The sequence below is a fragment of the Nocardia sp. NPDC004278 genome (genome assembly GCF_053602975.1).
Genome location: NZ_JBSGEQ010000008.1, coordinates 236,888 through 294,558, shown reverse-complemented (window position 1 = coordinate 294,558; position 57,671 = coordinate 236,888). Strand labels below are relative to the sequence as shown.

48 protein-coding genes are annotated in these 57,671 nt (G+C 66.5%); 26 read left to right on the top strand and 22 right to left on the bottom strand.

The annotated features are described in order from the left end of the window. Positions 1-19 precede the first annotated feature (19 nt). Positions 20-790, top strand: coding sequence for an RluA family pseudouridine synthase (locus ACWEO2_RS15645; protein ID WP_452405889.1), 771 nt, complete (start codon positions 20-22; stop codon positions 788-790). 584 nt (positions 791-1,374) lie between these two features. Here ACWEO2_RS15645 and ACWEO2_RS15640 read toward each other — a convergent pair. Further along, positions 1,375-1,971 carry a TIGR03086 family metal-binding protein gene (locus ACWEO2_RS15640; protein ID WP_452405935.1) on the bottom strand — a complete coding sequence of 199 codons (597 nt, stop codon included), beginning with the start codon at positions 1,969-1,971 and terminating at the stop codon, positions 1,375-1,377. Between the two features lie 143 nt (positions 1,972-2,114). Here ACWEO2_RS15640 and ACWEO2_RS15635 point away from each other — a divergent pair, with 143 nt between their 5' ends. Both ACWEO2_RS15635 and ACWEO2_RS15630 read left to right on the top strand, forming a co-directional pair. Further along, a complete protein-coding gene (locus ACWEO2_RS15635; protein ID WP_452405888.1) occupies positions 2,115-2,552 on the top strand; it encodes a MarR family winged helix-turn-helix transcriptional regulator in 438 nt (145 codons plus the stop codon). Between the two features lie 180 nt (positions 2,553-2,732). Further along, complete coding sequence (locus ACWEO2_RS15630; RefSeq protein WP_452405887.1) at positions 2,733-3,512, top strand: metallophosphoesterase; 780 nt, start codon at positions 2,733-2,735, stop codon at positions 3,510-3,512. Positions 3,513-3,642: 130 nt separating this feature from the next. Here the strand turns inward: ACWEO2_RS15630 and ACWEO2_RS15625 are convergent, their stop codons facing one another. Continuing rightward, a complete protein-coding gene (locus tag ACWEO2_RS15625; RefSeq protein ID WP_452405886.1) occupies positions 3,643-4,710 on the bottom strand; it encodes an AraC family transcriptional regulator in 1,068 nt (355 codons plus the stop codon). A 132-nt stretch (positions 4,711-4,842) separates the two neighbouring features. Between ACWEO2_RS15625 and ACWEO2_RS15620 the strand changes: the two genes are divergently transcribed. The 5 genes from ACWEO2_RS15620 (at position 4,843) to ACWEO2_RS15600 (ending at position 10,845) form a co-directional block, all read left to right on the top strand. Then, positions 4,843-6,309, top strand: coding sequence for a flavin-containing monooxygenase (locus ACWEO2_RS15620; RefSeq protein WP_452405885.1), 1,467 nt, complete (start codon positions 4,843-4,845; stop codon positions 6,307-6,309). Between the two features lie 67 nt (positions 6,310-6,376). Continuing rightward, on the top strand, positions 6,377-8,518 hold the full coding sequence (locus ACWEO2_RS15615; protein ID WP_452405884.1) for an ABC transporter ATP-binding protein: 2,142 nt from the start codon (positions 6,377-6,379) through the stop codon (positions 8,516-8,518). Beyond that, positions 8,515-9,252, top strand: coding sequence for an energy-coupling factor transporter transmembrane component T family protein (locus ACWEO2_RS15610; RefSeq protein WP_452405883.1), 738 nt, complete (start codon positions 8,515-8,517; stop codon positions 9,250-9,252). Before ACWEO2_RS15615 ends, ACWEO2_RS15610 begins: the two co-directional genes overlap by 4 nt. Positions 9,253-9,269: 17 nt before the next feature. Beyond that, entirely contained in the window at positions 9,270-9,983 is a 714-nt protein-coding gene (locus ACWEO2_RS15605; RefSeq protein WP_452405882.1) for a hypothetical protein, read from the top strand. 217 nt (positions 9,984-10,200) lie between these two features. After that, positions 10,201-10,845, top strand: a complete 645-nt coding sequence (locus ACWEO2_RS15600) for an ammonium transporter (protein ID WP_452405881.1) — start codon at positions 10,201-10,203, stop codon at positions 10,843-10,845. Positions 10,846-10,910: 65 nt separating this feature from the next. Here the strand turns inward: ACWEO2_RS15600 and ACWEO2_RS15595 are convergent, their stop codons facing one another. After that, a complete protein-coding gene (locus ACWEO2_RS15595) occupies positions 10,911-12,077 on the bottom strand; it encodes a lipase family protein (RefSeq protein ID WP_452405880.1) in 1,167 nt (388 codons plus the stop codon). Between the two features lie 358 nt (positions 12,078-12,435). Here ACWEO2_RS15595 and ACWEO2_RS15590 point away from each other — a divergent pair, with 358 nt between their 5' ends. Then, positions 12,436-13,083: a cysteine hydrolase family protein gene (locus tag ACWEO2_RS15590; protein WP_355179923.1), complete on the top strand. Its 648-nt coding sequence runs from the start codon at positions 12,436-12,438 to the stop codon at positions 13,081-13,083. 51 nt (positions 13,084-13,134) lie between these two features. Here ACWEO2_RS15590 and ACWEO2_RS15585 read toward each other — a convergent pair whose 3' ends face one another. The 5 genes from ACWEO2_RS15585 to ACWEO2_RS15565 all read right to left on the bottom strand — a co-directional run bounded on the left by ACWEO2_RS15585 (position 13,135) and on the right by ACWEO2_RS15565 (position 18,003). Then, positions 13,135-13,314: an antitoxin gene (locus ACWEO2_RS15585; RefSeq protein ID WP_354959176.1), complete on the bottom strand. Its 180-nt coding sequence runs from the start codon at positions 13,312-13,314 to the stop codon at positions 13,135-13,137. Between the two features lie 113 nt (positions 13,315-13,427). Then, positions 13,428-15,737 carry an ATP-dependent DNA ligase gene (locus ACWEO2_RS15580; protein WP_452405879.1) on the bottom strand — a complete coding sequence of 770 codons (2,310 nt, stop codon included), beginning with the start codon at positions 15,735-15,737 and terminating at the stop codon, positions 13,428-13,430. 49 nt (positions 15,738-15,786) lie between these two features. Then, positions 15,787-16,098: an antitoxin gene (locus tag ACWEO2_RS15575; protein ID WP_452405878.1), complete on the bottom strand. Its 312-nt coding sequence runs from the start codon at positions 16,096-16,098 to the stop codon at positions 15,787-15,789. Positions 16,099-16,135: 37 nt separating this feature from the next. Continuing rightward, positions 16,136-17,278, bottom strand: a complete 1,143-nt coding sequence (locus ACWEO2_RS15570; RefSeq protein ID WP_452405877.1) for an MBL fold metallo-hydrolase — start codon at positions 17,276-17,278, stop codon at positions 16,136-16,138. Then, the gene (locus tag ACWEO2_RS15565; protein WP_452405876.1) at positions 17,278-18,003 is read right to left on the bottom strand and encodes an enoyl-CoA hydratase; all 726 of its coding nucleotides are present in this window, start codon (positions 18,001-18,003) and stop codon (positions 17,278-17,280) included. The genes ACWEO2_RS15570 and ACWEO2_RS15565 overlap by 1 nt, the downstream gene beginning before the upstream one ends. A gap of 90 nt (positions 18,004-18,093) precedes the next feature. On the opposite strand from ACWEO2_RS15565, the gene ACWEO2_RS15560 reads away from it, so the two are divergent. Then, positions 18,094-19,221, top strand: a complete 1,128-nt coding sequence (locus ACWEO2_RS15560) for an NAD(P)-binding domain-containing protein (protein ID WP_452405875.1) — start codon at positions 18,094-18,096, stop codon at positions 19,219-19,221. A gap of 9 nt (positions 19,222-19,230) precedes the next feature. Here ACWEO2_RS15560 and ACWEO2_RS15555 read toward each other — a convergent pair whose 3' ends face one another. The 6 genes from ACWEO2_RS15555 to ACWEO2_RS15530 form a co-directional block, all read right to left on the bottom strand. Further along, positions 19,231-20,082, bottom strand: coding sequence for an aldo/keto reductase (locus ACWEO2_RS15555; RefSeq protein ID WP_452405874.1), 852 nt, complete (start codon positions 20,080-20,082; stop codon positions 19,231-19,233). Between the two features lie 105 nt (positions 20,083-20,187). Next, positions 20,188-21,729, bottom strand: a complete 1,542-nt coding sequence (locus tag ACWEO2_RS15550) for a carboxyl transferase domain-containing protein (protein ID WP_452405873.1) — start codon at positions 21,727-21,729, stop codon at positions 20,188-20,190. Positions 21,730-21,761: 32 nt separating this feature from the next. Next, the gene (locus ACWEO2_RS15545; RefSeq protein WP_174414979.1) at positions 21,762-22,364 is read right to left on the bottom strand and encodes a GTP-binding protein; all 603 of its coding nucleotides are present in this window, start codon (positions 22,362-22,364) and stop codon (positions 21,762-21,764) included. Continuing rightward, complete coding sequence (locus ACWEO2_RS15540; RefSeq protein WP_040686485.1) at positions 22,345-22,719, bottom strand: DUF742 domain-containing protein; 375 nt, start codon at positions 22,717-22,719, stop codon at positions 22,345-22,347. The genes ACWEO2_RS15545 and ACWEO2_RS15540 overlap by 20 nt, the downstream gene beginning before the upstream one ends. Positions 22,720-22,726: 7 nt before the next feature. Next, a complete protein-coding gene (locus tag ACWEO2_RS15535; RefSeq protein ID WP_011207200.1) occupies positions 22,727-23,140 on the bottom strand; it encodes a roadblock/LC7 domain-containing protein in 414 nt (137 codons plus the stop codon). Further along, the gene (locus ACWEO2_RS15530) at positions 23,137-27,144 is read right to left on the bottom strand and encodes an ATP-binding protein (protein ID WP_452405872.1); all 4,008 of its coding nucleotides are present in this window, start codon (positions 27,142-27,144) and stop codon (positions 23,137-23,139) included. Before ACWEO2_RS15530 ends, ACWEO2_RS15535 begins: the two co-directional genes overlap by 4 nt. A gap of 344 nt (positions 27,145-27,488) precedes the next feature. Between ACWEO2_RS15530 and ACWEO2_RS15525 the strand changes: the two genes are divergently transcribed. From ACWEO2_RS15525 to ACWEO2_RS15510, 4 genes are all read left to right on the top strand, one after another. Beyond that, on the top strand, positions 27,489-29,600 hold the full coding sequence (locus ACWEO2_RS15525; RefSeq protein WP_452405934.1) for an AMP-binding protein: 2,112 nt from the start codon (positions 27,489-27,491) through the stop codon (positions 29,598-29,600). Positions 29,601-29,739: 139 nt separating this feature from the next. After that, positions 29,740-30,126 carry a hemophore-related protein gene (locus ACWEO2_RS15520; RefSeq protein ID WP_452405871.1) on the top strand — a complete coding sequence of 129 codons (387 nt, stop codon included), beginning with the start codon at positions 29,740-29,742 and terminating at the stop codon, positions 30,124-30,126. Between the two features lie 179 nt (positions 30,127-30,305). Beyond that, positions 30,306-31,025, top strand: coding sequence for a response regulator transcription factor (locus tag ACWEO2_RS15515; RefSeq protein WP_354959187.1), 720 nt, complete (start codon positions 30,306-30,308; stop codon positions 31,023-31,025). A gap of 7 nt (positions 31,026-31,032) precedes the next feature. After that, positions 31,033-32,427: a sensor histidine kinase gene (locus tag ACWEO2_RS15510; protein ID WP_452405870.1), complete on the top strand. Its 1,395-nt coding sequence runs from the start codon at positions 31,033-31,035 to the stop codon at positions 32,425-32,427. Between the two features lie 89 nt (positions 32,428-32,516). Here the strand turns inward: ACWEO2_RS15510 and ACWEO2_RS15505 are convergent, their stop codons facing one another. Continuing rightward, positions 32,517-33,350 (bottom strand): LppX_LprAFG lipoprotein, encoded by an 834-nt coding sequence (locus tag ACWEO2_RS15505; protein ID WP_452405869.1) that lies wholly within the window; start codon positions 33,348-33,350, stop codon positions 32,517-32,519. Positions 33,351-33,779: 429 nt separating this feature from the next. On the opposite strand from ACWEO2_RS15505, the gene ACWEO2_RS15500 reads away from it, so the two are divergent. The 4 genes from ACWEO2_RS15500 (at position 33,780) to ACWEO2_RS15485 (ending at position 39,742) form a co-directional block, all read left to right on the top strand. Beyond that, positions 33,780-35,249, top strand: a complete 1,470-nt coding sequence (locus ACWEO2_RS15500) for a cytochrome b5 domain-containing protein (RefSeq protein WP_452405868.1) — start codon at positions 33,780-33,782, stop codon at positions 35,247-35,249. Between the two features lie 86 nt (positions 35,250-35,335). Beyond that, positions 35,336-36,523, top strand: a complete 1,188-nt coding sequence (locus ACWEO2_RS15495) for a type III polyketide synthase (protein WP_452405867.1) — start codon at positions 35,336-35,338, stop codon at positions 36,521-36,523. 27 nt (positions 36,524-36,550) lie between these two features. Beyond that, positions 36,551-38,410: an ATP-binding cassette domain-containing protein gene (locus ACWEO2_RS15490; RefSeq protein ID WP_452405866.1), complete on the top strand. Its 1,860-nt coding sequence runs from the start codon at positions 36,551-36,553 to the stop codon at positions 38,408-38,410. Between the two features lie 159 nt (positions 38,411-38,569). Further along, positions 38,570-39,742 (top strand): hypothetical protein, encoded by a 1,173-nt coding sequence (locus tag ACWEO2_RS15485; protein ID WP_452405865.1) that lies wholly within the window; start codon positions 38,570-38,572, stop codon positions 39,740-39,742. A gap of 273 nt (positions 39,743-40,015) precedes the next feature. Here ACWEO2_RS15485 and ACWEO2_RS15480 read toward each other — a convergent pair whose 3' ends face one another. The 4 genes from ACWEO2_RS15480 to pdxH form a co-directional block, all read right to left on the bottom strand. Continuing rightward, positions 40,016-40,375 carry an FKBP-type peptidyl-prolyl cis-trans isomerase gene (locus tag ACWEO2_RS15480; RefSeq protein WP_354961512.1) on the bottom strand — a complete coding sequence of 120 codons (360 nt, stop codon included), beginning with the start codon at positions 40,373-40,375 and terminating at the stop codon, positions 40,016-40,018. A 45-nt stretch (positions 40,376-40,420) separates the two neighbouring features. After that, positions 40,421-41,725, bottom strand: a complete 1,305-nt coding sequence (locus tag ACWEO2_RS15475) for a citrate synthase (RefSeq protein WP_355179957.1) — start codon at positions 41,723-41,725, stop codon at positions 40,421-40,423. Positions 41,726-41,882: 157 nt separating this feature from the next. Then, positions 41,883-43,166 carry an MFS transporter gene (locus ACWEO2_RS15470; RefSeq protein ID WP_452405864.1) on the bottom strand — a complete coding sequence of 428 codons (1,284 nt, stop codon included), beginning with the start codon at positions 43,164-43,166 and terminating at the stop codon, positions 41,883-41,885. A gap of 258 nt (positions 43,167-43,424) precedes the next feature. After that, complete coding sequence (gene pdxH / locus ACWEO2_RS15465) at positions 43,425-44,165, bottom strand: pyridoxamine 5'-phosphate oxidase (RefSeq protein ID WP_452405863.1); 741 nt, start codon at positions 44,163-44,165, stop codon at positions 43,425-43,427. A 189-nt stretch (positions 44,166-44,354) separates the two neighbouring features. On the opposite strand from pdxH, the gene ACWEO2_RS15460 reads away from it, so the two are divergent. From ACWEO2_RS15460 to ACWEO2_RS15445, 4 genes are all read left to right on the top strand, one after another. Continuing rightward, entirely contained in the window at positions 44,355-45,503 is a 1,149-nt protein-coding gene (locus ACWEO2_RS15460) for a citrate synthase 2 (protein WP_452405862.1), read from the top strand. A 130-nt stretch (positions 45,504-45,633) separates the two neighbouring features. Continuing rightward, positions 45,634-46,491, top strand: a complete 858-nt coding sequence (locus ACWEO2_RS15455; RefSeq protein WP_452405861.1) for a polysaccharide deacetylase family protein — start codon at positions 45,634-45,636, stop codon at positions 46,489-46,491. Positions 46,492-46,749: 258 nt separating this feature from the next. Next, positions 46,750-49,656: a sensor histidine kinase gene (locus ACWEO2_RS15450; protein WP_452405860.1), complete on the top strand. Its 2,907-nt coding sequence runs from the start codon at positions 46,750-46,752 to the stop codon at positions 49,654-49,656. Next, positions 49,653-50,240 (top strand): GTP-binding protein, encoded by a 588-nt coding sequence (locus ACWEO2_RS15445; RefSeq protein WP_354961519.1) that lies wholly within the window; start codon positions 49,653-49,655, stop codon positions 50,238-50,240. Before ACWEO2_RS15450 ends, ACWEO2_RS15445 begins: the two co-directional genes overlap by 4 nt. Before the next feature lie 40 nt (positions 50,241-50,280). Here ACWEO2_RS15445 and ACWEO2_RS15440 read toward each other — a convergent pair whose 3' ends face one another. Continuing rightward, a complete protein-coding gene (locus ACWEO2_RS15440; RefSeq protein ID WP_452405859.1) occupies positions 50,281-50,925 on the bottom strand; it encodes a hypothetical protein in 645 nt (214 codons plus the stop codon). A 64-nt stretch (positions 50,926-50,989) separates the two neighbouring features. On the opposite strand from ACWEO2_RS15440, the gene serC reads away from it, so the two are divergent. The 3 genes from serC (at position 50,990) to ACWEO2_RS15425 (ending at position 54,572) form a co-directional block, all read left to right on the top strand. Then, the gene (gene serC / locus ACWEO2_RS15435; RefSeq protein WP_354960648.1) at positions 50,990-52,114 is read left to right on the top strand and encodes a phosphoserine transaminase; all 1,125 of its coding nucleotides are present in this window, start codon (positions 50,990-50,992) and stop codon (positions 52,112-52,114) included. Positions 52,115-52,314: 200 nt separating this feature from the next. After that, a complete protein-coding gene (sepH, locus tag ACWEO2_RS15430) occupies positions 52,315-53,469 on the top strand; it encodes a septation protein SepH (protein ID WP_452405858.1) in 1,155 nt (384 codons plus the stop codon). Between the two features lie 356 nt (positions 53,470-53,825). Next, on the top strand, positions 53,826-54,572 hold the full coding sequence (locus ACWEO2_RS15425) for a DUF6928 family protein (protein WP_354960650.1): 747 nt from the start codon (positions 53,826-53,828) through the stop codon (positions 54,570-54,572). 3 nt (positions 54,573-54,575) lie between these two features. Here the strand turns inward: ACWEO2_RS15425 and ACWEO2_RS15420 are convergent, their stop codons facing one another. Both ACWEO2_RS15420 and ACWEO2_RS15415 read right to left on the bottom strand, forming a co-directional pair. Continuing rightward, on the bottom strand, positions 54,576-54,887 hold the full coding sequence (locus ACWEO2_RS15420; RefSeq protein ID WP_452405857.1) for a DUF2537 domain-containing protein: 312 nt from the start codon (positions 54,885-54,887) through the stop codon (positions 54,576-54,578). A 170-nt stretch (positions 54,888-55,057) separates the two neighbouring features. Next, positions 55,058-55,861 carry a TrmH family RNA methyltransferase gene (locus ACWEO2_RS15415; RefSeq protein WP_452405933.1) on the bottom strand — a complete coding sequence of 268 codons (804 nt, stop codon included), beginning with the start codon at positions 55,859-55,861 and terminating at the stop codon, positions 55,058-55,060. A 547-nt stretch (positions 55,862-56,408) separates the two neighbouring features. On the opposite strand from ACWEO2_RS15415, the gene ACWEO2_RS15410 reads away from it, so the two are divergent. After that, the gene (locus ACWEO2_RS15410; protein WP_452405856.1) at positions 56,409-57,614 is read left to right on the top strand and encodes a GNAT family N-acetyltransferase; all 1,206 of its coding nucleotides are present in this window, start codon (positions 56,409-56,411) and stop codon (positions 57,612-57,614) included. Positions 57,615-57,671: the final 57 nt, after the last annotated feature.

Genomic DNA, 57,671 nt, shown 5'->3' with positions numbered 1-57,671 from the left:
CACGTCCTAAGCTCGTCCGGTGGATTTCGAGTGGGCCGAACTGCGTGCGAGCTGCGTCATTGCCGAGGATGCCGCGGTGCTGGCATTGAACAAGCCCGCCGGGATTTCGGTGACCGGTGAGCGGCACGACAGCGATATCGTCGAGGCGGCGGCCGCGGCCGGGGAAACGCTGTATCCGGTGCACCGGATCGACAAGGTGACCTCCGGACTTGTGCTGCTGGCCAAGGAGCTGTCCGCGCACGGGCAGCTGACCAGGCAGTTCAACAAGCAGACGGCCGAGAAGGCGTATCTGGCGATCGTCGAGTCGACCGGACTGCCCGATCGTGGCGTCATCGAACTGCCGCTCAGTGTCGGGCGCAAGAACCGGGTGCGCATCGCCGCGCCCCGCGAGCGCATTCGCGAGCAGGCGGGCCGCTGGTTCGTCGATGATGCCGACCTATTGGCCACCAAGAACTATCCATCGGTCACCCGGTTCGCGACGGTCCTGCGCACCGACGAACACACCCTGCTCGCGGTGCGCCCGATCACCGGGCGCCGCCACCAGATCCGCGTGCACCTGGCCTGGATCGGACATCCGATCCTCGGCGACCCACTGTTCGACAAGTCCGGGCGGTACGACCGGACCTACCTGCACTCCTGGCAGCTCGGCCTGGCCGCACCGTGGCGCACGCCCCCGGAACTCACCGTGCGAGCGACGCCGAATCCCGACTTCTGGCAGCCGATCCAGCCCGCTCCTGATACCGAAGCGGTCCTCCAGCACGCCGACGACCTGCTGCACACCATCGAATAGCCAAGCGCTGCAAACCTTTTCGTGCGCCGCACACGAAATCACCGGGCAATGCCGCTGGACCTGCAACCTTCCGCGCGGCGCGACTGGGCGATTCCGGTGTACACACCACGCACCTCCGCACGCCGCGCGAAATGACCGCCCAATTCACCTGTACTACAAACCTCTTCGCCAGTCGCACCCGCAACGACCAGGCAATTCCCATGCGCTGCACACTTTCCCGCGCCGCGCACGGATACCGGGCAATCCCGTGCGCGGCACACTTTCCCGGCGCCGCGCACGGATTACCGGGCGATTTCGACGGGGTCGAGGCGGCCGCGGACGATGGTCAGTCGGCGCTCGGGGCCTACGGGGCGGTTGAGGCTGGTTCGTGAGGCCGGCTATTCGGCGAGCACCTCCCGCCAGGCCGGCAACGCGCGGCGCGCCAGGCGCAGTGTTCTGGTCGGATGGACAAGGCCCGACCACCCGAGCGCTAGTTCCCGTCGGCGGCGGCGCAGGTTGTCGCGGAGCAGTTCACCGGCGGACGGGGCTCCGTGCGCGGCAGGCTGATCGGCGCGGGCGACCGCAGGATCCGCGGGCGCACAGCCCTATGCGGGCCAGTTCGGGGACCGGCCGAGGATGGCGACGATGTCGTCTAGGGTGGAGTCACCGGACCAGGCGATCACCGGGCCGAACGCGGCGCCGGGCGCCAACCGAGCATTGCCGCCTGGGACGACCTCGGCCACCGGTAATGCGGCGGCGAGCAGGTCGTCATCGAAACTCACTGTCCGACCGAGGGTTCGGGCGACATCCCAGGAGTGCACGACGTAGTCGATGAAGTGGAAGCTGACCGCTTCGGCTCCGGAGAATTCGAAGGCCCGGGTGAATTCCGGTAGCGGGAAGGTCCGCTCGAGCACACCGTCCTCGGCGAAGGACGCCAGCACATGTTCGGCGGCGGCACGGTAGTCCGCGACCGGGTCCTCGCTCAGCGGACGCAGCCGCCACAGCGACAGGTCACCTTCGCCGCGTGCGGCGGCCGCGAAACCGTAGTGCTGGGTGATCATGTGCGCCAGCAGCCCGTGCAGCGTCCAGCCCGCGCAGGGCGTCGGCTTGGCCAGATCGGCGGCCGTGACATGGGAAACAACATCGATGCTTGTGCGCACAGCCTGCGCATTGAGTGCGATGAGATCGACCTTCGCCCCCAGCTCATTGAGGGTGCGCAGTTCGGTGGCTACCGCACTGGTTTCGGAATCGGTGGTCATTTCAGTCCTCTCGATATGTCCAAATTAGTAAGCGCGAGCTTATCGTAAGCTCATGCTTATGACTTGCCAAGCAGTATTTTCTACTCATGCCGGAAGTGCAGCGCCCCGATCTCGCCGCGATGCTCGTGCCGCTCGGCCGCGCCCTCGCCGCCGCGGAGCTGCCGGTACTCGAGCGACACGGACTGACTATGTGGGGCTATGTTGTCCTGCTCGGCCTCGGCGACGAGCCCGTCTACACCCAGGCCGCACTGGCCAAGAAGATCCGCGCGGATAAGACCCGCATCATCGGCGTGCTCGACGAACTCCAGCAGCGCGACCTCATCCGACGTGCTCCGGATCCGGCCGATCGGCGCGCGCGGCTGGTATCGCTCACCCCGACCGGCCGAACCACTCGCGATCGTGCGCAGCGCGATATCCAGGAGCAGGAGGACCGGCTACTGTCTCCACTGCCCGCCGCCGAACGCAAGGCCTTCCTGCGGTCGATGCAAACGCTGTGGGCGTCGATCATCGCGCAGCAGGGCTGACATCCGAAACCCACCGGTATCGCTGTGCGGGCCGCCACTACCGACCCTCCGGCTTTCTACCGGTGGTCAGCCTCATGGCGACGCGGAACCCGCAGGTCATCTAGCCTGATGGGGTGCCGCGTACGCGAGGTCGGCACACTCTGACGCAATGGAGCGAAACCCCAGAGAAAGCGAACGCCGATGATCCTGGTGGCCCAGATCAGCGATACCCATTTCGATCTAGGTGCCCGCAACGCCGAACGCGCCGAGCGGGTGATGGCCTTTCTCGCCGATCTGCGCCGCAGGCCCGATGCCATCCTGGTGACCGGTGATATCACCGATTCCGGCAAATCCGACCAGTACGCCGAAGCCCGCATGGCGCTCGATGCCGATATCCCGGTCTACGCGCTGCCGGGCAATCACGACGACCGCTCCGCTTTCCGCGAGACGCTGCTCGGCGAACCCGCCTCGACCGCGCCGATCAACCACGCGCACCGGGTCGGCAATCTGACCGTGGCCCTGCTGGATTCGAGCATTCCCGGCGAATCCGGCGGCCGACTGACCGAGCAGACCTACGACTGGCTGCGCGGCGTACTGGCGGCGGCGCCCGCCGACGCACCCATTCTGCTCGCACTGCACCATCCGCCCGCCCACCTGTTCAGCCCGGTGATCGATACGATCTCGCTGGCCGATCCGGAGAAATTCGCCGAGGTCGTCGCCGCCGACGAACGCATTGTCGGCGTGCTCACCGGACACGCGCATTCCGCGGCCGTCACCACCTTCGCGGGCCGCCCGCTGCTGGTCGCACCGAGCACCGCATCGGTGCTGGGCGGCGAGTGGGAGCTCGAACTGCCCGACCGCGTCATGGACTACGCGCCGGATCCGGCCCTCGCCCTGCACGTGATCGACGAAAACAACCGCATGACAACACATTTCCGCACCGTCGCAATGGGCGGCTGGATCAGCGCGCCACCGACCTAACGCCGCGTCCACATAGCTCCCGCCTATCTGTCCGGGGGCGGTCGAATGGTTGTCGCCCAGGCGTATTCGACCGCCATGTGACTACGCTCGGCGAGCGGTCGAAGGGAGTAGCGCAGCGATTTGGATGGCGCTAGCGCCGCGTGACGCGCTCGCGCCGGTAGACGGCCGGTGTCGCGCCGGTCCAGCGTTTGAAGGCGTAGATGAAGGTGGAGGATTCGGCATAGCCGAGCCGGATGGCCACATCGCTCACCGAAAGCGGTGTGGCGGTGAGCATCTCCTCGGCGAGTGCGCGGCGGACCTCATCCAGCAGCGCGCGATAGCTGGTGCCCGCCGCGTCGAGGTGGCGGCGCAGCGTGCGGGTGCTCATATTGAGATTCCGGGCGACGGCATCGATTCCGGGCGGTGCGGCGATTCCGTCGGCACCGCCGGGCACCAACAGTTCGCGCACCTCGGCCGCGATGCCGGTACGGGCGCGGCGGCGGTCCACCAGATCCCGGCATTGGGCCAGGCACATGGCCCAGGTGTGCTCATTCGCCTGCGGCAATGGCTGTTCCAGCACAGCCGGATCGATGGCGAACAGATTCTGCCGTCGCCCGAACCGCGGTTGCACCTGGGTGAACTCCATGATCCGATCGACGTAGGTCGGCTCGGGAAAGCGGAATTCGGCCCTGGTGAGCGGCAACTGTCTGCCGATCAGGTCGCTCATGACCTGATGCATGGCGGTGACATCGCGTTCGACCAGGAACTGGCGCACGTCGGCCGGAATGGATTCATCGTGCACCCAGGCGACGAATTCGCCATCGCCCCACTCCGCGACCGGCAGGCAGAAGGTGAAGCTCAGCTCCAGATAGCGCAGGGCGAACGAGATCGCCTCACCCAGCGTCGGGCTGCTGACACAGGCGAAGCCGAAGATGCCGAAGGTGGTGATCCGATAGCGGCGGCCGATTTCGACACCGAGTGCGGGCGTATCGGCGAGTTCACGGACGAGATTGCGGATCACCGCCAGTTCGGTCCGCGCATCGATCTGCGCATCCGGATCGCGCAGCAGCGCCTCGGTCAGCCCGGTTCCGGCAAGCATGCGCGCGAGGGGCACGCCGTGCTCACCGGCGTAGCCGATCATCAGTGCCACGCTGGCAATGCCGCGCGGAAAGTTCCAGTCGCGGATGCCCGGATCCTGTACCCGCTCCACAGCCGACATTATGGCCGAAAATCTCGATCGGCTCCGTGGCGACTGCGTGCAGGTCGCTCGAAAGGGCCAGCCCCGATATGCCAGCCATGCTCGGCCGCGCGGTCCTAGAGTGGATTCATACCGCATTGTGAGGAGTGTCACATGACAGCTGACGAGCGGCCGTCGGTCATTGTCATCGGTGCCGGCTTCGGCGGCATCGGAATGGCAATCGAGTTGCGGCGCAATGGTTTCGACAATATCGCCATTCTGGAGCGGAGCACCGATATCGGCGGGGTCTGGCGGGAGAACACCTATCCCGGCGCCGCCTGCGATGTGCCGTCGCCGCTGTACTCGTTCTCCTATGAGCCCAAGCCGGACTGGCCGCAGCGCTACTCGGGACAGGCCGCGATCCACGATTATCTGCGCACTGTCGCCAAGCGCCACCGGCTGCTCACGGACATTCATTTCGGTGCCGAGGTGACCGAGGCCGAATTCGACGACGCCGCCGGCCGCTGGACCGTGCGCACCCGGGACGGCGCCGCCCGCACCGCCGACGTGCTGATCTCCGCGGTCGGCCAGCTGTCCCGGCCCGCCATGCCCAATATTCCCGGCATCGATTCCTTCACCGGCCAGGCCTTCCACTCCGCCGAATGGGATCACGGCGTCGAACTGACCGGCAAACGCGTCGCCTGCATCGGGACCGGCGCCAGCGCCATTCAATACATCCCGGAGATCCAGCCGAAGGTCGAACACCTCACGCTTTTCCAGCGCACACCGGCCTGGGTGTTGCCCAAATTCGATACCGATTACACCCCGATCCAGCACAAACTCTTCGCGCGGCTACCCGGCGCACTGCTCGCCGAACGCTTCGGCTGGTGGGCCATCACCGAATTCGTCGCGCTCGGCCTGGTCGAATATCCCTGGATCGCCCGGATGGTCGGCCGGATCGCGACCAAACATCTGGAAGAGCAAGTGCCGGATCCGGGACTGCGCGCCAAACTCACCCCCGACTATCCGATCGGATGTAAGCGCGGCCTGTTCTCCAATGACTACTACCCGGCCCTGACCGAGCCGAATGTGCGGGTCGAGACCACCGCGATCACCGAGATCGTGCCCAACGGCGTGCGTACCGCCGACGGCACCGTGCACGAGGCGGATGTGATCATCTACGGCACCGGATTCAAGGGCACCGAATTCCTCTGGCCCATGCACATTTACGGCCGCGCGGGCCGCAAACTCGCCGATGCCTGGGAGGGCGGCGCGCACGCCTACTACGGCATCACCGTGCCCGACTTCCCGAATCTGTTCCTGGTCTACGGACCCAACACCAATCTCGGCGTCGGCTCGATCATCTACATGATCGAATCGCAGGCCCGCTATATCCGTCAGGCCGTACAACTGCTCGCCGCGCGCCCCGGCCATGTGCTCGAGGTGCGCCAGGAGGCGGAGGCGCAGTTCAATACCGCGGTTCAGCAGCGCCTCGGGCGTACGCCGTGGAACTTCTGCTCCAGCTGGTATCGCACCAGCTCGGGCCGCATCACCAATAACTGGCCGGGACGGCAACTGGCCTATCGTCGTCTCGTCCGCAAGCTCAGAGCCGACGATTACGAACTGACGCGGGTCGCGTGAGCGCAAGCACATAGTCTCCACAAAAAGACCACACGAACTCTGCACAGGAAGCTGGCAGACTTGTTTCGTGAGTGATCAGCCCGGCGCGAACCCCACCGAGCGAGCCATTGAGCGCGGACCGCTGCGCCCGATCGAGCTCGCCGCCGGTGCGGTGCTCGGTGGCGCCACCGTCGGACTGGTCACCGTCGGTGCGTTGATCCCGTTCGCGGCGGCCCTGCAGCTGGTCGCCGCGGTGCCACTGGCCATGATCGCGCACCGCTATCGGCTCCGTGCCCTGATCACTGCGACCGGTGCGGCCGCATTGGTCAGCTTTGTCGCGGCGGGCCTGGTACCCGCATTCGGCATCATCAGCTCCGCGACCATCGGGGGCATCATCGGCACGGTGAAACGGCGGCGCGGCGGATTGTCCGCGGTGGTCGGGTTGTCGGTGCTCGCCGGACTCGGGTTCGCGGCCTTCGCCGTCGGAACCCTGCTGGTGCTGTCCAGGTCGCGAACGCTGTTGTTCAACACCATTCGCAGCACCGCCGACGGCCTGGAGCGGATCGCGGCACAGCAGGCACAGCTGGAGCCGCTCGGACGTGGCATCGCCGATGCCGCCGACGCCGCGATCCGCTGGTGGTGGGCCCTGGTCGGCGGCGGCGTGCTGATGGGCATCATCGTGACGGCGGTGTTCTCCTGGTTCGTCCTCGGCTCGGTGCTGGACCGGCTGGCCTGGCTGCCCAGCCACGATCGGCTCGACGCACCACCCGACGACCGGCCCATCGCGCCGCTGCCGGTGCGGCTGCGCGATGCCGGATTCCGCTATTCGGGCATGTCGGTGGACGCGCTGTCCGGAATCGATCTCACGGTCGACGTGGGCGAGTTCGTCGCCGTTGTCGGCCACAACGGATCCGGGAAGTCGACGCTGACCCGGCTGCTCGCGGGCCGCCCGCCGACCACGGGCAGTGTGGACCGCCCCGGCGCCGCCGGCCTCGGCCACCTCGGCGGCACCGCGCTGGTGCTGCAGCGGCCGGAGAGTCAGACCCTCGGCGTACTGGTCGCCGACGATGTGGTCTGGGGTCTGTCCACCGAACTCGCCGCCGCGGTCGATATCGACGGTCTGTTGCGCGAGGTCGGCCTGGACGGCATGGGCGATCGGGAGACCGCGGCCCTGTCCGGCGGCCAGCAGCAGCGACTCGCGGTGGCCGCGGCGCTGGCCCGCCGCCCCGTCCTGCTCATTGCCGACGAGGCCACCTCGATGATCGACCCGGACGGTCGCCGCGATCTGGTCGCACTGCTGGCCGAACTGCCGAAGCGCCACCGCATGGCGGTGGTGCTGGTAACCCATCACGAGGCCGATGCGGCCGCCGCCGATCGGGTGGTGCATCTGGCCGGTGGCCGGACCGTCGAACACCTGCCCGCCTGGCCGCAACCGGTCTGCACGATCCGCCGCCGCCCGATGGGCGAGACCATTATGCGGCTGCGCGATGTCCGCCATACCTACAACCGCGGAACACCTTGGGCGGCACCGGCTTTGCACGGTGTCGACCTGACCGTGCGGCGCGGTGAGGCGCTGCTGGTGGTCGGCGGCAATGGATCCGGCAAGTCGACACTGGCCTGGATCATGGCCGGGTTGATCCAACCCAGTTCCGGCCGTTGCGAAGTCGATGGCAAGCCGATCGCCAGGCAGATCGGCCGGGTCGAATTGGCGTTCCAGCACTCCCGGCTGCAGTTGCAGAAGCCGACCGTCGGCGCCGAGATCGCGGACTGGGGCGGGCGCGCCACCGGTTCCGGTGCGGTCGGACGCGCACTGGACGCGGTGGGTCTGGATCGCGCACTCGCCGCACGGTCCATCGAGGAACTCAGCGGCGGACAGGCCAAGCGGGTGGTGCTCGCGGCCATCGTGGCCAGTCACGCGCCGGTCGTGGTGCTCGACGAGCCGCTGGCCGGATTGGACCCCGAGGGCCGGGCCGATGTCGTGGAACTGCTGGCCCACCTGCGTGATTCCGGCCTCACCCTGATCGTCATCTCGCATGACGTGCGCGATATGGCCGCGATCTGCGACCGCACCGTCCACCTGGAAGCCGGGCGCATCCTGGAGACCGACCCCGTCGTCGATGCCGCCGCGGCCGCGAACATGCCGGCGCACCAGCTGGATTCCCACGTCGCGCTGCCCCGACCACGCCCGGGCGATCCGGCTTGGCGGCTCGGGAACGGAGGACACCGATGAGTACCGTCCTGTTCCGCGAGGTACCGGTTTCCAGTCCGGTGCACCGCCTGTGGGCCGGAACCAAAATGATCGGGGTGTTCCTGATCAGCCTGGTGCTGATGTTCCTGCCGTCCTGGTGGGTGCTCGGCCTGATGGTGGTATTCCTGATCGCGATCGGCGCACTCGCCAAACTCCCGTTGAGCACGCTGCCGCGGCTACCGTGGTGGTTCTGGGCGGCGATCGGCGTCGGCGCGCTGTTGAATGTGCCGATCGGGACCGAGGCCGTACTGCGCTACACCAATGTCCTGGTCTTCGGCCTGGTCCTGCTGGCCGCCTCGTTCCTGATCGCATGGACCACCCCTATGGGCGATATCGCCCCGGCACTGGCCGGACTCGGTGCTCCACTGCGCAGACTCCGGGTGCCCGTAGACGAATTCGCCGTGGTCATCGCGCTCACGCTGCGCGGACTGCCGCTGCTGATAGAGGAGATCCGGGTGCTGCGGGCGGCACGACGGTTGCGCCCGCGCGACCGCGGGCTCTATCGCGCCGCCGATAATCCGCTCGTCGATATCCTCACCGCCGCCATGGCCGTATCCAGCCGCCGGGCAACCGAACTCGGCGAGGCCATTACCGCACGCGGCGGCACCGGACAGCTCACCGCCCGCCCCAACTCCCCCGGACGCAACGATGCGATAGCGCTGACCATGGTCGTCGCGGTCTGCATCGGCGCGGTCCTACTCGATACGCTCACCTGATCGGCGATACTGGCCCGGTGCCGGACCACAACGACAACGTGCCCGCGTGGCAGCGCAAGACGGACGGAGAGTCCCGGGTCGCGGTCACGCTGTCCGTGTTGGTGATCGTCGGGTTGCAGTTCGGGCCGCTGAAGAAGCTCTGGCCGCAGCCCATTTGGCTGCTGCTGCCCGCACTCGAAGCCCTGTTGCTCGGTGCACTGGTGGTGGTGAATCCGTTTCGGCTCAACCGGGAGGAGCGGTGGCTGCGCAATAGTGGCCTATTGCTGACCGGACTGCTGAGTCTGGCCACGGCGATCTCGGCCGCTCGTCTGGTGGCCGCACTGATCCGTTGGCCCCAGGGGTGGGCCTACGACCTCGAGAGCACCCTCAGCGATCCCGTGAACCTACTCGAGTTGGGCGGGGCGGTCTGGTTGACCAATGTGGTGGTATTCGGCCTCTGGTACTGGGAGTTCGATCGCGGCGGCCCCGCGGCCCGCGCCTATGCGCGAAAGCCGTTGCCGGACTTCCTGTTCGTCCAGATGCAGAACCCGGAGCTGACCGAAACCGAATGGGAGCCGGAGTTCTTCGACTATCTGTATCTGTCGTTCACCAATGCGACGGCGTTCAGCCCGACCGATGTGATGCCGATGTCGCGGTGGGCGAAGGCGATGATGATGGTGCAATCGGCGATTTCGCTGGTGCTGGTGATCTTGGTGATCGCCCGCGCCATCAACGTTCTGCAACCGCTCTGATGAGCGTATAGCCAAGAGCCATAGCAACATTCGTCGTTACGGAGCAAGAATCAATGCCCCGAAAGGTATTCCTCGAAACCTTTCGTACACGGTACATTGTCATCGGAGTGCTGTTCTCTCGATCACATCGTGGCTCTGCGTACCGCCGGGGGGAGGATTTTTCGCGTGCGGAGTGTTGCTACGGCTTGCAAGAACTGATGAAGATTGGACCACCGGAATGATTCTCCGCAAGATCACCGCGGCCGCCGTGCCGATCGTCGCCGCGGTCGCGGTCGGCGCGGGCACGGCCTATGCGCAGCCGAGTGCCGCGCCCCTGCCCGATATCGGTTACGAGGCAAAGCTGGTGGGCGACAAGATCGTCACCACGCTGACCAACGGGTCGTTCCAGATGTCGGCGAACACAGTGGACATCAAGGACATCGCGGGCAATACGGTCGTCACGCTGCCGCTGTCGTTCCGACAGGACGGCTACGAATTCGCGCTGCCGCATGAGGTCACGGATGCGGGCCGGGTGCTGGAGTTGACCGCGGTCAAGGACTACACGCAGGCGCACCAGGTGGCGACGCCGATCGCGTCACCGCGGGAGAATATGCGCGCACAGGACAACTTCCTGTCCCAGTTCGGCATTGCCACCGCGATCGGCGGTTTTATCGGTACGGTGATCGGCGCCCTGGTCGGCCTCGCCGGCATCGTCGGCGGACCGACGGTGATCGCCAGCGTGATCGCCGGTGCCGGGATCGGCGGCGTCATCGGCACCATCGTGGTCGGCGGACCAGCACTGGTCATCGCGGGCATCGATCTGATCAGCACCCTCGCCGCCGAGCCCGGCACCACCAAATGGCAGGACCCGCCGGTTAGATAAGGTCGCGAACAGGCACTCCAGCCGCGGCGCGCGACGAATCCCCTAGCGCGCCGCATCTTTCGCATTCATCGGTCGTGACAGCCGGGTACCACTGGTATACCGGCGAAGCGATCGGCGAGGAAGCCCATCGCACCGGGCGCCTCACCGAGGGCGGTCCCATCGTGTCCCGGCAGTGCCGAGTACACCGAGCTGATATCGGCACCCTGCGCGCAATACCGGCCGAGCAGGTCGGTGAACCCCGCAACGGGGATCACGTCGTCAGTTGTGCTGTGGTACAGGTACATCGGCGCGACCGGTGCACTGCCACCCAACTCCTGCGGGTCGGTCGCCGCCCGGAAGTACGGGTGGAAGAACACATCCGGCACGGCAGCGAAATCATCGACGTGCGCGTTGACGTACTTGACGACGAAATCCGGACCGCAGGCCGCCACATCCTCGACCACCGCCGCGCGACCGCGCTCGTTGAGCAGTTCGAACACACTGGAATCCGGCTCGTTCTTCACGATCGCACCCAGCACAAGCATGGCCAGCCCCGCCTGCGCGGTGCTGTCGACGCCACGGGCCATGGCCGGCCAATCGGCGGGCACCCCACCTGAGGTGATCCCCGCGAACTGGATATCGGGCGCGTACTCCGGTTGCAGCTGGGCCGCCCACAGGGTGGCGAAGGCACCGCCGGAGTAACCCCACGCGCCGATCGGACTCGCCGGTCCGACCCCGTCCGGCGCGAGCTCGCGAGCGGCACGGATCCCGTCGAGCACGGTGTGGCCGGATTCGACGCCGTCGAGGAATCGGGAGTCCGGACCCTCGTGGTCGCTGGCCACCACCGCCCAACCGCGCCGCAATGCCTCGGCGATGAACAACGTATCGATATAGGTATTCGCAGCACCGAGATCCCAGCCACCGCGCAGCGCATACGATGGCGCGCACCGGGCGTCGAGACTGTCCTCGGCGATCTGATACGACAGCAGCGGCCGCTGGCCGGGACCGAACCAGGGCCAATTCGGGACCAGCACGGTGGCCATGCCCGGGATCGGCCAACCGTTCCCGTCATTGGTCCGGTACTGCACCTGCCAGGCCGAAACCGGAAGCGGCAGACCGTACAACGCGATCGAGCGGGTTCGCAGCACGGCACCGGCGGGGTATTCGCCGACGTCGGCCGGGGCCGCATAGAACGGATCCTGGTCCGGGGTGGGCACCGCTCTGGCGACGGGTACGCAAGCGAACGCCACCATCGCGAGGATGATCGGTATCGCTGCGGGAGTTGATATCCGGTGACTTCCGACGAATGGTGCATGCAAGTTTTTCATCGGGGCCTCCAGTGTTCCGACGCGGCGCGACGCACAACACGCCGGGAACGCGTCTGCGCCGACTTCCGCCCGAGCTCGAGTGCCATAAACGGTACTGCCTGATCAGAGGCCCCGGCAACGGTCATTCGGGGGCATCGGCGACGCCGCGCATGTCCGATTTCCGACATGGTTACAGTTGGGACGAAGCGGGCTCCGGCACGCTTCGAAAGTGGCTATCGCGCAACCGAAGCACCGTCTGGCCGTACCCCGGCCGTGACCGGCATCGAATAGGAGTGAGCTGACCATGCGGCATGGCAACGGACTGGACATTCCCGAAGGACTCGCCGATGTGTGCGCGCCGCACCGCATGGCGGTGATCGTCTACGACATGCAGGTCGGCGTGCTCTCCCAATTGCCGGACGGCCCCGAGATCATCGAGCGGGTGGCGCGCATTGTCGAGGCGGCCCGGCGCGGCGGCTATCCGATCATCTTCCTGCGGCACTTCTTCCTGCCGCGCCGACTCAGCGGGACCTTCGCGCTGCGAATGGCAATGAGTTGGCAGCAGGTCGATTCCGTGGACGATGTGAAGTTCATCCTGCAGCGCGATACCCCGGCCTTCGAACTGGTCCCGGAGCTGCGGCCGACGGCGGACGAGGTAGTCTTCGACAAGACCTCGATGTCGGCATTCGAGGGCACCCCCTTGGCCGCGGTGCTGCGCGATCTCGGCATCGGCGCATACGCGATCACCGGCGTCGCACTGGAGATCGGCATCGCACCGACGGTCACCCATTCCACCGATCTCGGCTTCGTGCCGGTGATCATCAGCGATGCCGTCGGCGGCCGCGATAAGGAGGCGATGGCGCGGGCCTACGACGAATTCGAATTCCAGGGACATGCCATGGTCACCGACAGCGCGACCATCATTCCGCTGCTGGCCCGCGAACAGAGCTGACCGACCGCGTGCGGCTGGCGGATCGGCAGATCCGATCCGCCAGCGGCGAACTCAGCTGTCCTTGTGGATGGCCTTCTTCGCGGCGTCCTGCGCCGCGTCGACCTGGTTCGCGAACTTGCCGTCGGTCTGCTTGTCGACGAGATCGCCCACCTTATCGATGGCGGTATCCACCTTGTCCGCATGCTGCTGGGCCAGGTCCATGGCCTTATTCGCCAGATTCTTGAAATCCACCGCGCACTCCTCGTTTTCGAGCCGACACAACCGCGAACTCACGATACCCAGCGAATACCCGAATCAACCGGCAAACCATCAGCGACCACCGACACACTCGGTTCGCCGACCGATCAGCCGACCCAGGCGGGATGCCAGAGGCGACCGGTCTCGGTCCAGTTCATGAAGCGCACGGTCCCACCGAGTTTCGGCGTCACCCACACCGCGTCCTCGCGTTCCTCGGCGGTGAGGTCATTGTCGAACGGGGTGGTCTTGCGCCCCAACCTGCCGAGCCGCTCGGCCAGATCGCGCATGACCGACTCGCTGAAACCGGTGCCGACCCGCCCCACGTAGTACAGCCTGCCATCATGCGGTATGCCGACCAGCAGCGATTTGAAGTTGCGGGCGTCGCTGCGCCGCCAACCGCCGATCAGTACCTCCTGGGTGCGCCAGTTGCGCTGCTTCACCCACGAATGTCCGCGCTTGCCGGGCAGATACACCGAATCCCGGCGCTTGGCGACCACACCCTCCATCCGCTGCTCCTGACTCTGGCGCAGCGCATCGGCGCCGGAGCCGTCCAGTCGCGGCGGCACGATCAGCGAGGGCGCGTTCGCGGCGAGCGCCTCGAGCACCCGCCGGCGGTCCGAATACCTTTTGCGGATCAGCGAGGTCCCGTCCAGATACAGCACATCGAAGGCGACGAACACGGCACGGGCCGCATCTGCCTGCAGCAGACCGAGATTGGCCACTCCGTGATCGTCGAACACCACGGCCTCGCCGTCGAGGACCACATCATGGTCGGCCAATTCGGTGGCGACCACCGCGATCCCGGGATAGCGATCGGTCACCGTATTACCCCGTCGGCTGCGCAATGTTAGTGCGCCGGAGGAGATTTCGGCGATCAGCCGGAAGCCGTCCCATTTGGTTTCGAAGCACCACTCGGCATCATCGAGCTCGCCGACCTCGCCTGCGGTCGCGAGCATCGGCGCGAGGCCACGTGGCAGCGGCACCGGCCCAGCGGGTTTCGGCACGGTGATCGCGGCGAGCGGTCCGACCGGACCGCTGGCGGGCCGCTGTGCACCCTCGCCCGATCCGTCCTCCTGCGGCGACTGCTCGCGCATCAGATGCATCAGCCACTGGGTGCCATTGGTTCGGATCAGTGCGTAGCGACCCCGCAACCGCTCGCCGTGAAAGGTGACGATGACCTCGTCCGGGCGCCACTTCTCGGTCTCGTACGTGCCGGAGTCCCAGATGGTCATCTCCCCCGCACCATACTGTCCCTTGGGAATTGCACCGTGAAAGTCCAGGTACTCCAGCGGATGATCCTCGGTGTGCACGGCGAGCCGGTTCTGTTTCGGGGTGGTCGGCGGGCCCTTCGGCACCGCCCATGACACCAGCACACCATCACGTTCCAGTCGCACGTCCCAGTGCAGCCGCCGCGCGTGGTGCTCCTGGACGACGAAGCGATTGTTCGCACCGGGCGTCGGCGCTTCGGACGGCACCGGTTCCGGAGTCGCCGCCGCATCGCGCATCGATCGGTACTTCGTCAACGCGTCGGCCATCGGCGGATCCAGTTCGGTGAGCAGATCGCCGCCATCGCGCCAGCGGGCGAGCACCTCATCGAACCGCAAGTGCCGCAGCGTCTTCCGGTTCTCGATCTCGGACCAGGCGCGCGGTGCGGCCGCATTCGGTTCGGCCCGGCCGCGCAGCGAATACGGTGCGATGGTGGTCTTGGACGGATTGTTCTGACTCCAGTCCAGGAAGACCTTCCCGCCGCGCGCCGATTTCGCCATCATCGCGGTCACCAGATCCGGATGCAGCTTTTCCAGATTCGTCGCCACCTGCTTGGCCACGGTGGACGCGCCACCCGGACTCAACTCCCGATCCAAGGGGACATAGATATGAATTCCCTTGCTACCACTGGTAACCGGGAACGCGTGCAGCCCGATGCCCTCGACCATATCGCGCACGGCCAGCGCGACCTGCGCGCATTCGGCAAGTCCGGCGCCGGGACCGGGATCGAGGTCGAAGACCAGCCGGGTGGCCGGGCCGACCCGGTCACCGTCGAAACGCCATTGCGGCACATGGACTTCCAGCGCCGCCTGCTGCCCGATCCAGGCCAGCCCGGCCTCGGAATCGATGACCGGATAGACGACTTTACGACCGGAATGCTCGATGCCGTGGCGCTCCAGCCACGACGGTGCGTGTTCGGCGAGATTCTTTTCGAAGAAGGGTGGTTCGTCGACCCCATTGGGCCAGCGCTTGCGGGTGACCGGCCGCCCCGCGATATGCGGCAGCATGGCGGGCGCGATGGCCGTGTAGTACGCGATGACCTCGCCCTTGGTGGTTCCGGTCGCCGGATACAGCACCTTGTCGAGGTTGCTCAATTCAACCTCTATGCCCGACCGGCCCGGGCCGCCACCGAATTCCCGGCGGGTCACCATAACTGAAGTTTAGGGGCGGGGACCGACAGAAACCGGTCCCCGCCACAGATCAGGCCGGTGGTTGTCCCGGTTCCTCGGGCGCGGCGGCGGGCGGCTCCGTCGGCTTGGCGGCGGGCGGCTCCGCTGGCTCGGCGGCAGGCGGCTCCTCCGACTGCGCGGCCGGCGATGCGGTTTGATCCGACGGGACCGCCTTCTTGGCGGCCTCGGACACCTTGCCGATCTTGTCGGTGTATTTGTGGCCGGTCTTCTCGTCGATGAAGCTACCGGCTTTGTCGACCGCTTCGTTGATCTTGTCGGCGTTCTTGGCCGCCGCATCCTTACCCTTGCCGACCAGATCTTTCAGGGTGTCCACGAGACTCATGCCTGCATTCCTTCCTGTCGACGAACCGCAGAGATGTTCACTCCATATCCTCCCACCAGGAATCACCGGTGGGCAGGCCATTGGGATCGACGCGCTGACCCGGCATGGGCACCGCGACCGCGGTACCGGCCGCCCTGGCCGCCTCGACCATCCGGCGTACCGGCTCCGACCACCCGTGGAAGGCCAGATTGAAGGTCGCCCAGTGGATGGGCACCAGTAGCCCGTGCCCGGGATCGCCGACACACAGATCGGCGTGCGCCCGAACCGCCTCCTCCGGGTTCATGTGCACATCCGGCCAGGCCTCGTCGTATGCCCCGATCGGCAAGAGCGTCAGATCGAATGGGCCGAGCGCGGCACCGGCCTCGGCGAAAGCCTTGGTATATCCGGTATCACCGCCGAAATACACCCGACGGGTCGGGCCGACAATGGACCAGGACGCCCACAGCGTGGTGTTGCGCACCAGTCCGCGACCGGAGAAGTGCCGCGCCTCGGTGCAGGTGAGCACCAGATCGGTGTCATCGCGCTCGCGCCCCAGCGATGCGAGGGAAATCGAACCGCCCCAATCCAATTCGACGATCCGATGCTCCGGCACACCCCAGTGCCGCAGATGCGCTCCGATGCCGATCGGCACCAGAAAGGGCGCGGCCTGGCCGAGTACCAGCTGGCGAATGGTGGCCTTGTCCAGATGGTCGTAGTGATCGTGCGAGATGAGCACCGCGTCCACCGGCGGCAGCTCCGCCAGCGGCGTCGGTACCGGGTGCAGCCGGGCTGGACCGACCAGCGCGGACGGCGAAACCCGTGCACTCCATACCGGATCGGCGAGGATCCGGTACCCGTCCACCTCGATCAGGGCCGACGCGTGCCCGTACCAGGTGACCGCGAGATCGGCGGCCTCGGTCGGCACCTCGGGCGTCGCCAGCGGGACCGCGCCGCGCGGACGACCGGCGTTGCGCCGGGTCAGCGCCGAAAACAGCAGAGACGGAGCCGCACCCGAGACGAACTGGGTGCTCGGCTCGGTGTTGTGGAACTGCCGATTGCGATAGCTCACCGCGCCGGCGGCATAGGGCTGGATGGCATTGATCGATGCGCCGATCGCGGAGGGGATATCCCAGACCGCGCGCACCACCCAGGTGATGCCGACCGCGCCCGCCGCCGCTGCGAGAAGTTTTCCCGGTTTCATTATCGCCCCACGAATTTCGCCGCACGCTTCTGTTGCCTGGCCAATCGTCCCTCCTGGGCGTCCTGACTGGTCCACGCCGCCGCCAGCGCCGCACGCTGCTGCGCATTGTCCGGGTCGCGGGTGCCGTCGTCGTTGAGTACCAGCTTCATATGGCGTAGCGATAGCGGCGCCAGTTCTGCAATCGATTTGGCCCAGTCCTGCGCATCGGCCAGGGTGCCGAGCCGGTTGGCGAAGCCGAAGGTATAGGCGTCGGCCGCCGATACCGATTCCGCGCCGAGCAGTATGGTCCGGGCCGGACCGCTGCCGATCAGCGATACCAGCCGCCGCACGGTCCAGCGGTCGACGGTAATGCCCAGCTTGGCGGCCGGGATGGCGATATAGGCGTCGGGTTGGATGACCCGCAGATCCGAGGCCAGTGCGATCTGCAAGCCAGCGCCGATGGCGGCGCCATTGATCGCCGCGATCACCGGGACCGGTACCGATTCGATGGTGCGCAGCATATCGAGCAGGGCACCGAGGAAGTCGTCCGAGTGGACGCCGGACAGGTCCGCGCCCGCACTGAAGACCGGTCCCTGGCCGGTGAGCACGATCACCCTGGCATCCTCGGCCGCGGTCGACACCGCATCTCGCAACCGCGAGACGAGTTCGATGTTGAGCGCATTACGCCGCGCCTCGCGCTGTAGTTCGATGGTGACAACACCATCGTCGCGGCTAACTCCGAGCATGCATACTCCCCAGCTGACCGGTTCTAGTGGTTACATCAACTCTGCCACAGGTGGCGGCACATACCGACCATGCCGATACGATCTCCGCTTGTGCCGACAGACTTCTCCATCCTGGTGATCGGTGCTGGTCAGGCCGGGCTGTCGACCGGTTACCACCTGCAGCGTCTCGGATTGCGCCCCGAACAGGACTTCCTCATCGTCGATCATGCGCCGGGACCCGGCGGAGCCTGGCAATTTCGCTGGCCATCGCTGACCCTGACCACCGTCAATCGGGTACACGACCTGCCGGGGATGTCGTTCGCCGAGACATTGCCGCCCGATTCCGATGCCGTACCCGCGGCGACCGCGGTGCCGCGCTATTACGAGCTCTACGAGAAGCGCTTCGATCTGCGGGTCCACCGCCCGGTCTCGGTGACCGTGGTCTGCGACCGCAATGCGGACGGAACCCCCTGCGCCGCAGGCCCGGACCTCACGGCCGGGCGCGGCACGACGCTGAATGTCGAGACCGATGCCGCGGGCACCATCCGGGTGCGCGGCCTGATCAATGGCACCGGCACCTGGGAGCGTCCCTTCATTCCGCACTATCCGGGCGCGGAGACCTTCACCGGACGGCAGCTGCACACCCACGACTACCGCACCGCCGAGGAATTCGTTGGTAAGCATGTCGTCGTGGTCGGCGGCGGGGTGTCGGCGGTCCAGCTGCTCGACGAGATCTCGCAGGTCACCACCACCACCTGGGTGACACGGCGGGAACCGGTATTCCGCGATGGGCCGTTCGCCGAGGCAGATGGCCGCGCCGCCGTCGCCATTGTGGAGGACCGGGTGCGGCGCGGACTGCCGCCGGGTTCGGTGGTCTCGGTCACCGGACTGCGGCTCGACGATCGGGTGCGTGCCGCGCAGGCCCGTGGTGCGCTGACCCGGCGGCCGATGTTCGCGAGCATCGAACCGAATGGGGTGCGCTGGGCCGACGGCTCGTTCCAACCGGCCGATGTGATCCTGTGGGCGACCGGATTCCGCAGTTCACTGGACCATTTGGCGCCTATGCGCCTGCGTGGCCCCGGCGGCGGCATCACCATGACCGGCCGCCTCGCCACTCAGGTAGCGGTCGACCCGCGCATACATCTGATCGGCTACGGCCCGTCCGCGAGCACCATCGGCGCCAACCGAGCCGGACGCGCAGCCGCCCAGGAACTCACCGAGTACCTGGGGTTGCAATAGCGCGAGGGGCTACATCCCGATCGTGAAAGTGGCCGGATCGGGACCGATCCGGGATCCGCTGTCCAGCGCGTTGATGGCGTCCATCTGTTCGCGGGTGAGTTCGAAGCCGAAGACATCGAAATTGGCGGTGATGCGCGACGGGGTGACCGACTTCGGGATGACGATGATGCCCAACTGCAGATGCCAGCGGATGATCACCTGGGCCGGAGTGCAGCCGACCTGGCTGGCAATGGCGACGATGGTCGGATCATCGAGCAGCGTGCCCTGACCGAGCGGACTCCACGCCTCGGTGGCAATGGCGTTCGCATCGTGGAAGGCGCGCAGCTCGCGCTGGGCCAGCCGGGGATGCAGTTCGATCTGGTTGACCACCGGAATCTCACCGGTCTCGCCGATGAGGCGGTCGAGGTCGCCGACGGTGAAGTTCGAGACGCCGATCGAGCGGACCCGGCCGTGGGCCTTCAGTGTCTGGAATGCCTTGAAGGTCTCGACATAGCGATCGGCCTGCGCCATCGGCCAGTGGATGAGGTAGAGATCGAGGTAGTCCAGACCGAGCCGGGCCATGCTGACGTCGAAGGCGCGCAGCGTGGAGTCGTAGCCCTGTTCGGAATTCCACAGTTTGGTGGTGACATAGATCTCATCGCGCGGCAGCCCGGATTCCCGGATGGCGCGACCGGTGCCCTCCTCATTGCCGTAGATCGCGGCGGTGTCGATGCTGCGATAGCCCGCCTCCAGTGCGGCGGTGACGACCGGGTAGACGTCATCGGGCGGAACTTGGAACACACCGAAGCCGAGCTGCGGGATCACGTTCCCGTCGTTCAGCACGATCGAAGGGATGGTGCAGGTCTCGCTTCTGAAGGTCACAGTCCGACCGTAGAAGTGCCGTGCCGAGTCGTCAACGAAAGCCCTCCGCGTGTTGACCACCGGTTTGCCGGTTGCCACGCGATTTGCGCCGGTTGTCGGAGTCGCTCAGGATTCGGGCAGACCGAGCCGGCGGTAGCGGGTGTGCCGGGACGCGCGCAGTTCGTCCAGCGGTCGGGCGCGCAGACCGGCCAGCTCCTCGGCAATGGCGGCGACCATGCGTCGGGCGAAGTCGACCGGTTCGTCAGCGGCGTCGGGAAATTCGGCGACGATGCGATCGACCACACCGTCGGCGAGCAGATCGGCGGCCCGAATGCCCTGTGCCGCGGCCAACTCCGGGGCGTGGTCGGTGTCGCGGTAGACGATCGCGCTGGCGCCCTCCGGCGGCAGCGGCGCGAGCCAGCCGTGGGTGGCGGCCAGCACGCGGTCGGCCGGGAGCAGGGCCAGTGCACCGCCGCCGGTACCCTGGCCGAGCAGGATCGAGATGGTCGGGGTGTCCAAGGTCACCAGATCCGCTATGCAGCGCGCGATTTCCGGTGCGAGCCCGCGTTCCTCGGCCTCCTTCGACAGCGCCGCGCCGACCGTATCGATCACCAGCACCAGCGGTAGCCGCAACTCCTCAGCAATCGCCATACTGCGCCGTGCCTCCCGCAGCGCGGCCGGTCCCATGGTGTGTTCGCCCTGCTGCCCGGAGCGGTCGTGGCCGAAGACCACGCACGGCTGGCCGCGGAAACGGGCCAGCGCGTGCACGATCGTGCGATCGGATTCGCCCTGGCCGGTGCCGCTGAGCGGCACCCGTTGCGTCACATGGCGCAAAAGGTCACGAATACCTGGCCTGCCGGGACGGCGCGAGATCCGCACCGAATCCCAGGCCGGGACAACGTCATTCGCCTCCGCAGCGGTCGAGTCCACGCGATCCGGCGACGTACCGGTGCCGCGTACCGGTGCCGCCCAACCGGGTTCGGCCGCAACGGGATCCGGCACGCCGCTCAGAACGCTCAAGGCGCGGTGCGCGATCCGGCGGAATACCGGCACCGGCAGCACCCCATCGATCACACCGCTGTGGTACAGATTCTCCGCGACCTGCACGCCTTCCGGAAAATCCCGGCCGTACAACGCTTTATAGACGCGCGGGCCGAGAAACCCGATCAGCGCACCGGGTTCGGCGAAGGTCATATGCCCGAGCGAACCCCAGGACGCGAAGACGCCGCCCATGGTGGGATTGCGCAGATAGACCAGATACGGATGTCCGGCCGCCTTGTGCGCCGCGACCGCACCCGCGATCTTCACCATCTGCACGAAAGCGACTGTGCCCTCCTGCATTCGGGTGCCACCGGAGGTCGGCGACGCGACCAGCGGCAAGCCGAGTTCGGTCGCGCGCTCGACCGCCACGACGATCCGCTCCGCCGCGGCCACACCGATCGAACCCGCCAAAAAACCGAACTCGCAGGCGATTACGGCCACGCGACGGCCGCGCAGCAGACCTTCACCGGTGAGTACGGACTCATCGGTCCCGGCCGTCCGCGCGGCCTTACGCAGATCCTCGCGGTACCGCGGGGACGCGGCCACCGTCACCGGTGGCCGGTCCCAGCTGATATACGAGCCCGAATCGAGCAGTTGCCCGAACAGCTCCCGCGCGGAAATCCTCACCGAGCGAGCTTAGCCACTCGCTCCGCAGGGGCTCAGTAGCCTTGCATGACCTTGCGTAGGGCGTATTCGGTGAGCGAAACCAGCGCCTGCTTGGCGGGCTCGCGACGGCGGGCGTCGATGGACAGGATCGGCACATCCGCAGGCACCGCGAGGGCCTGACGGATGTCCTCGATCGGATACCGCGGTGCGTCGTCGAATTCGTTGAGCGCAACCAGGAACGGCAGGTTGCGCGCCTCGAAGTAGTCGACTGCGGCGAAGCTGTCCTCGAGTCTGCGGGTGTCGACCAGCACCACCGCGCCGATGGCGCCGCGGATCAGGTCGTCCCACATGAACCAGAATCGGTACTGGCCCGGCGTACCGAACAGGTACAACACCAGATCGTCGGCGAGGCTGATCCGGCCGAAGTCCATCGCCACCGTGGTGGTCGACTTCATCGGAATGCCGGTCAGATTGTCGATTCCGGTGCTGGCATTGGTGACCAAAGCCTCGGTGCGCAGCGGAACGATCTCCGAAACTGCACCAACCAACGTGGTCTTGCCAACACCGAAGCCGCCTGCGACGACAATCTTCGCCGAAGTCGGCTTACTGGTGCGGGTATCGACCTGCGCCGTCGAATCAAATACGCCGGAGTCCACTGAGAACCCTTTCGATCAGCTCGCGACGCTCATCGTCGCTGGAATCGTCTTTCAAAGTCGCCGACACTCGCACATGCCCGGCCTCGATGAGGTCGGCCACCAGCACGCGGGCCACCCCAATGGGGATACCCAAACGCGCTGCCACTTCGGCAACGGACGGCGATTCTCTGCACAACTCCACGATGGACGTCTCGATGTTGGTCAGTTCGAACTGCCGCTCCAAGGCGACCGGATGCGATGCGACGAGTGCCTCCAACGCCAACTCGACCGCGGGCCGGGTGCGGCCCGCAGTCAAGGAGTACGGGCGAACGAGGCTGGGCTCGGCGCTCCCCATGCGGTGATCGTCTATGTCCATCCCACCATCAGGAACCCATCGTGACGCGTGGCGTGGCCTGCACCGTCTGACCCACACGTTCGACCAACAGGGCCATTTCGTAACCGACCTGGCCGATATCGCATGACGTATTTGTCAGCACCGCGAGATAGGAGCCGTCGCCGACTGCCATGAGTAGCAGGTAACCGTGCTCCATCTCGACCACCGACTGCAGCACGGTGCCGCCTTCGAATAGGTTCGAGACGCCCACCGAGAGGCTGGCAAGTCCGGCGGTGACAGCCGAGAGCTGTTCGGCGCGGTCCACCGGCAGCTGCGCGCTCGCCGCCATGAGTAGGCCGTCAGCCGAGACCAGGACGGCATGAGCTACGCCAGGAACCTCGTTGGCGAAGTTCGAAACCAGCCAATCCAGCTGACGATTCGTACCACCTAGATCGGGGTTCATCGGTCTCCTTTATCTCCGGTTAGGTTCATTGCCTTCATTGCGCGGCCATCCCGGACGCCCTGCTGGTGACGACTCAAGCTGGACCTGATCGTTTCTGGATCGCGACGCGTCGCGCGATCGGCGTTGCCGTTGACACCACCGGGGACCAGCCTCCCGCCCGGATTGCGTTGCGGCAACCCGGCAGCCGTCTTTGTTTCGTTCTGGGCCTCACTCGCGCGGCGAGCGGCCTGCCATCCTTCGTCACCCGGCGATTCGAAGGATGCCGCCACCTGGGACCGGTCGGTATTCGGATCCGAGAGCCACGCCGACATCATCTCGGCGAAGATCGGGGTGCCGCCCATTACCGAATCAGAATCGACTGCCGGCTGCAACCTGGTCTGGAAGAAAGACGCCGCCTTCTCCGGATCAGGCTTGAAGCTGTGCCGCCCCGGATCGCGCGGTGCGGTCGAGGTTCCGCTCTCGGAGACCGCGGGCACCTCACCGCTCGCCGCGGGCTGGGTCAGACCGCGATCGCGCCGTGGCAGTGCGATACCCGGCGGGACTTCCTGACGCGGCAGTGCGGTCGCACCCGGCTCCCGCTGGGGCAGACCCGGAATGCCCGGCTCCCGCTGCGGGAGAGCATCGCGAGACGGCAAGCCATCGCGAGACGGCAAGCCATCGCGAGACGGCAAGCCATCGCGAGACGGCAAGCCATCGCGAGACGGCAGGCTATCGCGCGACGGCAGGCCATCACGCTGATGCAGACCGTTCGACGGCCGTTGCGGCAAGCCGTTCGGCGTCTCGCGCTGCGGCAGATTCGCCGCGGGCGACTGCCGCTGCGGCAGACCGCCCGACGCCGACTCACGCTGCGGCAGACCACCGGACGCCGACTCACGCTGCGGCAGACCGGTCGAACTCGCATCACGCTGCGGCAGACCACCACCCAAAGCCGACTCACGCAACGGCAGACCACCGGAAGCGGGATCGCGCTGCGGCAGACCCGAGCCGGCATCCCGCTGCGGCAGACCGCTCAGACCCGAATCACGCTGGGGCAGACCGCCCGACGCCGACTCACGCTGCGGCAGACCGGTCGAACCCGCATCACGCTGCGGCAGACCACCACCCAAAGCCGACTCACGCAACGGCAGACCACCGGAAGCGGGATCGCGCTGCGGCAGACCCGAGCCGGCATCCCGCTGCGGCAGACCGCTCAGACCCGAATCACGCTGCGGCAGACCATTCGTCCCGGCCTCCCGCTGCGGCAGACCGCTGGCCCCGGCTTCGCGCTGCGGCAAGCCGTTCGGCGTCTCGCGCTGCGGCAGATTCGCCGCGGGCGACTGCCGCTGCGGCAGACCGGTTACACCCGGCTCACGCTGGGGCAGACCACCCGAAGCCGACTCACGCTGCGGCAAACCCGAACCGGCATCCCGCTGTGGCAGACCCGAACCGGCATCCCGCTGTGGCAAACCCGAACCCGTGTCGCGCGCCGGCAGACCGGTCGCACCGGGCTCACGCTGCGGCAGACCGTTCGAACCCGACGAACGCTGTGGCAGACCGCCAGCACCCTCGCGCGGCGGCACACCATTGGTACCCGGCTGACGCTGCGGCAGACCACCACCGACCGGACCACCCTCGGGCTGCGGCACCCCACTCGTGCCGGGCTGACGCTGTGGCAGACCACCACTATTCAGATTCCGCGGCGGCAGGCCACCACCGGAGATGGTCGGCTCGGCGCCGGGCCGGTTCGGCGGCGGACCGCCAGGAGTGACATTGCGCTTGGGCAGGCTGGCCGCGGCTAGCTTGCCGCGCTGCGGACCGCTCGGCGCCGGTCCCGAGGCGGGGCGCAGGGACGCACCCGACTGTGCCGAATCCTGACGCAGTCCGGAAGATCCCGAGGCCATGGTCGAGCCGGGCGAACGCTGCGGCAGACCACCTGCGGCCGGAATCGGCCCACTCGTCGCGGACGGCGCCGGACTGCTGACCGGAATTGGGCCGCTCACACCGGGATCGACGGTAACCATGACATTGCCGCCCGGCGTCCTGGTGATCGCACGCGTCTGCATCGCCGCCGCAGTCGACGGCCGCTGCGGACCACCGGAGGCAACCTGCGGCGTCGCCGCCTGCGGCATCGCGGTGGTCTGTCCCTGCCCGAGCACAATGAGCTTCATCGGAACATGCACGGTAACCGTGACACCGGGATCCCGCGCAGTATCGAAGGTCGGGCGCAGCCGCACGGTGAGTCCGTGCCGCTCGGCCAGTCGGCCGACCACGAAAAGACCCATGTGCCGGGCGGTATCCGGACCAGGTTCGGCGGTCTGCTCGAGCCGTCGGTTGATATCGGCCATCTCGGCGGGCGGCATACCGATGCCGCGGTCCGCGACCTCGATGAGCATGCCCTGGTCGTGTCCCTGCGCGAAGGTGAACTTCACGTCGGTCTCCGGCGGCGAGGCGCGCAGCGCGTTGTCCAGGAGTTCGGCGAACAGGTGCGCCATATCCGAGGCGGCGGGCTCGACCAGCGAACCACGCGGCGTGGCACCGAGCTTCACCCGTTCGTAGTCCTCGACCTCGGAGATCGCCGCACGCAGCACGTCCGCGATCTCGACCGGCGCGGACTTGCTGCGCCGCTGCCTGGTACCCGCGAGAATCAGCAGGTTATCGCCGTTCCGGCGCATACGAGCCGCGAGATGGTCCAGCCGGAACAGGTTTTCCAGCAGGCGGGGATCCTTCTCGTCGTACTCCATCGCCTCGATCAAGCTGAGCTGGTGGTCGACGAGCGACTTGGAACGCCGGGCCAGGGTTTCGAACATGTCATTGACCTGGGCACGCATCTGCGCCTGGTCACTGGCCAAACGCAGGGCCTGGCCGTGGATGTCGTCGACGGCCCTGGCCAGCTGACCGATCTCCTCGGCACTGCGGATCGGCATCGGTTCCAGCGGCACGTCCTCCGGGGACGCGCCGTTGCGCAGCTGGGCGACCTCGTGCGGCAGATCGCTCTCGGCGACGCGCAGCGCCGCGAGGCGCAGCCGGTGTAGTGGCACGATCATCGAGCGCGCGACGAAGACCGCGAGCAACAGCGCGGCGAGAATGGTCGCGATGACGACCGCGGTGTAGGTCCACGCATCGGTATTGGCCGTGGACACCAGCGCACTCATCGCCGTATCGATGTCCTTGGTCGACTTGTTGACCACGCGCTCGTAGACATCGAGGCTGCCGGTCAGCGAGTTCTTCAGATCACCGACCGGGATCTTGCCGGACTGTGCCTCCGGGCTGGTCAGCAGCGAGATCCGGTTATCGATGCCGGCGCGCAGGTCGGCGATCGAGGAGTCGGCGTCCGGGAAGCGGTGGGCGAGCACGTTGAGCATCGCCCGCTCGGTATTGGCCGCGGTGATCGCGCCCTGCACGCCCGCCGCCGAACCGCGCAGCACCTCGGGGAATGCGGCGACCTCACCGACCAGCGCGGCGCGGGTGTTCAGCGAGTCGACCAGCCGCAGTTTCGCCTGTTCGATGGCTTGGTCGCTGACCTGGCCGACCGTCGACTCGACGATGCGCACACTGTCGTTGCGGACCTTGTCGATCATGCCGATGATTTCGGCCGGTGTCTGCGTCGTGACGTTCTTGCCCTGGGCGCGCACGGCCTTGGCCTGGGTGATCATGCTGTCCAGCGCCGCGCGAGCACCCGCGACACCGTCGACTTTGCCGACCGACTGCTCGGCATCGGCGATGACCTTGTCGAGGTCCGCGAGGTTCTTATCGGACACGATCGACACGTTCGGCATGATCGAAATCATCTGCGAACCCGCCGTCGTCGCCGTCTGCGCACTCAGCGCGGTGACGGCCGGAATCGCCTCGATGTTCCCAGCGGCGGCGTCCAGTCGGTTCGCGTCGGCGAACTCGGTGGTAATCCTGGACACGCCGAGCCCAACTGCGACTGCCAGCGGAACGGCCAAGACCGCCGTAACCTTCCAGCGCAGGTCCCAGTTGCCGAGCGCCCAGCGTTTGCTGCCGGACCTTGCGGCGTCACGCATCTCCCACTCACTTTCCAAACTGGCCCCAACCACGTGCCATCAGCGAACCTAGACAATCGCATGCTGGCTCGACAGGCAGAGCTGGCCGAGGAACTGCGGCTGGCCGAGAAATTGCGTCTACGACGGCCCAAATAAGTGACATCAGATTCTAACGGATCAATAACAGCTTGGGTGACGTTGAGTATGGTTACGGGCCTTGACCTGCCGATAATTGGCAAAACCAAAGGTCGCGGCACCCACCCGGGCGTCGCGTGAAGTCTGCCACAATCGTGCTGATCTATCGAGGCGGGCATCGAGCGAGGCTAGGGAGCACGGTTTTGAGCACTGCATCGCGCAGCGATTCCATGGGGGGTGGTGGTCGGGAGACGGGTGGGCGCACTGCATCGCGCAGCGATTCCACGGGGAGTGGTGGTCGGGAGACGGGGCGGAATGAGTACCGGCCGGTATATCAGACCTCCCTGGTCGATCCCGCCGAGTTCTGGGCCGAGGCGGCGGAGGCGATCGACTGGGAGGTCCCGCCGACCCAGATCGTCGACACCACGGCTCGCGCGATGGCCAGATGGTTTCCGGACGCTCGCCTGAATACCTCCTTCAACGCCCTCGACCGGCATGTGCACGGTGGTGCCGCGTCGAACGAAGTGAGCCGGGCCGATCAGCCCGCACTAATATACGACTCCGCTATGACCGGCACCAGTGGTGTTTTCACCTACGCCGAACTACTCGCGGCGGTTGCCGAATTCGCCGGTGCGATGGTCCGTTTGGGCGTCTCGGCGGGTGACCGCGTCGTCATCTACCTGCCCATGATCCCCGAGGCCGTGATCGCCATGTTGGCCTGCGCCCGCATCGGCGCGGTGCATTCGGTGGTCTTCGGCGGCTTCGCCGCACCCGAACTCGCCGCCCGCATCGACGATGCCGAGCCTGTGCTGATCGTCACTGCCTCGGGCGGCTTGGAGCCGGGTCGGGCGATCGACTATCCGCCGATCGTGCTGCAGGCGCTCGATCTCGCCGAGACCAGCGCGCCACGCCACGTGATCGTGAAACAGCGCCCGCAGTTCCCGACTATCCACTTCCCCGCCCCACAGCCGGCCACCGAATCACTGCCGAGTTCCGCTCAGACCGTCGCGGCGCAATGGCTGGATTGGGACGACGCTGTCCGAGATGCGCCACCCGCCGATCCGGTGCCGGTCGCCGCGACCGATCCGCTCTACATCCTCTACACCTCGGGCACCACCGGGAAGCCGAAGGGCGTGGTCCGCGACAACGGCGGACATGCGGTCGCGCTGGCCTGGTCCATGCGCAATATCTATGACGTCGGTCCCGGCCAGGTGATGTGGACTGCCTCCGATGTGGGCTGGGTGGTCGGCCACTCCTACATCGTCTACGCGCCGCTGCTGGTCGGCGCGACAACGCTGCTCTACGAAGGCAAGCCGGTCGGCACTCCGGACGCGGGTGCGTACTGGCGGGTGGTCGCAGAGCACAACGTCCGGGTGCTGTTCACCGCGCCGACCGCGCTGCGCGCCATCCGCAAGGCCGATCCCGATGCCGAGCTGGCGCACAGCTACGACCTGTCCGGCCTGCGCGCGCTGTTCTGCGCCGGGGAGCGCCTCGATCCGGCCACCTACGAGTGGGCCAGCGAAGTATTGCTCGCCGACCGGACGGACTGCCCGGTGGTCGACCACTGGTGGCAGACCGAGACCGGCTGGCCGATCTGCGCGAATCTGCTCGGCCTGCAACAGCTTCCGATCAAGGCGGGTTCGGCGTCGGTGCCGGTCCCCGGCTACCGGCTGCGGGTGCTCGACGCCGAGGGCAATCCGGTCGCGCCGGGTACCGAGGGCAATATCGTCATCGGGCTACCACTACCGCCCGGCACACTGACCGGGCTATGGCGCGACGAAGAGCGCTTCCAGCGTTCCTATATGTCGGCATTTCCCGGCCACTACCTCACCGGCGACTCCGGATACTTCGATGAGGACGGCTACCTCTACGTGCTCGGTCGCAGTGACGACGTGATCAATATGGCCGGGCACCGGCTCTCGGCTGGCAGCATCGAGGCCGCCATCGCGGGACATGCCGCGGTCGCCGAATGCGCGGTGATCGGGCTGCCCGATGAACTCAAGGGCCAGCGGCCGATCGCATACGTGGTGCTCAAATCCGGCGTCGAAATCGATCCGGAGCGCCTCCGCGAGGAACTGGTCGCCCGGGTGCGCGAGCAGGTCGGTGCGATCGCCACCCTGCACGACGCCGTCATCGTTTCCGCACTGCCCAAGACCCGATCGGGCAAGATCCTGCGCAAGACCCTCCGCCAGATCACCGCGGGCGATACCTACGAGGTGCCGTCCACCATCGAAGACCCCTCGGTGTTGGCCGCACTGGAAGTGCAGATCCGGGCCAGCCGTCTGCAGGAGTCGGGACCCGAAGCCGTCGCCCCGAACGGCGATCCCATTGTGCCGTCATAACTTTGCGGCACCGCGGCGTTACACCCCTTAGGGAATCCTCAGGGATAGCTCACACCTGTGCCAGCGCTGGGCAATAGCGTCTGATGCGCTGGACCACAGCACTGATCGAAGACGTAGACCCGTAGATCTGGAGGCACAGATGAAACTCTTCCGCAGTCGCCCGGCCGTCGCCGCGCTCGCCGTAGGCGCAACGGCCAGTGTGGCCGTGTTGCTCTCCCCGGCCATCGCAGCCGCGGATCCGATGACACTGGCCGGGCCGCTGCTGAGTTCCGACTGCACCTTCGCGCAGGTCGATGCGGCGCTGCACGCCAAAGCACCGCAACTGGCGGCGATGCTCGACGCCAATCCGACCCAGAAGGCCGAACTGCAGCGCAAGTTCGACCAACCAGTCGAGCAGCGCCGCGCTGAACTCCAGGCAATGATCAACGAGAACCCGGACGCCGCGAAGGATGCGGAGAACGATCCGCGCGCCAACAGTCTGGCGGCAACCATCCGCACGGTGGCCGAGACCTGCCACAACTACTGACGGCCGTCCGACACGCCGAGCTGACTCCCCGGATACCGACCGGCCGACCGGTCCGGCAAGCACATGGGTAACTCGCCGGGTACGCCCGACAATGCCGAGGCACCCACTGCGGGACCTGCCTCAAAACATGGGAACACCTGCTGGTATGGCCGGAATATCCGGGGAGCTGGGGGAGCAGAATGAACGATGTGACCATCGAACGCAGCGCAAACCCGACCGTCCTTGTCGTCGACGATGACGAGGACGTACTCGCATCGGTCGAGCGCGGGCTGCGCCTGTCCGGCTTCCAGGTTCGGGTCGCCAGGGACGGCGCCGAGGCGCTGCGCAGCGTGACCGAGCAGGCGCCGGACGCGGTGGTGCTCGATATGAATATGCCGGTGCTCGACGGCGCGGGCGTGGTGACGGCATTGCGCGCACTCGGCAATGACGTCCCGATCTGCGTGCTCAGCGCCCGCGCCTCCGTCGACGACCGGATCTCCGGACTGGAATCCGGTGCCGACGACTATCTGACCAAGCCGTTCGTGCTGGCCGAATTGGTAGCGCGGATAAAGGCTTTGCTGCGCCGCCGCTCGGACGCCCCGGCCTCGGCCACCCCCGGCGCGATCGCGGTCGGACCGCTCGAGGTCGATGTCGCCGGATACCGCGCACTGCTGAACGGGCGCGAAATCGAGCTCACCAAGCGCGAATTCGAACTGCTGTCCACCCTGGCGCGCAATGCGGGCGTGGTGCTGAGCCGCGAGCGGCTGCTGGAATTGGTGTGGGGCTACGACTTCGCCGCCGATACCAACGTCGTCGATGTCTTCGTCGGATATCTGCGGCGCAAGCTGGAGGTGGAGCGCACGCCCCGGCTCCTGCACACCGTCCGCGGCGTCGGGTTCGTGCTGCGAGCGCCCAAGTGAGTGCGCCATGACACCGACGCCCCAGCTGACCTCCGGCCCAGCGACTCCCGCAAAACGGCGGCGGCGCACATTCTCGCTGCGTACTCGGGTGGCCGGAGCGGCCGCGGTCGGGGCGATCATCATTGTCACGATCATCGGTCTGCTCTCCTCACAGGCCATCGAGCGCAATAATCTGGCCCAGACCGATCAGCAGCTGACCATCGCATCGCGGCTGGTGCTGATCGATTCGGTGCTTGCCGTCGGTGTGCTCGGTCTGGTCGGTCCGACCTATGACATGGCGGTGACGGTCCGCGATAACAACACGATCGTGGCGAGCACACCCATTCGCCTGCCCGAACAGCCGATCGGATCGCATTCGGTCACCGTGAACGGCACGCCGTTCCGCGTGCTCACCACCACCGAGAACCAGCCAGCGGGACGGGTTGTCTCGCTGGGCATTCCGGCCACCGACGCGGCACGGGCAACCGCCGAGCAACAACGCTGGGTGCTGGCCGGAGCCGGATTGGCGATCGCCACCGCGGCCGCACTCGGCTGGCTGCTCGCGGGCCGTGCGGTGCGCCCGATCGTCGATCTGACCCGACAGGTCGGCGCGCGCAGCGGATATCGCGATCCGGACAATCCACAGGCGCCGGTCGACGGATCCGGAGTCAGGGAGGCGGAAAAACTCGCCGAGGCGGTGAACACCCTGCTACAGCGGGTGGATCAGGCGCAGAGCGAAACCGCCGCCGCACTGGAAACCGCAAGGGATTTCGCGGCCGTATCCGCACATGAACTGCGCACACCCCTCACCGCGATGCGCACCGATCTCGAGGTGCTGCGCACCCTCGATCTGGACGAGGCGCAGCGCGCCGAAATCCTCGCCGACGTGCAGCGCAGCCAGGGCCGCGTCGAAACCACCTTGGCCGCACTGGAACGTCTGGCCTCCGGCGATCTGACGCATGAGCGCGATCATGTAGCAACCGACGTCGGCGATCTGTGCGATCAAGCCGCGCACGATGCCATGCGGCACTTCCCGGGACTGAGCGTACGCATCGATACCGATGCCGAACTGATCACCCGCGGCCTGCCCGCCGGACTGCGGCTGGCGGTGGACAATGCCCTGGCCAACTCGGTCAAACACGGCAGTGCCACCGAGGCAGTGGTCTCCGCGCACCGAATCCCCAATGGCCACATACTGATCACCATCGACGACAATGGCCGCGGCATTCCCGTCGAGGAGCGCACCGCCGTCTTCGAACGATTCTTCCGCGGCAGTCAGGCCAGTAAGGGCGGATCCGGACTCGGCCTCGCCCTCGTCGCCCAACAGGCCCAATTACACGGCGGCCGCGCCTACTTCGATGACAGCCCACTCGGCGGCGCACGTTTGGTGCTCGAACTACCGGAGCGCAGTACCGAGGCCTGACCGAGCCGAAAACGCAAACCGGCCCGGGATGCGGCCGACGACAATTGCCGCCGTTGCGCTGCCCGGGCCGGTTCGCCGAGTAAGAAGTCCTACTTCGGCGGCGCGGTGACCTTGACCGGCTTACCCCACGCCGACAGCGTCACCTTGATGGTGCCCGGATCCCGCTTGACCACTGCCTGAACCAGATTCGGGCCGGTGCCGGGCGAGGCCGCCTGCGACGGCAGCGCCGATGCCGAACCCGACGGCGGCGCGACATCCGCGATCCACAGGGTGATCGGGAACGTACCGGCCGGGTCACCCGACTTGGGCACGATGGGATCGATCACCGAGGAGTCGATGGTGCCGGACACCTTCACGGTGTCGGTGCCATCGAGCTTTTCCCGACCTTCCACCTTGGGGTTCTTCACCTGGGCAACGAGGTTGGCCAGACCCTTGTCCTTGTCCAGGATTACGCCCGGGTCGTAGATCTGTTCGGCCGAACCCACTTTGGCGTAGGCGGAGGAACCACCGGTCTGCGCGTACATCACCTTGTCGACGACCAGGAACTTGGCCTGGATGAAGTCGGCCTCGGGCTTGGTCCGCACCTTCGCCTCACCGATCGCCTGACCGGCGCCCTGCGGCTGGTTGGTCACATCCGCCGAAACGGTCTCGACCGGGAGGTTGGTGAGGTTGTCCACCTTCAGATTCAGGTGCACGGCCTGCAGAGTCTGGGTAGTTCTGGCGGACTCCTGCACGATCTGCGCCGCATCGGGCAGTTGGCCCGAAGGCGGTGCAGACGAAGTGGTGGACTTCGAGTCGGAGCTGGAGCTGCAACCCGTCACCAGTGCCGCGAACACGGACGCCGCGACCACGGCGGGCACGAGTCCCGGTCGGCGAAGCCGGATTCGGTGCGAGGTGCGTGCTCGCGCTGTCAGGTCACTCAATGTTCTGCCCCCAGAAGAGTGCGAGGTCGATACGACCGGTTGGTATGACGGGGACAGCTGGTGCTGCCGCCCGATGTAGTGCAGCATTTCGCCCGCCAGATTAGCCTGTCCCGCAGGCCAACTCGACCCCGTTCGCAGGCGAAGTCGAGGCGAGCCGCACACACTGCGGGTGACGACGTTACCCTTGGTGCGGTCTTCTCGCAGAGATCGGGGGGAATCCGATGCGAAAGTAACCGGGTTAAGGGATTGTTTGGTGAGATGTAAGGCACTGGAAGCACGATGCTGCCATGAACGTTCAGGCAGTGCGTGCGACTTTGGCGGGACATCCGGTTCACCGGATGAAGCGACCCCGCGCCTGTCCGCGATACACGCCATAACCCCGGGGCCGACAACGGCCACCGAACCGCGGATCAGACACGGAGGAATGCGATGACGAACAGCCGACCAGAAGCGGAGGAGCGGGACTTCCGTAGACCGCCCGGGCCGCCTCCTGGTGGCCCGCGGATCTCAAATGTGTGGGTATACAACGGAAAAGCCTACGATCTGAGCGACTGGATCTCCAAGCATCCCGGCGGCGAGTTCTTCATCGGGCGAACGAAAAATCGCGACATCACCTCCATCATCGGGTCCTACCATCGCGATCCGGAACGCATCGGACGAATGCTCGAGCGATATGCGCTCGGCCGCGACGCATTGCCCGAGGACATCCATCCGAAGAACAATGCACCGGATTTCTTGTTCAAAGAAGGCTTCGACAGCTGGCAGGACACCCCGAAGTACCGATTCGACAATAAGGATGATCTGCTCCACCAGGTAAAGGCGCGGTTGAAAGAACCGCAGCTGGCCGCGCGCCTGCGGCGCATGGACACGATCTTCAACATCGTGGTCGCGGTGCTGGCCGTCGCGTACTTCGCGGTCCAGGGGTTGCGCCTGTTCGAGCGCAGTTGGATGCCGTTGCCGGTCTTCGTGATCGCGATGGTGCTGCTGCGCAGTTCGCTGGCCGGATTCGGCCACTACGCGATCCACCGGGCGCAAAAGGGCCTCAACAAGATCTACACGAACACCTTCGATTTCAATTACGTGGCACTGGCTTTCGTCACGGCGGACGGCCACGCACTGCTGCACCACCCGCACACCCAGAGTGAAGTCGATATCAAGAAGAACGTCTTCACCATGATGATGCGGGTGCCGCGGCTATACCGTGTGCCAATTCACACCCTGCACAAATTCGGTCACACAGTGACCGGCATGACGATTCGACTGCTCGATGTCTGCCGACTCACCCGAAAAGTCGGCATCAAGGACATGTACGGAACGTGGGGCGGAGCACTGCCACACTTCATCGGATCGTTCGGGGTGCGCGCACTACTGCTCGGCGAGTTGGTGGTATTCACCCTCGCGGGCGATTTCTGGGCCTGGGCACTGCAATTCGTGGTGACGCTGTGGATCAGCACCTTCCTGGTTGTCGCGAGTCATGATTTCGAAGTGGAGACCGAGGAACTCCCCGCACCCGATACCGAGGACTGGGCCGTCAACCAAGTGGAGCAGGCCTACGACCTGAAGGTAATCGGAAACCGTTATATCGACTGTTTTCTGGCGGCGGGTCTGAGTTCACACCGCGTACATCACGTGCTGCCGTTCCAGCGCAGCGGATTCGCCAATATCGCCACCGAGGACGTATTGCGCGAGGAGGCGGCGAAATTCGGGGTCGAATGGCTGCCTGCCAAGAGCTTCTTCGTCGATCGGTTCCCGAAGCTCTGCCGCACCTACCTGCTGTCGCCCTCACGCGAGGCCGAGGAACGGAACTGGGGCTTCATCCGCGAGCACTTCGCGCCGGGAGCACTGAAGACATGCGTGGTCTACACAGCACAGGGGTTCACCGGAATCGGCACGGTCTGAACCGATTCCGCTGACCGATCGACCGATCGAGCCGCCCCCCGACGGCGGCGCCGATCACCATTTTCACAAGAAACGGGGAGAATTTCGTGTCTATCAGCATCGATGAGGGAACGTCGGCGGCTCGCCAGGGGAACGAGCACGGCCACAACCTCGCCGAATACGGGCTGCCACCGGCGCCGCCGACCACGGTCGGCGTGATCGAGAGCATTGCGACCGGAGCGCCGAGTCGGCATATCGCTCAGGACGATGCCGCCGACCGGGTCGCCGAGCTGTTCACCGATCCGCAGCAGCGGGCGCGGATCTCGCGGGTCTACCAGAAGACCAAGATCGACACCCGGCGCATGGTCGTCGATCCGCTCGATCCCGAATTCCTGCCGTTCAGTAGGGATCCCGGCACGATCCGGGACCGGATGAACCTGTACTACCGGCACGCGGTGCCGCTGGCCGTCGATGTCGCCGGACGCGCACTCGCCGGAATCGAGGACGCGGCGGCGGAAATCGGATTGCTCGTCTTCGTGACCAGCACCGGTTTCATCGCCCCCGGCGTCGACGTCGCCGTGGTGAAGCAGCTCGGGCTGTCGCCGTCGGTGGGTCGGGTCGTGGTGAACTTCATGGGGTGCGCGGCCGCCATGAACGGCATTCGCACTGCCGTGGATTATGTTCGGGCGCATCCGGATAAGAAGGCCATGGTGGTGTGCCTCGAGCTCAGCTCGGTGAATGCGGTCTTCGACGACAATGTCAACGATGTGATCATCCACAGCCTGTTCGGGGACGGATGCGGGGCGGTCGTCATCGGCGCTGGTCGGGTCCAGCAGCCGCTGGCCCCCGGCAAGGTGGTGATTCGGGACAGCTTCAGCCAGCTGTTCGACGGCGCGGAGGACGGCATCGTGCTCGGCGTCAATCACAATGGCATCACCTGCGAGTTGTCGGAGAATCTGCCCCGGTACATCTATTCCGGGGTCGATCCCGTGGTCACCGATATCCTGCGCCGCAATGGTCTGCAGAAGTCCGATATCGATCTGTGGGCGATCCATCCGGGTGGGCCCAAGATCATCGAGGAGTCCGTGCATTCGCTGGGAATCGCACCGGAGCGGGCGGCGCTGAGCTGGGATGTGCTGGCGAAGTTCGGCAATATGCTGAGCGTGTCGCTGATCTTCGTGCTGGAACAAATGATTCAGCAGGAGGCGGCGAAGCCGATCTCGACCGGTGTGGCGTTCTCCTTCGCCCCGGGGGTCACCCTCGAAGGCATGATCTTCGACATCATTCGCCGGTAGCGCACCGGCATCAGGAGCACAGCAACCATGCAACTCATCCGATTCCTCATCTCGATCTCCTGGATGCGGATCGCGTCCGTCATTGCCGCTGGCCTCATCTGCGGTGCGGCCAATACCTATCTGGTGACACTTATCCGGGGTGTCGTGTCACCGGAACCGCATCCGAATGTCAACCTGCAGAACTTCGCCCTGACCGGCCTGGTCATTCTGGTCAGTGGCGTCGCATCGCAAGTGCTGCTGATCCGCCTGGCCCAGGATGCGATCTACCGGCTGCGCGCGGATCTGAGTTCGGGGATCGTCGCGGCTCCGCTCGAGCATTTGGAACGCCTCGGCATGCATCGCCTGATGGCGACGCTCACCGAGGATGTGCGCTCGCTGTCGCAGGCGGTGACCGCCATCCCGAGCATCTGCATCGATGTGGCCACCATCATCGGCTGCTTCGTCTTCCTCCTGGTGGTCTCGGGTCCGCTCTTCGCGGTCACGGTGGCAGGCACGCTGCTCGGGATCGCCTGTGTAGAGCTGATTCTCGGGCGGGTGCGCAAGGTCTACCGCGAGGCGCGCGAGAACGAAGACGCGCTGCTGCGGTCGTACCAGGCCGTGACGCTCGGCATCAAAGAGTTGAAGCTGCATCGTGGGCGGCGCCGGGACTTCATGGATCGGCATCTGCTCGGTTCGGCCGCGACACTGCGCGCGCAGAACGTGGATGCCGGATCCAAATTCTCAGTGGCACAGGGATTCGGGCAGGCGCTGCAACTGGGCACCATGGCGCTGATTCTGTTCGTACTGGTGGCGCCGCTGGATCTGTCGCGCGATGTCATGGTCGGCTACGTCCTGGTGACGACCTTCCTGGCGATGCCGATGCAGAACTTCATGCACCGCATCCCGGACCTGCTGCGCGGCGATGTGGCGCTGGCGAAGATCCGGGCCATGAACCTGTCCATGCGGACCATGCACAACGAGGAACAGCTGCCGTTCACGGAACGTCCCGTCGTCGACGAGGCACGGCTGGTGCTGACGAATGTGAGCTACAGCTATCGGATGGAGCCGCCGCCGTTTCCGCCCGCTCCCGGTGCACCGCCGCCTGGTCCGGGTATACCGCCGCCGGGTCCCGGCGCACCCGGCCGTGGTGCGCATCCGCCCGGCCGTGGTCCACGCCCCGGCGGGCCGCGACCGGACGTCAACGGCCATCGGTTCGTCGACCACAGCGGGCACGACAATCGGCCGGTACCACTCGGGCCGCCGCCGGAAACGGGCAACGGCGAGTCCGGATTCCGGCTCGGCCCGCTCGACCTGGTCTTCGAACCCGGGCAGATCACCTTCATCGTCGGTGGTAACGGCAGCGGCAAATCCACACTGGCCAAGCTGATCACGGGCCTGTACGTGCCGCAGTCGGGGACGCTGTCGCTCAATGGCGAGCCGATCGACCACGAGAACATCGAGTGGTTCCGGCAGAACTCCTCGGCGATCTTCACCGACTTCCACCTGTTCGAGGAGTACCTCGGCTTCGATCGGCCGGGACTCGACAGTGAAGTGCGCCGCTATCTCGAGGAATTGCAGATCGCGCACAAGGTGACCGTGCAGGACGGGCGGTTATCCACCATCGATCTGTCCCAAGGCCAACGCAAACGGCTCGCGCTGTTGACCGCCCTGCTCGAGGACCGACAGCTTTATGTCTTCGACGAATGGGCCGCCGATCAGGAGCCCAAGTTCCGCGATGTCTTCTATCGGGAGATCCTCGTCGACCTCAAAAGGCGCGGGAAGACCGTCATTGTGATCACCCACGACGACCGGTACTTCGATTGCGCCGACCAGTTGGTCAAGCTCGATTTCGGCCGAATGGTCGATGCGAAACCGGTCGAGGAGCACACCGGCCTCGAGCTTTCGTGACCCGAATTCTCCTGCTGCCCTTACCGAACTCTCAGAGTTCGGCCAACGTTGAGGCCATCGCGGACCTCTAGGGTCTGCAGTTGTGACTGAGCGTAGCGAAGGAACCAAAGACACAGCATCGCCGATCACGGCGGAGCCGAGCGCTAGCGAGGCGCAGTTGTGATCGGCAGGCGCGCCCACTGGGCCCTGCTCGCCGTTGCCGTTCTCACCGCAGGGGCGCTCGGAAGTGCCATCACCGCATGCACAAGATCGTCCAGCGCACCGAGCGGTATCGCCTTGGTGAACGCCGATACCGGACCGACCGGTGCCCGCATCGCACAGGGGCTGCAGCAGGAGGGCGGCGGTTACGAGTGGACCGTCGGCAAACCCGGTGAAATCAATGCCGACGACTACGCGGCGGTGATCACCCTGCCCGCCGATCTGACCGAATCCATGGGCACGCTGGCGAGCGGACAGCCGAAACGGGCCAAGGTCACGGTGGATACGCATAGGGGCGCCGATGCGAACCTGGTGAACGGTGCGGTGAATGCCGTGACGCACCGGGTCGGTGCGGCCGGAGTCGACGCCGCCCTCGCCGCGGTCGCGCAGGCGCGCACGCAGATGACCTCGGTGCAGTTCACCACCCAACTGCTCAATGCCGGGGTGAATGCCGCCGCGGCGGGCGCCGATCAGTTCAGCTCGGGCGCGGATCAGCTGCTCGGCTTCCTGAGTTTCGCCAAGGCGGGGTCGGCACAGCTGACTTCGGCCATCGCGCTGCTGAATTCGACCGTCTCCGGCGCGGCAGCACAGGCGAATCAGCTTGCCTCGGCTCTGGATTCGACCGGTGTCACGATCGGACAGGTCCAGCAGACCGCGAATACGGTCAGCGGCGGACTCGATCAGATCCTGCCACTGCTGCGCGCACTCCCCTTCGCCGGTGATCCACAGGTGGCCGACATCATCGGGAAACTCGAAGGGCTACGCAATGTTTCGGGCCAGGCCGGATCCCAGCTGAGCGGTCTCGGCGAGCTGGTCGGCAGCGCCGTCGATCCGAGCACCGATCTCGGCACCCTGCTGCGCACCGTCGTCGACCGGTTGACCGGTGCCAGCGCGCAATTGGCCGAGGGTGCCAAACTCGCCGAGGGCCTGCCCCAACTCGCCGATCAGGGCGGCGCCCAATTGGTCAGCGCCATCGGCCAACTCACCGGCGGTGTCACCCAGCTCCAGCAGATCGTGAGCAACCTCAGCACCCAAACCGATAAGGCCGTCGCAGCCCTGCCCCAGCGCAGCGGCGCCCAGCAGTCAGCACTAGCCCTAGCACTCACCGATCCGGTCGAGATCGTTCACAACTGATGCGTCCGGATACCATCGAGAAACGGATTGTGGCCCGTGCTCCATCAATTGGAACACGGGCCACATAAGCGAGCCACCACGGAGCGAGTCTTACGAGCGACCGTTCGCGGCCCGTCTCGCGTCCGAGTCGTCGAAGCGCATGCGCCGCAGGCACGAACCTCGACCACCGGGCGGTGCACCTCGGGCGCCGAACTGCCCGCTCGAGGCGACCACAAGGGAGCGAGTCTTACGAGCGACGTTCGCAGCGCCGCAGGCGCTGCAATTAGACAGAGCCTAGTTCGCGTCCAGCAGGTCGATCACGAAGACCAGGGTCTTGCCCGAGAGGTGGTGGCCGGCACCGGCCGGGCCGTAGGCCAGCTCCGGCGGAATGGTCAGCTGGCGGCGGCCGCCGACCTTCATGCCCGGAATGCCGTCCTGCCAGCCCTGGATCAGGCCGCGCAGCGGGAAGCTGATGGACTCACCGCGCTTCCAGGACGAGTCGAACTCCTCGCCGCTGTCGAATTCCACACCGACGTAGTGCACCTCGACGACGCCACCCGGCACCGCTTCCTTACCCTCACCGATGGTGAGGTCCTTGATCACCAGCTCGGTGGGCGCGGGGCCCTCCTGGAATTCGATCTCCGGCTTGGTCATTCGGCTATCCCCTCTGATAGGTGACGGTGGATTGGACGGAAAAAACTAACGCCCGCTGATCTCGTGGTAGTCACGGTGACCGTAACCGGTGTAGATCTGACGCGGGCGGCCGATCTTCAACGGCTCGCGGTGCATTTCGCGCCAGTGCGCGATCCAGCCCGGCAGTCGGCCCATCGCGAACAGCACGGTGAACATGCGGGTCGGGAAGCCCATGGCCTTGTAGATGACGCCGGTGTAGAAGTCGACGTTCGGGTACAGCTGACGCGAGATGAAGTACTCGTCGGTGAGCGCGGCCTCTTCGAGAGACTTTGCGATATCGAACAATTCGTCATCGCCGCCGAGCTTGGACAGGATGGTGTCGGCGTGCTTCTTGGCGATCGAGGCACGCGGGTCGTAGTTGCGGTAGACGCGGTGCCCGAAGCCCATGAGCTTCACGCCGTCTTCCTTGTTCTTGACCTTGCGGATGAATTCCTTGACATTGCCGCCCTCGGCCTTGATGCCGTCCAGCATCTCCAGCACGGCCTGGTTGGCGCCACCGTGCAGCGGGCCCCACAGCGCGTTGATACCGCCGGAGACGGAGGTGAACAGGTTGGCGTCCGAGGAGCCGACCAGGCGCACGGTCGAGGTGGAGCAGTTCTGCTCGTGATCGGCGTGCAGGATGAGCAGCATGTCGAGGGCGGCGGCGATCTCCGGATCGACCTCGTAGGGTTCGGCCGGGAAGCCGAAGGTCATCCGCAGGAAGTTCTCCACCAGGCTCAGCGAGTTGTCCGGGTAGAGGAAGGGCTGGCCGACCGACTTCTTGTACGAGTAGGCCGCGATGGTGGGCAACTTGGCCAATAGTCGGATGGTCGATAGCTCGACCTGTTCGGGATCGCGCGGGTCCAGCGAATCCTGGTAGTACGCCGAGAGCGCGTTCACCGCGGAGGACAGCACCGGCATCGGGTGCGCGTTGCGCGGGAAGCCGTCGAAGAACCGCTTGAGATCCTCGTGCAGCAGGGTGTGGCGGCGGATCCGGTCGGTGAACTCGTCCAACTGCGCCTGGGTCGGCAGCTCGCCATAGATCAGCAGGTAGCTGACCTCGATGAAGTTCGAGGACTCCGCGAGCTGGTCGATCGGATAGCCGCGGTAGCGCAGGATGCCCGCTTCGCCGTCGATGTAGGTGATCGCCGACTTGGTCGGCGCGGTGTTCATGAATCCGGGGTCGTACGTCACATACCCGGTGCTGGCCAGCATTTTGCCGAGGTCGATGCCGTCATTGCCTTCGTTGGCTTCGGCGATCGTCATGGCGTATTCGCCGCCGGGGTAACTCAGCACCGGCTTGGCGTCGTTGATGTGGTCTTTTTCGGGCACGGAAGGATCCCTCTCAGGCTAGGACCGTCGGCATCGGGGTGCGGTCGGCACGGCGGTGCTCTCACGTAGACGCTAGTCGCTGCTCGCACGGCCCGAGAACGAGGGTGCCCAGCGACCGACCTCACAAACACCTTCGCGTCACGTGAGGTTTATCGCGCTAACCCGACACCGACACCGACGACGACCTGGCGATCCGATATCGCACGAATGCCGGAAAAGCCAATGCCGCCAGCACTACACCGATAACCACCAGCACACCGCCGCCCGCCGCAGCGACCGCGGTACCCAGGCCGGCCGCAGCAAAACCGTGGGCAACATCACCGATGCGCGGGCCGCCTGCGACGATCACGATGAACACGCCCTGCAACCGCCCGCGCATCTCATCGGTGGTGACGGTCTGCAACATGGCGACGCGCAGTGCAGCCGAGACCATATCGACCGCACCGCCGAAGGCCGAGCAGGCCAGCGCGATCCACAGTCCCGGCCCGATGCCGAGGCCGCGGCCGGTCAGTCCAACGGCCAGCCCGAAGCCGACCATGGCCAGACCCCACAGCGCGATACAGACCACCACCGCCAGGCCCTGGCGGCGCACATGCGCGATCCAGCCGGAGAACACCCCGCCCAGTACCGCGCCGACCGACATGGACGCGAACAGCAGGCCGAGCGCGACGCCGCCGGTGGCCGGGTCCCCGAAGGTCTCGTGCGCGATCTGCGGGAACAGCGCGCGCGGCATGCCGAAGACCATGGCGATCACATCGACGATGAAGGAGGCGAGCAGGATGCGCTGCGTCGCCAGATAGGCGAAACCGTCCAGAACCGTACGGAATCCGGCCTTGCGCGCGGTTCCGGTCGGTTCGATGGCCGGCAGCTTCCACACCGCCCAGACGGTCGCGAGCAGCGCGACGGCGTCGATCAGATACAGGGTGGACAGCCCGAGGACAGGGATCAGCACACCCGCGAGCACCGGTCCGGCAATGGCGCCGATCTGCTGCACGGTCATGCTGAGCGCGCTGGCGGCAGCCAGGTGTTCGACGGGGAGCAGCCGCGGGATGGCGGCGCTGCGGGTCGGCTGATTCACCGCGAACAGCGCCTGCTGCGCGGCGAAAAGCCCCAGCACGATCCACACATTGTCGAATCCGGCCGCGGCTTGAGCCCAGAAAGCCAGCGCGGTCACGCCGGTGCCGCAGTTGGTGATGAGCATCAGCTTGCGCCGGTCCATCACGTCGGCGAGCGCACCGCCCCACAGACCGAACACGATCAGCGGTATCAGGCCGAACAACCCGGCCAGCCCGACATAGCCCGAGCTGCCGGTGATCTGGAAGATCTGCTGCGGCACCGCCACCACGGACAGCTGCGAACCGATCACCGTGACGATATTGCTGGTCCACAACCGTCGGAAATCGGGATAGCGCAGCGGGGTGGTGTCGGCGAGCAGTTTCACCGATCGCAGCGTAATGAGTCGGTCAGCGGCCCAACAACGTTGGGGGCCCGCTGATCGCGCATCGCGCAGCGATTCGATGGAGGGTGGCGGCCGGGTGACGGGTGGGCGCAGCGCGCAGCGATTCGATGACAGGTGGCGGCCGGGTAACAGCTGGGCGCAGCGCGCAGCGATTCGATGACAGGTGGCGGCCGGGTGACGGGTGGGCGCAGCGCGCAGCGATTCGATGAGGGGCGGCGGCCGGGTGACGGGTGGGCCTGGTCAGGGTTGTAGTCGGTCGACGATCATGACGTCACCGCTGATGCGCACCCGGATCCGGTTGTGCAGCCGACCGCGGCGCCCTTGCCAGAACTCCACTTCATCGGGCCGGATCAGGTAGCCGCCCCAATGTGGCGGCACCGGGATCTCGTCGACATCGGCGAAGCGGGCGGTGGTCTCGGCCAGCGTGCGGTCGAGTTCGGCGCGCGAGGCGATCGGCCGGGACTGCCGCGAGGCCCAAGCGCTCAACTGCGAATCGCGCGGCCGGGAACGCCAGTAGACGGAGGTGGTCTCGGGCGAGACCAGCTCGACCGGCCCGCGCACATGGACCTGGCGGCCGAGCGCGGGCCAGACGAAGGTCGCGGCGGCGAACGGAACACCTGCCAGTTGGTTGCCCTTGGCCGAGTCGTAATTCGTGTAAAAAGTCACACCCTCCGGCGAGAGGCCTTTACACAGCACCGTCCTGGCAACCGGGCGCGGACCGGCATCGGTCAGCGCGACGGTGGCGACGACCATGGCATTGGGCTCGGGGATGCCGACGGCGGTGGCCTGTTCGATCCAATGCCGCAGCAGCGGCTCCCAGCCCCCGGCCAGCCAGGTTTCGTCCAGATCGGTGTCCTCGCCGCTGCCGAAGGGCATGCCGGCGTAGTCGACTCGCATGGCGGCCAGATCGGACGCCGGGAGCAGGGTCGGATCGGTCACGGTCGTCTCCTGATCGATGGATGAATTGTCCAGGTCACGCATGGGGCAGACGTTACTCTGCGGTAGCAAGGAGCTAAGGTTTTGTTGATCGGCATGTGCTCGGCGAGCCACACCCTCATCGACGAGAACAGGCCTTTTCGAGCGACCGGCGTGCCGTCGCTCGCGACCTTTTCGAGCGACCGGCAAGCAGTCGCTACGGAATGCGAACCGAAGTGCAAGGAGAGTCACAACATGACTACCAGCCCCGCGGTGCCCAGCGGGCACACCGCCGTACCCCCCGACTTCATCAGCGGCCTGGAAGGCGTGGTCGCCTTCACCACCGATATCGCCGAACCCGACAAAGACGGCGGCGCGCTGCGCTACCGCGGCGTCGATATCGACGACCTGGTCGGCTCGCAGGTGACCTTCGGCGACGTGTGGGCGCTACTGGTGGACGGCGAATTCGGTCGCGGTCTACCACCAGCCGAACCGTTCCCGCTGCCGGTGCACACTGGTGACGTGCGCGTCGACGTACAGGCCGGACTGGCCATGCTCGCCCCGATCTGGGGCTATCAGCCGCTGCTCGATATCGATGACGAGACCGCACGGGAGAATCTGGCGCGCGCCTCGGTGATGGCGCTGTCCTACGTCGCGCAGTCCGCGCGCGGCATCTACCAGCCCGCGGTGCCGCAGAAGAAGATCGACGAGTGCACCACGGTGACCGAGCGGTTCATGACCCGCTGGAAGGGCGATCCGGACCCGCGGCACACCGAGGCCATCGACGCCTACTGGGTTTCCGCCGCCGAACACGGCATGAACGCCTCCACCTTCACCGCCCGCGTCATCGCCTCCACCGGTGCCGATGTGGCCGCATCGCTGTCCGGTGCGATCGGCGCGATGTCCGGCCCGCTGCACGGCGGCGCACCGGCGCGGGTGCTGCCGATGATCGAGGCCGTCGAAAAGTCCGGTGACGCACGCGCTTTGGTCAAGGGCATCCTGGACCGCAAGGAAAAGCTGATGGGCTTCGGCCACCGGGTCTACCGGGCCGAGGATCCGCGCGCCCGCGTGCTGCGCGCCACCGCCAAGCGCCTCGGTGCCCCGCGTTTCGAGGTCGCCAGCGCGCTGGAGCAGGCCGCACTGGCCGAACTGCGCGAGCGTCGCCCGGACCGCGCCATCGAGACCAATGTCGAGTTCTGGGCCGCGGTCATCCTGGACTTCGCCGAGGTCCCCGCGCATATGATGCCCGCGATGTTCACCTGTGGCCGCACCGCCGGTTGGTGTGCCCACATCCTCGAGCAGAAGCAGCTGGGCAAGCTGGTCCGCCCGGCCGCCATCTACACCGGCCCCGGCCCGCGCCGGCCGCAGGAAGTCGCCGGCTGGACCAGCATCGCGCACGTGTAGTACGCCCTAGCGGGTGGTAATCGGACACCGTGGTGGGATCTATTGCCCACCACGGTGTCCGGCTATTTGCACCGGTAGCATCCTGGGGACGGTTGTGAGAGAGAGCTAACGGGGAATGCTGGATAGGAATATGTCGCGGCGGCGGCTGATCGGGTTCGGTACTGCGGCCGCGGCATTCGTCGCTGGATGTAGTACCGACAATGGCAAGACCACCAACGCACAACCGAGAACTACGACCGCCGCGAACGCTGTTGATGTGCAGGCCATGCCGAAGGCCCAGCAGCAGGCGCCCGCCGCCAACTCGCCCGCAGCGGTGGCCGCCCGGCACGCGGGTGCGCAGCCGCAGCAGTGGGGCATGAAGATGGACGGCATCACCAGCACTTTTGCCGCAACCGGCAAGCAAATGGCGGTGACCTTCGACGCATGCGGCGGGCCCGGCAATAACGATATCGACGAGGCCCTGCTGAATCTGCTGATCTCCCAGCAGATTCCGGCCACGCTATTCCTCAATAAGCGCTGGATCGATGCGAATCCGGGTCGGGCCGCGCAACTGGCGGCGAATCCGCTGTTCGAGCTGGCCAATCACGGTGTCGCGCACAAGCCGCTCTCGGTGACCGGCCGGGCCGCCTATGACATCGCGGGCACCGGATCGCCGCAGGAGGCGGTCGACGAGGTCTGGGCCAATCACGAACGACTCACCAACCTGCTCGGCAAACCGCCGCGCTTCTTCCGCGCGGGTACCGCGCACTATGACGATGTCGCGGTGTCGATCGTGAACGAGCTCGGCGAACGGCCCGTCGGTTTCAGCATCAACGCCGACTATGGCGCCACCGCGAGCGCGGCACAGGTCCAGAGCGCGATGAAAGCCGCGGAACCGGGCGCGATCTCGCTGGCGCATATGCACCGGCCGAACTCCGGGACGGCCGCCGGGATGACCGCGGCGCTGCCCGCACTGCGTGCGGCGGGGTTCACCCTTGTCCATCTGTGAACACGAATATTACGGAATGGACTGGACGCCCCAGGGATCGCGGCAATAACGCGCAACCCTCGGCGGCGAGCCAGTATGGTACCGATGCTGACTGCTATCGCGAGGTCAGCCGACCGCCTGCCGGTCGCTCCTGGACAAACCTGCCCGACAAGTTCGGGCGCAGCACAATGGTGAGACGGATCACGGCTGCTCACTGGGCATTTCGCCGAGCGCGAGGTGACCTGATCGGGCCGATCCGAGCGGAAGGCGGTAGGTAGGGTGGCGCAGGGAATATTCGCGCACACTCGGTGGCGGCACCTGGAGCAATGGCGGGTGCGCTGGAAAGTCGGCGCGGCCGTTGCGCTTCCGCTGGCCGCGGCCATTCTGCTCGGCGGCCTGCGCCTGACGGTCTTCTTCAATGACTACTCCCAATACGCCGATGCCGCTGATCGGATCTCCGATATTCCGGCGATCACCGCACTCGAATCCGCGGCCTCGACCGTCGCGGGCGGGCAGGTTTACGGCACCACCACCGACCAGGACCTGGTCGAATTGTCAACGGCTATTACCGAAGCCACCCTGCGCGCCAAGCGCAAGGGCCTCGATGCGACGGTCGCCAGGGCGCTGCAGCAGATGACCGCAACGAGTGAAGTCATCCGCTCGGGCGGTAAGGGCGGCGGCGATCCGGTCAAGGCCGTCGAATTGAACAACGCGATCGTCGTCGATGCCATCGGCACCGTGGACAAGTTGCTCACCCCGATCCGCGTCGGCTCGGTCGTGGTCGCGAAGGCACAGCTCGCCGATGTGCTCGTCGGCAAGGTCGAGGGCTTCAACTGGCTGATGGCGGCGATGCAGGCAATCCAGCAGCCGACCGAGGCCGAGGGTTTCCATACCGCGCAGGGGCGATTCCTGGCCACCACCGATGCGATCGAGCAGGCCGTGCCCGCGGCCAAGCCCGACCTCGATCGGGTGGTGCGTCCCAACAACGCCGTGCTCAAGGACATGATCGAGACGGGGATCCACACCCACATCGTGGACCTGGTCGAACTGCGACGGCTCGCCATCGAATCCCGCGATGTCTACACCGGACTCACCGGCGAGATCGTGCAGGGCGTCATCAGCGATGTCGACAACAAGGTGACGGCGGCCCAGTCCGCGGCCCTCCAGGCCTCACTGGTGGTGCTCGTCACGGTGATCGCGGCGCTCGGTTTGGCACTGCTGGTCGCGCACTCGCTGCTGCAGCCGCTACGCAGGCTGCGGGCGGGCGCGAGCGAACTCGCCGAACGGGATCTGCCCAGCGAGGTCGAGCGGATCATGCTCGGCGCCCAGCTCGAAGACATCACGGTCAAACCGGTGCCGGTGCACACCGGCGAGGAGATCGGCGAAATCGCCCGCACCGTGGATGGTTTGCACGCGCAGGCACTCAAACTCGCCGCCCAGCAGCAACTGCTGCGCGATCAGGTCAACGACATGTTCGAGACCATGGCGCGGCGCAGCCAGACCCTGGTGGATCGCCAGCTCAGCATGATCGAGGCGCTGGAATTCGAGGAGAAGGATCCCGAACGGCTCGGACAGCTGTTCCGGCTCGACCACCTGGCCGCCCGCATGCGGCGCAATAGCGCCAACCTGCTGGTGCTGGCCGGGACGCGGTCGCGCCACGATCGGTCCGGACCGGTCGAGGTGCGCGATATCCTGCGCGCCGCGGTCTCCGAGGTCGAGGACTATCAGCGGGTCAAATCCGGTGCCACACCCGATGGTTGGGTCGCTGGCATCGCGGCCACCGATGTGGTGCACCTGATCGCGGAGATGCTGGAGAACGCGCTGCGCGCCTCACCACCCGATAGTGATGTCACGTTCTCCTACAGCCGGACCTCCGAGGGCGGCCTGCTGATCGAGGTCATCGACGAGGGCATCGGCATCGTGGCGGCCGAACTGAACGAGATCAACGAGCGGCTGGCGACGCCGGCCGCGGTCACCGTCGCGACGACCCGGCAGATGGGCATGTTCGTAGTCGGCAAACTCGCCGAGCGCCATGGCATCACGGTTCGACTACGGCGTTCCCATGATCGCGCGCTGAGTCCGGGAATCACCGCGAGCCTGCACATTCCGCCCGCGCTCATCGACGTGCCGTCCCAGGATCCGGCTGATCCGGCGACTCTGAAGCCGGTGATTCCGGTACATCGCGATGCGCTGGGTACCGCGGCGACGGCCACGGCCGCGTCGGCCGCCAAAGTCACGCCCGCGGTCGAGGCCATTGCGCCCGCGAAGGCGGTCACCCCCGCGGCCAAGGCCGCACCCGCGGCGCGGCGGATCGGCGCGCCACCGTCGGCCCTGCCCAAGCCAGCGGAGCCCGCGCCCGACGCACCCGCCGCACCGCCGGTGATCACCAGTTACGGCCTGCCGAAACGGGTTCCGGGTGTTAATCGCAAGGGGCGCCGGAAGGCAGGTGCAGCCGCTGGCGCAGCCAAGCCGTCTGATGCAACCGCTGCGACCACATCGGCCCCGGCTACCCCGACACCGGCCAGCTCGACCCCGGCTACCCCGACCCCGGCCAGCTCGACCCCGGCCAGCTCGACCCCGGCCAGCTCGACCCCGGCCAGCTCGACCCCGACCAGCTCGACGCCGGCGAGCTCAACGCTGCCCGCCGCTACGCCGTCATCCGCGAGCGTGCCCGATTCGGGTCCACCGACCGGGCCCCACCGCGTGGTCAAGACATCATCGTTCTTCCAGACCGCGCCTACCGAATCCACACCATCCGGGGCGAATGGGGATGCGGCAGAGTCCATCCGATCCACACCGGACGGGGAATCGGCGCAGGATACCGGTGGCGAAAAGACGCCGATATTCGCCGGGATGATGTCGAAGTGGTTGGCGGATCCGACTACAGGGGAGTTACCGGTGTTGACGAATTGGCATTCGGCGGCGGATGAAGGCTGGTCTGCCGCACAGCGGGCGGCGGATGCGCAGATCACGGAAAGGACGACCTCCGGACTACCGAAACGAGACCCTGGAAATCAGTTGGTGCCCGGTGGGGCCGAATCAGGGGCGGGGACAACGGATTCGGCGGCGGGCCCACGACGGAACCCGGAATCGATCCGTGCAGGATTGAACAGCTATCAGCGGGGGGTACGTGACGGAAGAGCCACTGGTAAGTTGAAACCCTTTGCAGCCGAGGATGTTCGATGACCGCACCTGAGCAAGAAGCCCCCGCCGCGTCCCGCGCTGTCTCGGCGAAGATTGTGATAGCCGGAGAAATGGGCGTCGGCAAGACGACCCTGGTGGGCGCGGTATCGGATATCGTGCCGCTGAAGACCGAGGCGCTGATGACCCAGCTCAGCTCCGAGGTCGACGACACCTCCGCGGTCCCGGATAAGCAGACCACCACGGTGGCCATGGATTTCGGCCGGATCACCCTGTCCGAGGATCTGGTGCTCTACCTGTTCGGCACCCCCGGCCAGCATCGGTTCTGGTTCATGTGGGATGACCTCAGCCTCGGCGCGATCGGCGCCATCCTGCTGGTCGACACTCGTCGGGTGGACGAAAGCTTCGCCGCGGTCGACTATTTCGAGGAACTCGGTCTACCGTTCCTGGTCGCGGTGAACGAATTCGAGGGCGCCCCGAAATTCCCTGAGGAGGCCATCCGCGACGCGCTGTCGCTATCCGACGACGTCCCGGTCATGATGATCGACGCCAGAGACCGGGAGTCCGCCAAAACCGCCCTGATCGCACTCACCGGCCACGCCTTGGCCCGGGTCAAGGCGAAGAGCTAGTGATCGAATGGGCGGCTGTGCCGAGCCGCCCATTCGACAGCTAGTCCTCCCCGAGGGAGGCGAGCCAGTCGACCGCGACGGATTCGCCGCGGTCGACGGTGAAGAAGGCGACCTCGAGGTGCTGGCCCAGATCAACGAGACCGAGGGCGGCCAGTGGGACCGGCTGGATCAGGCGCACGCGCCACGGTTTCGCCTCATCCCAGGCATGCAGTTCCAGATCCAGGCGCAGCACCGGATCGTCGCGACCGGCGTAATCGGCAGCCACCGGCGCGGCGGCCAGTACGGTGGCATCGGCGCGACGGCCGTCGGCGAGGATCTTGGCAATGCTGGCCCGGCCGGTCTCCTCGATATCGGGCACATAGAGCACCAGCCGGTCGCGGTCGCCCGGATCGACCCGGCAATTGATCACATCCCCGGGCTGCATCCACTCCAGATCTTCGGGGCGCATCCGCTGCCGGACCCGGGTTTCGTATGGCAGTGCGCCTTCCACCTGCACGCGGACCCAGAAAACGTGTCCTGGTTCGCTGCGCTGGGGCCGCACACCGAGGATCGTGGCCGACCCGGCGACGCCGTGCATCAGCAACTCGCGCCGCTGCCCATCCGATAACGTACCGGCGCGTAGCCCGAAGTTCCGTGACCCTCGACTGCGCAGTACCCACCCCGTACTAACCGACGCCAGGTTCATGGACGTCAACGTTAGCTGGAGTGTGGTCAGAGTCACAGCAATACCACCGACTACCCTGTTGGCCATGACCGCTGAGTTCCCGACCATTCCCGACGATCTCAAGCCCGCCGACGGACGGTTCGGCTGTGGCCCCTCCAAGGTGCGCCCGGAGCAGTTGCAGTCTCTGGTCTCCGTCGGCGCCTCGGTATTCGGAACCAGCCACCGGCAGAAGCCGGTCAAGGACGTGGTCGCGCGCGTGCGCAAGGGCCTGCGCGAACTCTTCGCCCTGCCCGACGGCTACGAGGTGGTGCTCGGCAACGGCGGCACCACGGCGTTCTGGGATGCCGCCGCATTCGGCCTGATCCGGGAGCGCTCGCTGCACCTGACCAACGGTGAGTTCAGCTCGAAGTTCGCCGCGGTGGCCAAGGGCAACCCGTTCATCGGCGATCCGATCGTGGTCTCCGCCGAGCCGGGCAGTGCACCCGAACCGGTTGCGGATCCCTCGGCCGACCTGATCGGCTGGGCGCACAACGAAACCTCCACCGGCGTCTCGATCCCGGTGCAGCGTCCGGCGGGTTCGGAGAACGCGCTGATCGCCATCGACGCCACCTCCGGTGCGGGCGGTCTGCCGGTGAACATCACCGATGCCGACGTCTACTACTTCGCCCCGCAGAAGTGCTTCGCCTCCGACGGCGGCCTGTGGGTCGCGCTGATGAGCCCGGCCGCACTGGCTCGAGTCGAGGAGATCAAGGCCTCGGGTCGCTGGACCCCCGAATTCCTTTCGCTGCCGATCGCGATCGACAACAGCACCAAGGACCAGACCTACAACACCCCGGCACTCGGCACCCTGCTGCTTTTCGCCGACCAGATCGAATGGCTCAATGGCAACGGCGGGCTGGACTGGGCGGTCAAGCGGACGCTGGATTCCTCGTCGCGGCTCTACTCCTGGGCCGAGTCGAGCCCCTACGCCACCCCGTACGTCGCGGATCCGGCACATCGCTCGCAGGTGGTCGGCACCATCGACTTCGCCGATTCGGTCGATGCGGCCGCGGTGGCGAAGGTGCTGCGCGCCAATGGAATTGTGGACACCGAGCCCTACCGCAAGCTCGGCCGCAACCAGCTGCGCGTGGGCATGTTCCCGGCAATCGACCCCGAGGATGTCTCGCAGCTGACGCGTAGCATCGACTGGGTCGTCGAGAAACTGGGGTAAATCAGCTCGGCAATTGCGACACGCCCACTTTCCGACACGCCGCGCATTAGGGTGCGGCGAATCGATCAGAGCAGACTAGCGGGGCGCGGAAGGTCTTTCGCAGATTTCCGCCCCGCGTGTCCCGCCTCGAGATCATCAGTAGTGCACTACTGTTTCGGAAAGTGGGCGGTGTCGCGAGCCGACGCGATAAGGAGGTAACGGTGCGTGAACTTCGAGTGATCGGGGTGACGCCCGACTCCACGCACATCGTGTGTATCGACACCGAGACCGGCAACAAGTACCGGCTGCCCGCCGACGACAAGCTTCGAGCCGCAGCACGCGGAGACCTTGCCCGATTCGGCCAGATTGAGATCGAGATGGAAGCAACTATGCGTCCCCGCGATATTCAAGCTCGTATCCGTGCCGGGGCATCCGTAGAACAGGTCACCGAGGAATCCGGGATGCCGCTGAGCCGGGTCGAACGGTTCGCCTATCCCGTGCTGCTGGAACGGGCCCGCGCCGCGGAACTAGCGCAGAAGGCCCATCCGGTGCGCGCCGACGGTCCGGCCGTGGAAATCCTCATCGATATCGTCACCGCCGCCTTCACCGAACGCGGGCATACCCTCGAGAACGCCGAATGGGATGCCTGGAAGGACGAAAAGGGCTTCTGGGTCGCCCAATTGCAGTGGCAGAATGGCCGTTCCGAAATCGCCGCGCATTGGCGCTACCAGCCCGACGCGCACGGCGGCTCGGTCTCCCCGCTCGACGATCCGGCCTCGGACCTGATCGATCCCGACTTCGGCCGTGCTCTGCGCGGGCTCGCGACCATCCTCCCGCCGCAGGCCGAAATCGAGGCGCCCGTCGCGCCCGAACCGCCGGTGGAGACTCGGCCCGTGGAGCCCCGCCCCGCCGAGGCGCGTCCGGCGCGCGAGACCGCGGCGGCACCGGCACGGACATCGGCACGCAGTCAGCCGACCCTGGACGAGTACTACGAGCAGCGCTCCGTCGCGGCCGGTGGCAGCAGCGCGCCGGTCAGCGCTGGCGGTGCGGCTGCCGCGATTCCGGCCGCCGCGAGCACGAATGCCATTCCGGCCGCGGGTGGTTCCGCCGCTGCCGCCTCGGGGACGAGCACCGCTCCGTCCGCCGGTGCTGCGCCGGCCGCACCGGCAGCCGGTGCGAGCACCGCCCCGCCCGCGCCCACCGCTCCGGCCAAGCCTGCCGCTCCGGCCAAGCCTGCCGCCTCCGCGAAGCCTGCCGCGGAGGAAGCACCGAAGACCAAGGCCGCGCCCGCGAAGGCGGCGCGGAACAAGCGGGGCAAGGCGCCCATGCCGTCGTGGGAAGACGTGCTGCTCGGGGTCCGCAGCTCGGGACACTGAGTCGAGCCCCGGACCGGGTCTCAGGTCCGGGTCCAGCACAGCGACATTCGGCGTCCACCTCACACAACGCTCGCGATGGCGGAACTCGTTCTGGAGAACCCCGCCATCTGCTCTGCTCGATCTTGTTCGCCCTGATCGTCAGCTAACTGTTTGCTGCGAATTTCTGATGCCCGCTGGTGTGTTCAGAGGCGGAAGGTCCATCGCCGAAGCGGGAGAGCGGGTAGATTTTTCGTGTGTCGTCGACTTGGTTTGTCGACGTCGGGCGGCTCACGGTAGTGGGAAGTCACGCGCGAGGACGCTGTGGGTTGCTCGAAGTTAGCGGAGCTGTTTGGTGCAACCATCGGGAGGTGCCGGAAATGCTGTCCAAGGCTTCGTCTCTCTGGTACGTCGACGCACAGGATCCGTTGGCGGTACTCCGCGCGAACCACGATCCGGATCCGGAAGCCGCGCTCGCACTGGCGAAACAGCTGCACGAGGACCGCGACGTCCTGCCCATCATGGTGGGCACGCTGGGCGGTTGCGCGGGGCCGGACGCCGACGAGGTGTACATCGGCTGCTATCCCGGGGTCACCGTGGTCTGCTCGTCGCAGGCGGCGCGGGCGCATCCGACGGCACTGCCGGAGTTGCTGGTCCGCCCGCTCGCCTCGGAGCACACCTATCTCGTCTCGTTCGACGCTCACCATGGCTGGGGTTCGTTCGCCCATTGGGAGCGTGGCGAATTCCGGCGCTCGTTCAGTTCGACACGGGTGAACATCCTGGAAGACGAGGGCCTGCCACTGGTGTGGGAGCGCACGTATTGGGCCGGTGATCATCCGGTGCGCTGGCAGGCCGGGGAACTGCCGGACCCGCAGACCCTGCCCTTCGATCCACCCGATTTCGCCGACGCCGCCAATAACGAATGGCTCGGCTTCCACTACCGGGCCCCGGCCGCCGACGGCGCGCTGATACCGGGTGATATCGCGGTCTGCGGCTTCACCCTCTATCCGAAGGGTCAGGCACCCGCCACAGCCGACCTGATGCCACCCGACGAGCGGCACAACGGCCATACGCGACCTCGACGCGGCCTACTGAACTGGCTGCGCGGCAAGGATCGCGTCTGTTGAGGTCTAGCCCGACAATCCGCCGATGATCAGGACCAGCCAGCCGAGCAGAACACCGGCCGTGCCGCCGCCGATGACCCAGCGGGTCACCGGCGCCTGACGCCAGCGCCAGGCGGTGGGCGCGGCGCCGCCGACGGCGACCAGGTTGACCAAGATCGCGAGTATCGGATGTACCTGTGCCAGTGCCGAGCCGAAGGCATACACCGCGACGGCCGTCAGCAATGCCACCATGGTCGCGACGGTGAGCCCGGCGGCCCACGGGGTCGGATCCTGGTAGGGCTGGTAGGGGCGATATGCGCCATTGGGGAAATAGCTCACGACTGCGCCTCGCAAGCGCTCGGCTCCATCGTGCGCCACGACGCGCTGCGCTTATGGTTCACTCGCTGATGCTCGCTCACGACTGCGCCTCGCAAGCGCTCGGCTCCATCGTGCGCCACGACGCGCTGCGCTCATGGTTCACCCGCTGACGCTCGCTCACGGCCTCCCCCTCATGACGTCCTCACCCGTTCATAGAACGCCATGGCGGCCGCGGTCGCCACATTGAGCGAATCGGTGCCCGGCGACATCGGAATGCGCGCCCGAATATCGGTGGCTCGCATGGCCTCCTCGGTCAAACCCGGCCCCTCCGCACCGAGCAGCAATGCCACCCGCTCCCCCGTCATCGCCGTGGCCAGGTTCACGGCGGCCGGGTTCGGGGTGAGCGCGATGATCTGGAATCCCTTGTTCCGCAACATATCCAACCCACCCGGCCACTGCGGCAGCTGTGCGAACGGCACCCGCAGCACATGTCCCATCGACACCCGCACCGCACGCCGGTACAGCGGATCGGCGCACCGGTCTCCGAACAGGATGGCCTCGACGCCGAGTCCCGCCGCATTCCGGAACATCGAGCCGAGGTTCTCGTGATCGTTCACCCCCTCCAGCACCGCCACCGTCCTGGCCCGCTCGATGACGTCGTCCACACTCAACTCGGCGGGTCTGCGCGCCACCGCGAGTACGCCGCGATTGAGATGGAACCCGACCACCTCCGCCATCACCTCGGCGGTCGTCCGGTAGTACGGCACATCGATGTCCGACAGATCCGCCGCGAGTTCAGCGCGCCGCTTCTCCACTCCGAGCAGCGCGTCCGGTCGAAACCGCGAATCGAGCATCCGCCGTACGACCACCACCCCCTCCGCGATCACCAACCCCTTGCGCCCCGGCAGATCGGGCCGCCGATCCGCGGACTTCAAGTCGCGAAAGTCATCGACCCGCGGATCAGCGGAGTCACCGATATCGATCACTTCGACCACCGCTACATCCTGCCGGGCACCACCACCCCACCCGACACCGGTGCCGATCACCGATCCCGAACCTCCCCGATCACCACTCAGCGCCACACCCGAACCTCTAGCCTGGACACCACGCAGCCTCCGGCCACCACCCCGCCGACACCGGTGCCGATCACCGATCCCGAACCTCCCCGATCACCACTCAGCGCCACACCCGAACCTCTAGCCTGGGCACCACACAGCCTCGGCCACCACACCACCGACATCGATGCCGACGTCCGACGCCCGACCAATCCCCAGTGTTCACTGTTGCGTACGGCTCCGAAGTGAGTGGCAGCCGTGCTCCGCAAGCCAACAAACCAGCGTTCGCCTCGGCGTCCCGTGGCGCAGTCGGGACCGCGCGTTCCGCTCGGCACCCCATGCCGAAGAGCTTCAGATCTGGCCCTCGGCGAGTCGCGCGGCATGTCGGTCTGCGAGGTATTCGGAACCTCTGCTGGAACTCAGGTGCACCTCTGCTGGCGCGGTAATTCGAGTGCGGGCGGGTGGGGAGGCGTGCGATGGTCGAAGGATGACGCTGATACCCGGCATCACCATTAGGTCGGCCACCGACGACGATGTGGCGGCCATTCAGTTGCTCGGCGACACTTCATTCGGCATGCGGGGTGAACCGGAGTACGCGCAGCTACGGGCGCAGGTTTTTCCGACCGAGGAGGCCATCGTCGCCGTCGACGACGGTCGCATCGTCGGACATGCCAAGTCCACCCGGATGACACTGACGGTGCCCGGCGAGCGCACGGTCGAGGTCTGCGGCATTGCCGGGGTCGGTGTCGCGCCGATGCATCGGCGGCGCGGAATTCTGCGGGCCATTTATACCGAGCAGCATCGGCGCACCGAGGAGGCCGGGCTCGCGCTGACCATTTTCACCGCAAGTCAGGGAGCCATCTACGGCCGGTTCGGATACGGCCCGACGATTCGGGAGAACGCGGTCTCGATCGATCGGCGGTTCGTCGAATTCCTACCGTCGGCCCCCGATCCGGGCGGCGTGGTGCTCAGCACCATGGCCGACGCGGGCGAGCCGATACGGGCGATCTACGACCGGTGGCGTCGCCTGGTGCCCGGCGCGCAGCGGCGTCCCGAGGCCCGCTGGAAAATGGACCTCGCCGATTCGCCCGCCTTCCGCAATGGCAGCAGTGAGCTTTTCGCATTCCTGCACCCGGACGGGTACGTGCTGTACCGGTACAACCGTCGCGAACGCACCATGACCGCGGTCGTCGAGGAGATGCGCGCGGTCACCCCGGAGGCGCATATCGCGTTGTGGCGGGCGCTATTCGGATTGGAACTGTGCAGCCACATCGAGGCGGCGCTCACCGACAACGATCCGCTCCCGCATCTGCTCACCGATCTCCGACTGGTGCGCACACAGGCACGCTATGACGCATTGTGGTTGCGGCTCATGGATGTTCCCGCCGCGCTGACGGCACGTGCATATCTGCGCGATCTGAATGTCGTACTCGCGGTGCAGGATCCGTTCCGCAATGCGGGCGGCAGCTTCGAACTCACGGTGCGTGACGGCGTCGCCGAATGTGTGCCGACCAACCGGACGCCCGACTTCGAACTCGGCATCGACGTGCTCGCCAGCATGTACCTCGGCGCGTATCCGGCGCGGGTCTTCGCAGGGGCCAACCGGCTGCAAGCCAAGGACGCCGCGCAACTGCGCGCACTCGACGAGGCGTTCGGCGCGGAGCGGGACGCGGTGCTGGGTTGGTTCTTCTGAGCCGGGCTGGTTCTTCTGAGCCGAGTCGGTTCTGCTGAGCCGGGCCGATCCCGCTGA

Coding starts and splice junctions, on each gene's coding strand:
- ACWEO2_RS15635 (WP_452405888.1), top strand. CDS start 2,115: ATGCCGGAAGTGCAGCGCCCCGATCTCGCCGCGATGCTCGTGCCGCTC.
- ACWEO2_RS15630 (WP_452405887.1), top strand. CDS start 2,733: ATGATCCTGGTGGCCCAGATCAGCGATACCCATTTCGATCTAGGTGCC.
- ACWEO2_RS15625 (WP_452405886.1), bottom strand. CDS start 4,710: ATGTCGGCTGTGGAGCGGGTACAGGATCCGGGCATCCGCGACTGGAAC.
- ACWEO2_RS15620 (WP_452405885.1), top strand. CDS start 4,843: ATGACAGCTGACGAGCGGCCGTCGGTCATTGTCATCGGTGCCGGCTTC.
- ACWEO2_RS15610 (WP_452405883.1), top strand. CDS start 8,515: ATGAGTACCGTCCTGTTCCGCGAGGTACCGGTTTCCAGTCCGGTGCAC.
- ACWEO2_RS15600 (WP_452405881.1), top strand. CDS start 10,201: ATGATTCTCCGCAAGATCACCGCGGCCGCCGTGCCGATCGTCGCCGCG.
- ACWEO2_RS15595 (WP_452405880.1), bottom strand. CDS start 12,077: ATGGTGGCGTTCGCTTGCGTACCCGTCGCCAGAGCGGTGCCCACCCCG.
- ACWEO2_RS15590 (WP_355179923.1), top strand. CDS start 12,436: ATGCGGCATGGCAACGGACTGGACATTCCCGAAGGACTCGCCGATGTG.
- ACWEO2_RS15580 (WP_452405879.1), bottom strand. CDS start 15,737: ATGGTGACCCGCCGGGAATTCGGTGGCGGCCCGGGCCGGTCGGGCATA.
- ACWEO2_RS15575 (WP_452405878.1), bottom strand. CDS start 16,098: ATGAGTCTCGTGGACACCCTGAAAGATCTGGTCGGCAAGGGTAAGGAT.
- ACWEO2_RS15570 (WP_452405877.1), bottom strand. CDS start 17,278: ATGAAACCGGGAAAACTTCTCGCAGCGGCGGCGGGCGCGGTCGGCATC.
- ACWEO2_RS15565 (WP_452405876.1), bottom strand. CDS start 18,003: ATGCTCGGAGTTAGCCGCGACGATGGTGTTGTCACCATCGAACTACAG.
- ACWEO2_RS15540 (WP_040686485.1), bottom strand. CDS start 22,719: ATGGACATAGACGATCACCGCATGGGGAGCGCCGAGCCCAGCCTCGTT.
- ACWEO2_RS15535 (WP_011207200.1), bottom strand. CDS start 23,140: ATGAACCCCGATCTAGGTGGTACGAATCGTCAGCTGGATTGGCTGGTT.
- ACWEO2_RS15530 (WP_452405872.1), bottom strand. CDS start 27,144: ATGCGTGACGCCGCAAGGTCCGGCAGCAAACGCTGGGCGCTCGGCAAC.
- ACWEO2_RS15525 (WP_452405934.1), top strand. CDS start 27,489: ATGGGGGGTGGTGGTCGGGAGACGGGTGGGCGCACTGCATCGCGCAGC.
- ACWEO2_RS15520 (WP_452405871.1), top strand. CDS start 29,740: ATGAAACTCTTCCGCAGTCGCCCGGCCGTCGCCGCGCTCGCCGTAGGC.
- ACWEO2_RS15515 (WP_354959187.1), top strand. CDS start 30,306: ATGAACGATGTGACCATCGAACGCAGCGCAAACCCGACCGTCCTTGTC.
- ACWEO2_RS15510 (WP_452405870.1), top strand. CDS start 31,033: ATGACACCGACGCCCCAGCTGACCTCCGGCCCAGCGACTCCCGCAAAA.
- ACWEO2_RS15500 (WP_452405868.1), top strand. CDS start 33,780: ATGACGAACAGCCGACCAGAAGCGGAGGAGCGGGACTTCCGTAGACCG.
- ACWEO2_RS15490 (WP_452405866.1), top strand. CDS start 36,551: ATGCAACTCATCCGATTCCTCATCTCGATCTCCTGGATGCGGATCGCG.
- ACWEO2_RS15480 (WP_354961512.1), bottom strand. CDS start 40,375: ATGACCAAGCCGGAGATCGAATTCCAGGAGGGCCCCGCGCCCACCGAG.
- pdxH (WP_452405863.1), bottom strand. CDS start 44,165: ATGCGTGACCTGGACAATTCATCCATCGATCAGGAGACGACCGTGACC.
- ACWEO2_RS15460 (WP_452405862.1), top strand. CDS start 44,355: ATGACTACCAGCCCCGCGGTGCCCAGCGGGCACACCGCCGTACCCCCC.
- ACWEO2_RS15455 (WP_452405861.1), top strand. CDS start 45,634: ATGTCGCGGCGGCGGCTGATCGGGTTCGGTACTGCGGCCGCGGCATTC.
- ACWEO2_RS15445 (WP_354961519.1), top strand. CDS start 49,653: ATGACCGCACCTGAGCAAGAAGCCCCCGCCGCGTCCCGCGCTGTCTCG.
- ACWEO2_RS15440 (WP_452405859.1), bottom strand. CDS start 50,925: ATGAACCTGGCGTCGGTTAGTACGGGGTGGGTACTGCGCAGTCGAGGG.
- serC (WP_354960648.1), top strand. CDS start 50,990: ATGACCGCTGAGTTCCCGACCATTCCCGACGATCTCAAGCCCGCCGAC.
- ACWEO2_RS15425 (WP_354960650.1), top strand. CDS start 53,826: ATGCTGTCCAAGGCTTCGTCTCTCTGGTACGTCGACGCACAGGATCCG.
- ACWEO2_RS15410 (WP_452405856.1), top strand. CDS start 56,409: ATGACGCTGATACCCGGCATCACCATTAGGTCGGCCACCGACGACGAT.